Consider the following 57671-nt stretch of genomic DNA (forward strand, 5'->3'; position numbering starts at 1 on the left):
CCGATAAAAGCGAGTGCTGCTGCGCTTCTTGTTGTCATGTTCAGGCCTTAATGTAAGCGGTACCAAAAATAGAAAAATAGATTCTTATCAAAGCCCCTCCTTTCCATTTTTACTATACCATAAATATCCTCGCAATGAATCATTTCCGGAAAGTTTCTGTTCCCTTTCTGGGCAAAACAAAAAACCGCGCTAGCGCGGGTTCATTGGTTTAGATCGCAGGAGCCGATGCCGTCGATTTCCGGACTGTCAGCGCCCCAGGCAAAATAATTTCCTGATATTCCAACGAAGCATCGTTCATCTGCTGGCACAATATCTCTATAGCGATGCTCCCGATCAGCCTTGCGGATTGATTAATGGAGGTGAAGAAGCTCCGGTATTCCTCCGGCAAAACCGCGTATTGGTCGTCAAACCCGACGATACTGATATCCTCGGGAACGCGCAGCCCATACTCCTGAACGGCTCTAAGCACATTCATCAGCATGGACGGCTGGGCTACAAACAAGGCGGTCGGCCGATTCTCCAGCACCAGCAGGCTCCTTGTTGCCTCGTAGGAAGTAACGCCGTTGCCGACAATTTTATAATACTCCTTGGACTCCTTCAGCCCGGCATTCATCAGCCCTGTTCGGTATCCTTTCACCCTGTCCGCATGAGTGGATCGGGCCGGATTCAAAGTGATGCAGGCAATCCGCTGATGGCCGAGCTCCACCAGATGGTCGATAAGCTTGATCGCAGCGGCAAAATTATCCCCACGAACGACATGCGCCGGAAAATCCTTTAACCTCTGATCCACCAGCACCACAGGTACCTTATTCTGTATCAGATCATCCAGATGCTTGCCGTCGAGCTCTGCATTGACGCTTAACAGGATAAGGCCGTCCACATCCCGCTGAAGCATTTTGGCGACAACCTTCGCCTCCCTCTCCATGCTGACCGTATTGCCTATGACTATAAAATAGTCCTTCTCCAGCGCCTTCTCTTCCGCTCCTGCCAAGATTCCCATGCTGAACCGGTTCCCGGTCATATCACCTAGCGGCATCAGCATCCCGATCATCATGGAGCTGTCCTTGGAACGCTTCAAATCACTGGCTTGCAGGTTCAACTCCCTCAGCGCTTTATGCACTTTCTCCCGTGTCGCCGGCGCTACGGACTCGTAATTGTTAATGACCTTCGAAACCGTAACCTTGGACACCCCTGCTTTGGTTGCAATGTCTTGTAAGTTAGCCATGCTTGTAAAATCCCCTTAGGAAACGATCTGCGGCGTTTCTGATATTTACCCCATCGTAGCGAATGGGGGTTTTGTTGTCAACAACAGGAAATTTTGCAAAAAATGATTTACAAAAGACTGCCAAGTGGTATAATCTGGATTGGAAAGTTTCCGGAAACATAAAATAAATCATATCTAAGTCTTGAAAGAATACACGGTAAACGAAGGGCCTTTTTCTGAAAACGCTGTCATTTGTTCATTCATTCCATCCCCATCATACGAAAGTGAGGTTAAGTTATGCGCAAAGCCCGCATTGCTCCACTTGTTTCTTTGGCTGCCATCATAGCACTAACCGCTTGCACCACCACCGAGACTTCTCCCAAGTCGCCGGGAGATACGAAGAAAGAGCCTATAGAGCTTGTTTTTGCCACTCATCTGGGAATGAGTCAGGAAACGTTCAACAAGGAAATCGGCGATCCGATACGTCAGAAGTTTCCGTATATCACCCCCAAATATATTGAGAGAGGGAACGGAACCAACCTGAACGATCTGGTCTCCGCCGGTACAGCTCCCGATATTACGTGGTTTGTACACTCCTCCTTCGTCAACACGATCCAGCAGCTTGGGCTCGACTATGATTTGACCGATCTTATCAAAAAATACAACTACGATATGAACCGCTACTATCCGCAGGCCTTGGAAACGTTGAAGTACTACACCGGCGGAAAAGGCATTTATGGCATCCCCAAAGAAATCAGCCAATCCGTCTTGTACTACAATAAAGACATTTTCGATAAATTCGGGGTCCCCTATCCGAAGGATGGAATGACCTGGGACGAAGCTTATGAATTAGCCCGCACGATGACCAGAACGGTGGACGGAACGGCCTACCGCGGAATGAGCACCTTCTATAGCACGATCCTTCGAGAAAATCAGCTGTCCATTTCCCCATTGAGCCCGACCGAGGATAAGGCTAACGTGAATAATGATCAATGGAAGCAGCTGCTGCTCACTCTGGACAAAATTTATAAAATTCCCGGCAACAACAGGCCGACGAACACCCGATCCATTACACCGGAGGTTGAGCAATTCGAAAAGCAATTGAATGTCGCAATGCTCATTAGCGGCTATGGACGGCAGGTGAACTTCCCTCCGAACTTGAACTGGGATGTCGTCTCGATGCCCACCTTCAAAGACAAGCCGAAGGTCGGCCAGCAGAGCAGCCCGACCTTCTGGGGGATCACGCCGACCAGCAAGCATAAAGAAGACGCGTTCGAAGTGATTATGTATTTGATGAACGATGAGCGAATGATGGACAATTCCAAGAAAGGCTTGCTCACCCCTGTCAACAAGCCGGAAATCCGCAAAGCATTCGGTACGGATGCACCGGAGCTCAAGGGAAAAAATCTGGAGGCGGCTTACTATAACACGTACGCCCCCATAGAACCGGCCAGAGCTTCCGGTCTGAATAATGCCATTCGTCAGGATGCCATTAACATTGTGAATGATGCCTTCACGGACATGCTCCTGAACAATATCGACGTCAATACCGCTTTGCGGCAGGCGGACGAGAAAATCAATCAGAAATTTGTCGAGAAGAAGTAAAGGGAAGCCTTGGCTTTAACCTATGTAAAAGCGGCTGCCGACAGCAGGATTTCCTGACGGTCGCGGCCGCTTCTAAGATTCCTGATGAGCTTCCACGCTATAATCGCTTCCGCAGATAGGAAGCCGGTATCCCTAAGGACTCTCTGTACTTGGTCACTGTACGCCGGGATACACATACCCCCTCCTGCTCCATTAGCTCCGCAATGCGGAGATCGGATAGCGGCTTCCGCTTGTCCTCGCTTTGAATCACCTGCTTGATCCTCTGCTTCACAGCCTCCGATGAAACAGCCTCACCGTCTATCCCTCCCACCGACGAGGTGAAAAAGGATTTCATCTCATACATCCCCCGCGGAGTTTGAACATATTTGCTCGCTGCTGCGCGGCTTACCGTCGATTCATGGACTCCCAGAGCATAAGCGATGTCTTTAAGCGCCATAGGCTTAAGACTGGCAGGACCATAATCAAAGAACGGCCTCTGCTTCTGAACGATGGCCTGCATAACGCGATAGAGCGTAACGTTTCTTTGCTCTATGAATCCGATAAACCTTCTGGCTTCGTGCAGCTGTTTTTGCATATCATTGTCCGCCTCCCGGTCCTTACGTCTGATAGCACGGCAGCCGGGATGTATCGACAGCTTCGGATAGAGCGATTCATTAACTTCAACGATATATTCATTATGTTCCCTTCTGACGATGACATCGGGATAAATCACCTCCCGCTGTATAGGGGTGAAAGCTGCCCCTGGTCTTGGATTCAACGCCCGGATCGCGGCTGCTGCCTGCTGAATCTGATCGGGTTCGGCCTTTAGAAGCTGTGCCAGCTTATCGAATTGTTTTTCAGCCAGATGGGTCAAGTAATCGTTTACAATTTGATACGCCAGCGAATCCTTATGACCTTGCCGCTCCAGCTGGAGCATCAGGCATTCCTGCAGGCTTCTCGCCGCTATTCCGGGAGGATCCAAGGATTGAACCAGCTCCAAGGCGTGTTCGATCTGACCTGAATCCATATGAAGGATCTGCGCGATATGGTCTGTTCTCATATCCAAGTAGCCTTTGGAATCGAGATTGCCGATAATAAATTTGGCTGCATGGAGAGTTGGTGGCGGTGTATGAGGAAGAAAAGCAAGCTGCTCCAGCAGGAAGCTCTCCAAGGTTTGCTGTGAAGAATCAGGAATCCGGTCCATCGGATCGTAAGCAGAAGTACGGAATCTGGAGCCTGATGGTCCTGTTGACGGAAGCCAGCCGGTATCGGCTGGTACTAAAAAAGGATTAGAGAGGATCTCACGGCTCATGTGCTCCGCCAATTCTCCTGATGAGCATTGCAGCATATGGAGGGATTGCTTCATATCCGGCGTGATTAGCAATCTCATCGTCTGCTCCTGAGCCTGGTTAAGTCCCGCTTGCATCTCTGCACCTCCTGCTTTTTACATGCCCTGTTGGTACCATCATATCATATCGTACGATCGGCGTAGAGTCGGAATCGGGATAAAAAGAAACACCATGCGTCAGCCTCTTCCTTCGCATGGTGTTCGTTACCTGGACAATCTATAACAGTATAAGTGCTTAATTTATTTGATAGCCGACGGCTTCACATCAGCCGGAATCGGGCATACATAAGGCTCATCTTCAAGGTGCCGGTTCAGCTCAGCTTTGGCCGCCTCAAGCAGCTCCGGATTCTGCATCACTTCGAGCGCGGTAGCTGCCATCACTTTCCCGGCATGAAGCATCCCTTTATGCCCTATGGAGGTGCCTCCCTGAGCCACCAGCTGCCAAGTGTGGAACGGTGTTCCGATCGCCATACAAGCGGTCACGCATTGTGCCGTCGGCACAATCCAGCTGACATCGCCGACGTCGGTGGAGCCGGTACCAAAGGATAAACCCGTCTTGGTGTAAGGCAACAGAAAATCCGCCAGCTCCTTATTGTCCAGCCCCTTAATCCGCTTGAACATCTTGGTATCTTCCTCTGTCAATGTGGTTCGGATCGCCTTTGCAAGCTCCTTCTCGGCTTCATCGAATACAGGTACGCCGAGCTCCGAGAATTGCTTATGCATGGCTTCCTCCAGCACCGAGTTGCCGATCAAGTTCGAACAGGCTTTGTCAAAGACGATTTCGACCTCCGTCCCGGTCATCAAGGCCGCTCCGCGGGCAATATTGCAAACCCGCTGGTAGATTTCCTCCACTTGAGGTGTCTTAGGCGCACGAATGAGATACAGCACTTCCGCCTGAGACTGAACCACATTTGGCGACGTCCCGCCCGTGTTCGTAATTGCATAGTGAATTCGGGCTTCCTGAATAATATGCTCTCTTAAGTAATTGACCCCGACGTTCATCAGCTCAACGGCATCCAGGGCGCTTCGGCCCAGATGCGGGCTTGCTGCGGCATGGGAGCTGCGGCCTTTGAACTTGTAATAGACCTGATAATTCGCAAGCGATTGGCCCGGCATGATGCCGTTAAGAGGAGCCGGGTGCCAGCAGAGCGCAAAGTCGGCGTCATCGAAGACGCCTTCTCTTGCCATGAACGTTTTGCCAGAACCGCCCTCTTCCCCCGGACAGCCATAATAGCGCACGGTGCCTGGAAGCTGATTCTCCTCCATATACTGCTTCAGGCTTACAGCGGCAGCCAGCGAGCCTGTTCCCAGCAAATTATGTCCGCATCCGTGACCGTTGCCGCCTTCCTGAATAGGATCATGTGAAGCGACACCTCTGTTCTGGCTCAAGCCGGATAAGGCGTCAAACTCGCCCAAAATCGCAACCACCGGCTTCCCCCTTCCGAAGCTGCCTATAAAGGCCGTTTCAATGCCAGCGGCTCCCCGTTCTACGGTGAAGCCCCCCTTCTCCAATGCCTGGCACAAGAGCTCCGCGGATTGCCTTTCTTCGAAGCGCGTCTCCGCAAACTCCCATATTTTATCGCTGATTTGAATGAAAAAGTCACGTTTCTTTTCAATTATTTCAGCTAGTCTTTCATTTCCTCTCATTCTTATCCCTCCTGCCGTTTGTCTAGGCTGTTTCTTTCTGCTTCCTTGGATCTGACCTTTACAGGCCGAGAATTATCCTACGAGCTCCGGCGCTCCTTCTTCTTTGGCGATCGCGTCCTTGCGGTCATTCGAATCCGTAGGCAGGCCCGATGTCTTCAGCGTCAGCCCTACGATTAGAGGAACGACCATGGCGACAATCATCACCCAGAACGCCGCTGTGAAGGAGCCGTGATTGACCTGGATCATGTACCCCATGAGAGAAGGCGCAATAATACCGGCAACCTGACCGCCAAAATATACGATACCGGTAGCGGAGCCTACGATTTCTTTGGATAAATACTTCAACGGCATCGTTAAGGTCGGGGTAATGACGCACAGAGTACCGAATGCGGCCAAGCTTTGATAGAACACGACGAATGCGACCGACGGCGCTTGGAACATCAAGTAAATGCATAGACAGGAGATCACAGCGCCCAGCATAATCACATACTTTTCACGGCCGGCCAAAAATTTCTTATCCAGCAGCCATCCGAGCAGCAGTACACCTACAAATGCCACAATGGCAGGGATCGACGACAGTGCTCCCATGGAAACCATGCTGAGATTGCGAACCTTCACGAGGTAAGTAGGCATCCATGAATTCATTCCCCAAGTGACGATACTGGAGCCGAAATACATCAGCATCAATTGCCAGATCAAAGGCTTAGACAACAGCTTGTTGAAAGGCACCTTTACTTTCGCCGTTGATGCGGATATTGTTTTTTCCTGAATCGGCGGTTTCAAGAAGAAGAACAAGATTACGCATGTCAGGAGTCCTACAATCCCGAGCACTAGAAACATATTCTCCCAGCCCAGCTTCGCGATCAGAAAAGCGGATACAAGCGAGCCGAGCATACCGCCGATCGTCGTTGCGGAGGTCAATACCGATTTGGCTCTCGCCCGCTGTTTATACGGGAAAGACTCTGCTACCGCAACCGTACTCGCCGAGGGATAGCTCCCTTCCCCTATACCGAATAAAAACCGGATGACGAGCAGCGCCGTGAACGACCAGGCCCAGCCTGTCATAATAGTGAACAGCGACCACAACAGTGCTGAGGCAAGAATGACCTTCCTCGACCCGAACTTATCGGACAACCATCCTCCGATAGGCTGAATCATCGCATAGCTTAGAAAAAAGCTGCTGAGGATCAGGCCGACCTGGGCTTCATTCAGCCCAAACTGCTTGGAAATAGGAATCGCAGCCACATTAATGGCTATTTTGTCAAAATAATTGATGATCCACGTAAAGCATAAAAGTCCGAGAATTACATACTTATGGTTGCCGACAGCCGAATGGTTTTCCATAGCGCGCCTCCTTGATAGCGTTTTCTTTGAAGTGTGAAGCAGTTACGCAAGTCATCCTCCCTCAAGCCTTTCATGGCCGATTTTTATTTTTGGTCATCTTTTGGACATTTCTTAAAATAAATATAAACTACATTTTTCAATAATGCAATAAGGATGTAACCTTTTATTACACAACATTTTGGATGGAGTGCAGCGTTTTCAATATGGGAGGTTTTTCGCTATAATGAGGAGTAAAGTGAAATGACGGTGTCGAACATTCGATAAAGCTGCTAATCTGCCGCAACGATCATACTATTTCATAAAGTAAGGGGGGCTCGCCCATTTGATTCGATTAGCGGTCATCATTGCACACCAGTTTTTGCCGCGAATGCAAGCAGTGCAACAATCGTTACAAGAACGATGTGAATTGACGATATTGACTTATTCGCAATTGAGCGACACCTGCGAGCATTACAACCGGCATTACGCTCATGTGGACGGCATTATTATCACCGAATTGGGATATCTTTACTTGGAAGAACGATTTCAAGGCTCCTTTGCCGTGCCGACCTATATATACAGAATTAGCGAGGAAGATTTCTATAAATGTCTGTTTCAGCTTAGCGTGGAGCGCAAGGATATTGATTTCTCCCGCGTCTGTATTGATTTTATAATGAGTCATAACGATTACATGGGGCTGAAGCCGATATTGGACCCCGATCATTTTCCGCAAACGTTTCCTTATACCGTTATCACGGATCAAATCTATCAGGAGCTGTCGGACTATCATATCGGGCTCTGGAAGGATAACAAAATCGATTTCTCGATTACCCGCGTCGGCAATATTGTGCCCAAGCTCGAGCAGCACGGCGTGCCGCATATTTATTTGGTTCCGTCCCACAAATCGATCGTTCAGCAGTTCGAGCATATTATTACGGAGATCGAGATGATCAAGCTTGCAGATAATCAGATTGCCATCGGCTGCTTGTCCATTCATAAGCTGAATGAGCTGCCTTCCGCGACGAACGATCTGGAGCTCAAAACCATGCTCCTGCACAAAAGCTTGCTTGAGTTTACGATGGTGGAGAAAATCCCCTTGATCATTCAAAAAACGAATGTCAGCTTCGAGATGATCAGCTCGGCCAAGGATTTGAAGGTCATCACCGACAGCTATACCCGCTGCAAGCTGACGGCGTTCTTGAGCCAGCATGTTCCCTTCGAGGTAAATTTGGGCTGGGGCACAGGCGATACGATGTACAAGGCCCGCATGAACGCACAGCTTGCCAACCAGCAGTCGGCGTCGAGCCCGGTGCGCGGCACATTCGTCATTCAAATGAACGGGCAGGTCATCGGTCCGTTGGGTGAAGAGACGAATCTGACCTACTTAAACGAGGTGAGTCCGCAAATTCAGCGGCTAAGCGAGATGCTCGATATTTCGACGCTGCAGATTCAAAAGATTATGGGGGTTATTACGAAGACGGAGAGCAATGAGCTGACGTCGGAGGAAATCGCTTATCATCTGGGCATCACTATTCGCAGCGCCAACCGGATACTGAATCAGCTGGAGGAGAAGGGCATCGCTCATATTGCATACAAGAAGCAGGAGAAGCTGCGCGGCCGCCCGAAAAAAATATACAAAATCTCTTTTCCTGCAGGCTGATGGAAAGATCCCCTAGCGGGTCAAGCACGATACCACAGACCTTACGCAAAAAGACCGCGCGGTGACATCACCGAACGGTCTTTTTCAACATCATAGGGCTGTAAATCTGAGTGTCCCCTCAAAGGAACTGAATCAGCTTCTTTGTGGGGTTATTTTGTGTATCATTAATTCACTTCACTGGCGCCTTCCAGCCGTTCCAGCTCCACGGTCACCTTCTCGATCAGCTTAACGAAGGAAGCAAGCTCCTTCGAATTGTCGACCTGATGCTTGGAATAGACGGAGGTTTGACCGGAATCCTGTTGGACGCGGGCCAGCGTTTTATGGATATTTTGCAATTTATCTTCTATCGTTCCCAGCGATTCTTTAGTGCTGTAAGCTAGCTTGCGCACTTCATTGGCTACCACCTCAAAGCCTCTGCCCTGCTCTCCTGCTCTGGCTGCTTCGATGGCGGCGTTCAATCCTAACAGATGCGTCTGATCCGCAACTTCTCTGATAATCGTTCCGACCTGGTGGACGGATTCCACCTCTTTGGCCAAATAGGACAGATTCTGATGCGTCTGATCCTGGAACTCTGCGGTTTTGCTTGCGGAGGCCGCAACCGAATCGCTGCTTTCACTCAGCTGTACCATCAAGCTTGCCAATTCCTGAACGGCAGCGCTTACTCCGGTCAGCAGCTGGTTTTGCTGCTCTACCAAGCGTTCGATCTTGGCCTTTTCATCCGTTTCGTATGCTTCCAGCACCAATTGGGAATCCAGATTAAACATCTTACTCAAGGCATGAATGACCTGCCTCCACTCGTTCGGGATCACCTTTTCCAATTTTGCTACCGCAATATCCAAATAGAGCACATAGGTGCCCAAGTACCAATTGGTGGTTAATCCGATCCGTGAATGTACTTTTCCGATGTACAGCCTGCCGGTGATAAATGCTTCATCCAGCACTCCGGAGGTCATGGATAAAAAGTATTGACGCTGGGTTTCTTTCAACCGCTCTAACGTGCTGTGCTGTTGGATGAGCCGAAGAATTTCGGGCTCCCTTGTGATTTGTTGATACAACTCGTCGACCAGGTCATCCACGATAGTGCTGAATTCGTTCTCCTTGCTTTTCAACAGCTTCAGGTCCTCTTCGGTAATACCGATATACTGGATTTGTTTTCTCCGTTCTGCTCCAAGATTGATCACGATGCTATTCAACTACTTTCTCTTTTAGTATAAGGTTGGTTGATGATTCATTTAGGCAAGTCTATTTTTACTATATCGGCAACTTGGGAACTAGGCAATATAGGAACTTTGTACCAGAAAAAGGAATCGTTCTTCCAGCTGATAGACCGGCTTTCGATATCTTGCTTTTCCATTCAAAAAAACGTACAACGGCATGTCCTAGGGGTTATACTGTTCGTGGAGGTGAGGATTTCATGAACTCAAACGAAAATGTCCTGTACTGGACTTTATTGGCATACGGCGATTGGAAGATACACATCGCGGCAACATCGAAAGGCTTGTGCTTTATCGGCTCACAAAATCATCCGTTCACGGAGATGGAGACGTGGGCAAAAAACCGTGTTCCGGAAGCGGAGTGGGTTCGGAACGACTCGGGATTGGAGCTTTATCGAGAGGAGCTGATCCTTTATTTGCAAGGAAAGCTGTCCCAGTTTTCGCTTCCCTTCGATTATGATGGAACCCCGTTTCAGCTCGCCGTGTGGGAGGCTCTTCTCCGTATCCCCTATGGCCATACCCGTACTTACTCGGATATTGCAGATCAGATTCAAAAGCCCGCGGCTGTTCGCGCGGTCGGTGCAGCCATTGGCGCTAACCCTTTGTTGATCGCCATACCTTGTCACCGGGTCATAGGCAAGAATGGCGCCTTAACCGGTTATCGCGGAGGCATCGCCATGAAGGAAAGGCTGCTTCAGCATGAGCGGAACGGAAGGAGCTTGGAGCCCAGCTTACCCGATGCACACACCATGCAGCAGACTTTATGAACAGAGCCTGAGCTAGCTTCAAGTTTCTTGCAGACAAGCTGGTGTGTTATGTGAGGATAGCGGAATCCAGGTGGTACGCTAAAGAGGGATTACTTCGGGGGATGCTGAGCTGTTAGCACAACAACATGGGGGACTGGGTGCCTTTGTTTGGAACGGAACAAGGGGAGCACTCTCTTGACGATCGTCATCCCCCTGCTCCAGCTCATAAATAGAAAAATACATCAGCGGGCTCCGCAGGTGTTCCTAATTTCCAGAGACGGTTCGATTACGATACGTTCCGGCTTCCTCGAAGACAGCTTATCCTGTTCGGCAAGCAGCTCGAACATGAGATCCATAGCAGATGTCGTTAGCTGCTCGACTTTGAAGGCAACGCTAGTGAGCGGTATTTCGGCATATCGGGCCGCCTCCAGGTTGTCAAATCCGACAATCGCCATGTCTTCGGGCACGCGCATACCACGCTCACGGCACCAGCGAAGCGCTCCGAGCGCCAAATAATCGCTTGAGGCCAGCAGTGCAGTTACGTTATGGGCAGGCAGTAGGGCATCCGCCGACAAATACCCCTGCTCGTAGGAATAGCTGTCGACAGTAACCACCAGCTTAGGGTCAAATTCCAAACCATGATCTTTTAAAGCCTGCTGATATCCCATAAACTTCTCCATATTGCCTGATCCGCCATGAATGAAGCCGATGCGGCGGTGACCTAATTGCGCCAGGTGGGACGCTGCAATATATGCGCCCTTAAACTGGTTCATATAGACGGAATCGCTTGCTGGTTCATAGCTTCCGCCGGACAGCAGCACGATCGGGATATTCACATCGCGAACTGTCTTGATTTTGTCCTGGTTTTGTTTGTTGGTCGGAAACAGGAAGATGCCGTCCACTTGACGGGACACCAGGATGTCCAGTGCGTAGGACTCATAATTTTTGTCGCTGTCCGTCGTCATCAGCATCATATTGTATCCTTTTTTAATCAACTTCCGCTCAATCGTCTGTGCGGTTTCAATTTGAACGGGATTCATAATATTCGGTACGATAAATCCGATGATGTTGGTCTTTTTCTCAACGAGAGATCGCGCTATGGTATTCGGGATATAGTTCAAGGCTTTGGCAACCTGGTGCACCTTTTGCCTTGTTTCTTCATTGATCCGTTTGCTGTTTTTGAGTGCCAAAGATACGGTGTTGATGGATAATCCAAGCTCTCTGGCGATATCCTCCTGGCGCGCTCGCCTGGTCATTTTCTTTCACCTCTGAATGTTTCCGCTGCTTAGTTCGACATTATTTTCCGTAGGTTATATCATTCTGCATAGAGCCCCCCGTTTCCTTCCTGCGCAGGGATCATGAATATGATTTCGTTTTTTCCGAAGCTTCACGCAGCTGGGCAAGGAATTGCTTCACCTGCTCATACGGAGGCTCCGGCAGCTGCTGCGGATGGTTCTCGTCTCCGTTGACCCATAAGGTTTCGATTGGGATGTATCCCCGATAATTACTTCTGCGTATACGCCGAAACAGCTCCTCCAGGTCAATGAATGGGTCCGTATTCGATCCGGCCGGCTTGCGCTTCACCTGGAAGTTCACCGTATAAGGCAGTACGGCTTCGATGTCGTCATACCAATCGTAATTCAACCCGGTAGGCTGCATAAAGCTTCTGAAGAAGCCGGTATCATTGATTAAGCCTAGATTCGGATGATCCGCCCACTGAAGAATGCGAATGACTTGATCCGCCGTGCATACCATGTCCCCATGATTCTGCATCCCGACAACGACCCCTTTACCCGCCCCATACTCGGCACATTCCTTCAGGGCCGGAACGATTCTTTCCCTGGCTATCGCTTCCCAGCCGAATTGGTGTATATCCTTCGGGACCGCGCCGTTGAATACCCGCATAACAGGGGCCCCCATCTCGGCAGCCACATCGATCCAATATTTCGTCCTTTGAATATCGAGCAGCCGTCTTTCTTCATTCGGGTCGGCAAAATCATTCTTTACCCCTGTCCCGCTGATAGCGATTCCAAGCTCGGCACACAGCAGTTTGATCTGTGCTGCATAGCCGAAAATTTCTTCGTCCGGTCGGGTAGGCATCGTCGAATTGTCATAACCGGGAATGTAGTAAGCAGTAACGTCGACTGCGTCAAAGCCCGCTTCTTTCGCAAACCGGATCACCTGCATCGTGTCGATAGGAGGCGCTCCATCCGTAGTCCCGTTGATCCAGGAGTTCAGATTATGGCTGAAGCTGTAAAAATTAAGCCCTAGTTTATAGTCGCCTTGGTAATACGCCCCCTTCGGAAGGTCCGCCAAATAACGGCTGGTCGGGATTTGCTTGTAAACCGGTGAAGACGCTTTTGGATTATGCTGAAGGCTGCTCATGTCCATGCTCCTCTCGGAAATAATATTAACGTTAATATTAAAATGGTATAGGATAGCAATCCCCCTGTCAACGGTATGCGCAGTAAACTTTTTTTGCCTTACATAGGGGTTGGGCAAGCTCCTGCTGCAAAAGGAAGGACAGCCGATGGAACCGTTCGGCAATCCTGTTGTACCTTTGGCTGCTTGTCCACTTCTTTACGTCATCAGCAGCTCATGGAATAAGTCGCAGCATCATATAGATGGCGGTCCCCAAGATCATCACCGCGGAAGCCTTATTCAATAGTCTCATCCCGCCGCCGGACTTGTCCGCTCTTCTCATCAAGCTTCCTGCTGTGCATAATCCGATGAACCACAGCCAGGACACCAAAAGCACGGCTAAAGTAAATATGGCTCTCTCTGCTCCTGCATACTGCAGCGAATTCATTCCGATTACGACAATCGTATCCATAATGGCATGCGGATTCAATAACGATACGGAGGCTGCGAACAGCACCTGCTTCCGCACTCCATCATAGCTTTTATCCGGGTCCTGGGTCCGGGTTTGGTCGCTTTTCCATGTCTGCCATCCCATATAGAGAAGGAATAGGATGCCTGCGCTTAGCATAATGACTTCAAGCCATTCGAATGCCAATACGGCGGCAGAGACTCCCAGTACGGCGAGAATAACGAGCAGATTGTCGCATATAGCGGCCGTTAGTACGGACGGCATAGCCCGAATCAGACGCGGTTGATTGGCTCCTTGATTGAAAATATACAAATTTTGTACCCCGAGCGGCAGAATCAATCCGCCCGCCAGGATCACCCCATGGATCATCGCTTCTAGCATGGTATTCCTCCAGTTCAACATGATGCAGCTGCGTTACCCGGTCTATTGTAGGACAAGAGTCGGCTCTTGGCTCCATCCATTTGGATGGATAAGAGACCAACCAAGTCGTATAATAAGCTAAAGCTCATAGTGACCGGAGGAATCGTTGTGACCCTGCAAGTCGAATGGCAGCCGGACCGCAAATCCGACCTGCCCCTGCATTATCAGATCCTTATGCATATCAAAAACAAAATCATACGCGGAGAATGGCCTGTCGGAACGAAAATTCCGTCGCAGAGACGGCTTGCCGCCGAATACGGCGTGAATCGGAGCACCATTGTCATGGCGCTTGACGAGCTGGCAGCAGACGGCTTCTTAAGGGGGAATCGCGGAGGCGGAACCGTCGTGGCGCATTCCCGTGAAGAGGAACCGGATTCCACTCCCCCTCCGGATTGGCTCTCTTATGTAAGCTCGGGAATTCAATCCTCTAATATCCCGATCATCCAGGAAATCAATCAAGCCGAGTTCCGTAAAGACGTGATACGCCTCGGAACGGGAGAGCTGGCTCCCGACTTGCTGCCTTATAAGGAAATGAGAGCCGTACTGCAAGCATTAACCAAGGAATCAATGCCGCTCGGCTACGAGGAGCCTAAAGGAAATGCGGGACTTAGACAGCTGATCTCGCAGCATGTAGAAGGGTACGGCATTGATGCCTCCCCTTCTTCGATATTGATCGTTTCCGGCGCCCTGCAGGCGCTGCATCTCCTATCTATCGGTCTACTGCACAGGGGATCGACGGTCCTGCTTGAAAAGCCGTCGTATCTGTACTCCGTCCCTATTTTCCAATCAGCGGGAATGAAGCTGGCCGGCGTTCCGATGGATCGTGAAGGGATACGGGCAGACCTGATTCCGATGATCAAAAAACAGCATAACGGCGCCCTGTTGTATACCATACCCACCTTTCATAACCCTACAGGGACGGTCATGTCCCGCAATCGGAGAGAGCAGCTTCTGCAGGCTTGCATTAAGGAGGGGCTTCCGCTGATCGAGGACGATGTATACCGGGAGCTATGGATGGATGCCCCGCCCCCTATGCCCTTGAAGGCCGCGGATTCCGGCGGTCATGTTTTGTATCTGGGCAGCTTTTCAAAATCTGTAAGCCCGGGACTCCGAATCGGCTGGATCATTGGACCTGAGCCCGTTATCGATCGGTTGGCAGACATTAAAATGCAAACGGATTACGGAGCAAGCTCTCTCTCCCAAGCTGCCGCCGCCCAGTGGCTGGCAAGCGGTTTGTACCAAGAGCATATCCATGCGTTAAGACAGCAGCTGCAATACCGCAGGAGCATTGCCGTCTCTGCGCTCGAGAAGCATTTCGGGGACTTGGCGCAGTGGGAAGTCCCTGCCGGAGGGTTTTACATTTGGCTTCACCTTACCCCAACGGTGCCTTTAAAATCCTTGTTTACGGCAGCTCTGAAAGAAGGAATTTTACTTAATCCCGGCCATTTATATGAAGGGGAGCCTAGCGGGCATCTGCGTATTTCTTACGCCTATGCATCCTTGCATGATTTGGAGACAGGCATCTATCGGTTGGCCGTGCTGGTCAAGCAAATGTTGAGAGCATAGGAATCAGGCTCTATCCAACTTTAAAACCCTTAATGCCGCTCCGCTCGGCCCCTTTCAAGTTCTTCGCACATCGGTATTCGTTAATGTTAAAATAGATAAAGAGTTCCAACACCCAACACCCCATGCAAAATCCCGCGATCCGATGTACCTCATCGGGATCTGGAAAGATAAGGAGACCAAATCAATGGACAAGCAGAACATAATTCATACCTTGGACAAGGTGAGAGCCTCCAGTCCTTTGGTACACAATATTACGAATGTGGTCGTAACCCAGTTTACGGCAAACGGCCTGCTGGCCTTGGGGGCTTCCCCTGTTATGGCTTACGCCAAAGAAGAAGTCGCAGATATGGCCCGCATAGCCGGGGCATTGGTGCTGAACATCGGAACCTTGGACGAGACGGTGGTGGAAGCTATGCTCATAGCGGGACGTTCCGCGAACGAGCATCAGGTTCCGGTTATTTTTGACCCCGTTGGCGCCGGAGCCACTCCTTACCGGACGGAAACATCCCGCCGGATCATGAAGGAGCTCAAGGTATCCATCCTGCGCGGGAATGCCGCAGAGATCGCCAACGTCATCGGCGAAGCGTGGAATATCAAGGGCGTTGACGCTGCGGGAGAAACGACCGAGGATATCGGCTCGCTCGCGATGCGTGCTGCGCAAGCTTTCGGTTGTATCGTTGTCGTTACGGGCGCAGATGATTATGTCAGCAACGGCAGTGCCACCTATAAGATCAGCGGGGGGACACCGCTGCTGACTCGGGTTACGGGAACAGGCTGCCTGCTGACTTCCATCATCGGTGCATTCGCAGCTGTGGAACCTGATTATATGCTCGCTGCGGTCTCCGCATTATCCTTCTACAGCGCGGCAGCAGATGCCGCGGTTCAAGCCTCCGCAGCTGACAAGCCCGGGACGTTCCAAACGGAACTATTGAATCAGCTGTACCAGATGAACGGGACGGAATGGAGCAAGTATCTATCGGTCAGCCAAATCAACGGATAATCCTCAGATCAAGTTATCTTTAGAAAAACTAAGTCTAGAGAACGATGCGCCCTCCGCTGTTTTATGATATTCTGGGTTGGTTATACGAACGTATGTACGCCAGTCTGACATCTTAGAACTGAATCGGAGGGTTAATCATCATGCTTCAACGAACACATGGAGTAGCGGGAGTCGTAGCCGCGGAATGCGTGCTGCAGTACTTCCATATTCCGCTATGGTCATGGGAGACGGCCGGAGCCGTCCTTCTGGGCTGCTTTGCAGGTCCCCTTGCCGATATCGACAAGCCGGGATCGGTTATGGCCAAATTATTTTTTCCGCTATCCGCCTTGTTAAAAGCCTTGCATATTCATCACCGTACCTTGACACATTCCATTCTGTTCATGGCATTGCTAGCGCTTGCGGCAGAGCCTACGAACCCGTTGTATTATTGGACATTCTTATTAGCTTATGCCTCCCATCCATTCATCGATTTATTTAACGAGCAAGGAGTCGCGCTGCTATGGCCCATCCGCAAAAAAATCCGGCTGCTGCCCAAGTTTCTGGCTATTGACACAGGGTCCCGCGCGGAGGATGTGTTTCGTTTGGTGCTGGTCGGCATAGGGCTGTGGCTTGTCATTCGCTACGCACTTGCCGGCATGTAGCCGGCAAGCCAATCGCAAAAAGAAGAGCGAACATGAGGTACGTACCAGTACCTGTTCGCTCTCTTATTATTCACAGAAACGCCGACAAGGCTGCCGATCCTGACCGGCAACCTCGTCTTCATTGATCCTATTTGATTGTTAACTTCTTGCAAATGAGATTGTCGGCAATTTTTAGCTATGAAGAATTCTTTTGGCGTACACCAGCTTGTTGGCAAACCATGTTCCTTCCATCGGCTCAAAGGTGACTTTGCCTCGTCCTCCGCCTTCCTGAAGGACATAGTGCTTGCCGTTAATTTCTCCCGCGTACAGACCTACATGAGCGCCGCCGCCTGCATCCTCCGAATTAGCGAAAAACAGCAGGTCGCCGACCTTCAGATTTTTGAATTTATTATGTTTATCGATGGGAACCGGAGTACCTAACGAGGTCGTGTAACGCTGCTGTCTGGATGAGCTGCTGAACTTAATGCCAAGCGCTTTGTTGTATACCCAAGCGGTAAAATTCGAGCAATCGAAACCAACGCCCGGCTTCATCGTTCCATATTTCCAAGGGACTCCCAGCTGCGTTTTCCCTACTTCAATGAGCTTCTTCTGCTGTGCAGTTACGGATTGCTGCGAGGTAGCTGTTGCTGCTGTTGCTGAAACCGTTCCCAGAGAACTAAACATCAAAGCGGCGGCCACCATAAGCGACATGATTTTCTTCATTCATTCATCTCCTCACTAGATATCATGGTTTTCAGTAGAGCAGAGCGGAGAATGTACATTCTCTTCCATCATCCTGCGATCGCGTCTTCCCAACTGCCGCATGATATTGTACCGAGTCAGTACCGGCAGATAACCTCTCTTATGTATCTCCCTCCTTCCGCTCGTTAAGTATAGTTTAGTAAAATGAGATTTTAATGAGAAACTTGGGACCCGCAGGATGGTAATGTGTGCCATAGCTTGGAGGGGACCGATTCGATAATGGAAGGAATCATACGGTTTCCTTTCTTTTTTTGACATAGAGACCGATGGCATAGAGTGCAACAAATACAACGCCTCCGATAATCCCCCATTTTAACGAGCCCTGCCTGACACCGGCGTAAAGGCTGCTCACGGCAATGGTATAGGGTAGGATGCCTACGGCTGTTGTCCATATAAAAACCCATAGCTTCACCTGTAATAGCCCCGCAGTATAATTCACCAGATGATATGGTACCAGCGGAACAAACCTGAGGAGCAGCAGTCCGAAGGTTTCCTGCTTATGTAACAGCTCCTTCACTTTATCCAGGAAGGGACGCGCCAGCTGCCCAAAGAAGGGTCTGGTGATCCACTTCGCCAAATACATAGCGCCAATAGCCCCCAAAAGCCCGCCGACCCAGGAATAGACACCGCCCCATACCGGGCCGTAAATTTCCATCAGGACGATCGAGGTGAACTCTCCGGGGACCGGCAAAATATTGACTATGGTTTGGATCATGACACCAATGAGAATTCCTGGCGCCCCCATTTGGCGGATCGACCTAAGCATGCGCTGCGCCGCCCCAATATGCAGCAAATATAAATAAAAGGCGATAACTGCAAGGATAAGCACGATACTAATCACACTAATAAGCCGCGTACGGGTTGACGGCTGCTGTTTCATAGACAGGTTCACCTCATTCAGGCAATCATTGCCTTTAGGGTTTCCCGATCAGCAATCTTCATTCCCCCCGTTATCCTTCACTTATAGGAACAACTAACGGAAACGACAGGGTGACCGTGGTTCCTTCCTTCTCCCGGCTGTCTATCGTAATCCCACCGCCGTTACGCTCCACCAGGCGCTTGGCAATCGCCAGGCCTAAGCCTGTCCCGCCCTGCTCCCGGCTTCTTGCCTTGTCCACCCGATAAAACCGGTCGAACACGTGAGGCAATTCCTCCGAAGGAATCCCCATTCCCTGATCGCGGACTTCCACGAGCATGCTGTCGTCTTGTATCCTGCCATGTAAGGTGATCGTCGTGCCAGAGGCGGAATATTTCACAGCATTGTCTAGCAGAATAAGCAGCACTTGCTCCAAATGCTGCGGCACTACCTTGATCATGATCTCATCGCTTATCGAGCCAAGCTCGATTACAAACCGTTTCTCGGGATGGAGTACGGCAAATCGCTTGACTGTCCGCTCCAGCAAGCGTACCGGCTTCAGCCATGCTATCTCCTCCGAAGGAAGCTCGTTTTCCGAACGGGTAAGGGTAAGCAGCTCTTGTACAATCCCTTCCAGCCTATGCAGCTCCTGCAGCGAAGCCATTAACGATTTGTCGAGGATCTCGGGGTCGTTTTTTCCCCAGCGGTCGAGCAGAGAGAGATGACCCTTCATAATAGCGATCGGAGTGCGCAGCTCGTGGGAAGCATCCTCGACGAACTGTTTTTGCTGCTTGAAGGAGGTTTCCAATTCACTCATCAGATCATTGAATAATGCGGCAAGCCGGCTCAGCTCGTCCTTGGCTTGATGCTGCTCAACCCGCTCGTGAAGTCCTTTTTGTTTCACATTCCGAATGGCGTCAGCCAATGACTGCACCGGTTTGAGAAATTGGTTAACCAATAGATAGCCGCCAAGCGCACTTAACAGAACGGAGCTGCAGCCCGCCAAGATCATCACCCAAAAAATCATGGCCGAAAATTGATCAAACGTCTCCAGATTGTTTACGATTTCAATCGTACCGCGAAAATCACCGGAAATCAGCGGGCTTCGCATAACCAGAAGGTGATCCTCAAAATGCCAGGCGCTAAGAAGGATATCCCGATCCGTCGTTTCAGGAGTCACATAGGATTCGGGCAGCTGGTCAGTCACGGTTACGATGGGATCTCCTTGCCGATTGAGAATTCGGATCAATTGATTCTTCTCATTCAGCTTTTCCAAAAAGTAGATGCTGTTGCTGATTTTATTTTCATTGAGCGGACCTTTTTCCTGAAAATAGTCCACCAGCTGAGCCATCGTTTTTTGAATGGAGGCTTTCTCCTGCTTGACCATCCATTGATGAACGGCCGCATACTGGGCAAAATTGTACGCCGTGAATAAGACGATAAGCATAAACGAAGACCATAGCACCATTTTCCACCTGATAGTCAGCCCGGAAATCCATTGCCGAATCGTTCTCATCATCTCATCACATACCCGATTCCCCGCACAGTTTCGATAAAACGGTTCCTCCCGTTCGGATCCAGCTTATTTCTCAAATAACGGACATATACATCCACCACGTTCGTCTCCACTTCGGAATCAAACCCCCATACCTTCTCTAACAGCACGTCGCGGCTCATCACAATGTTCGGGTTTTGAACGAAAATAGCGAGCAGATCGAACTCCCGCTTCGTCAGCTCGATCGGTTCGTCGCCTCTCATTACTCGCCGCGCTTCCAAATCGACCACGATATCGTCGAAGGAAATCAGCTGCCGGGCTTCAGGCTCATCCGCCATATCTACTCTGCGAAGCAATGAACGCATCCGGGCCAGCAATTCCTCGATCGCAAAAGGCTTCGGAATATAATCATCGGCACCGCTATCCAGCCCCGATACCCGGTCAACTACGCTATCTCTAGCGGTTAACATAATAATCGGCGTATTCTTGACGGAGCGGACCCTGCGGCATACTTCCAGACCATCCAAGCCAGGCAGCATAATATCAAGGAGGATCATGTCCCATTCCTGACCCAGCGCCAGCTCTACTCCCTCCCGCCCGTCGTTAGCAACCGTAACGGAAAAAGCTTCGTGCTGAAGCTCCAGCTCGATAAACATCGCCAGATTTTTCTCATCTTCAATAAGCAGCACTTTCTTCATCCTTCAGCTCTTCCTTTGCATCTTCATTCGACGTTGCATCGGCATCCTAGTGCCTTAAGCCTTTTTATCCTTGATTGGCTTTACCTTAAAGACGGAGGTTTTGTAACAGATTACGGCAGCGCCAAGTAGCAGCAGGAACAGAGCTACCGGAAGAGGATGATGGATGAGCTTCAGCAAAGAATGCCAATGCTGCCCCAGTCTCTGGCCTGCAAAAGTAAACATGCCGACGAAGCCAAGGCTGCCGAGAAGGGTCGCACCAAGGAACGAAGCAAGCCGCATTCGTCCCGCTCCGGCAATAAAAGGAGCAAGATGACGCAAACCAGCTACAAAAAAGCCGCTGACGATGAAAATCGGCCCCAGCGTTTCGTATTTCGCCGACCATCGGTTCCATTTTTCCTCTGTAAGATGAATCCATCGCGTGACCCGGCTTATTCTACGGAGGCCAACATAGCGTCCTAGCGTATAATTCGTGAGCATACCCAATACAGTACCTATCCAGGCAAAGGCGATAATGCCCTCCATCGACAGATGAGTCTGGGCTGTTATCGACCCGGCGAACAAGAGCAGAAATTCAATAGGGATCGGCAAGCCTATAATACCTAAAGCCATGGACAGCAGAACGGCTGCATAGCCATAATGCTGAATGAATGCCAACAGGAACTCCCTCATTGTGCGTTCCTCCTTCCTTTGTCCATCCAGTATAGATCACTAATATGAAAAACTGATGAGAAACCCCGAGTCGAACCCAATGCAGTTATTTTTCCATGATTGGCTCCCATTATGCTCCAAACCAAACTTGTCGGGGGACAGAAAAAAAGCCGCCCGATTCCACAGGCAGCCTAGTGTTATAATCTTATAAATTTTATGTTGATATGATAAAATCGCGCGCGCTTCTTGACAGCTAAACTTATGTCGGAAGCAATTCGACTTCATCGCCCTGCTTGGTTTCGAAAATCAAGAGCGAGCCTTCCAGCGTCACCGTCTGACCACCCTTATAAGCTAAAGTGACCGCAGCTTCACCCCAAGGATTTCTAATACGGCAGGTTCCTCCGAGCGTCGATCGAAGATGCACAAACGCTACGTTTCCGCTGCGTATGGAGGAGGTCACATTAAAGCCTCCGCGGCACCATAAGGAGAAATCCGCTTCCCAATCCGCGGGGCATGCGGGGAAGAGGCGAATGACAGGGTCCTTGCCCGGTCCGGCCGGCAGACTTTGGCAAAGCGCCGCTTGTAAGGCCGCCGCGGCATTCCCTAACCGTTGGATGCTGATGCAATTGACTCCCTCACGAACGGTCAGCCGGTTCTCAAAATGCTTCACCCTGCCTGTATCTGCAAAATAGCAGTAATCCCGCTCCGCGTTGACGCAGTCTAATTGTGCCAATATCACCTGCTTAAAGGGCTCCGCCAGACCCATATGTGCAAGCACCCGTCCGGTCCCTGACATTTCATGTGCCGCCCGGCTCCAATCCTGGCCGATAGTATTCTCGTAGTACTTGATCGTAGCCATAGTAGTTTCAAACAAGTCCGGATGTTCATGAGCGGTCTCAAGCGAGGATAGATCGCCAAAACGTCCCGGCTTCAAATCGATATGGCTCTTGTTATCCAGCACCGGCCCGATGGCTCCGACCCAAACAGCCGGCTCGCCCTCCCCGGTTCTTAACACGGCATCGGGATGATCGCTTCGCGGCAGAGGAGCAAGGTTGTCATATAGCTCCTGCCAAACCGGTCTCAATTCCTCATCCACATTCAATAGCTCCGCGGCCTTCAGCAAAATCGGAAAGATCGTATGCATCGCCGCCATGGAATCCATCGTATCGGTACCGTCATAATATTTTTCATCACTAGTCGTATGATACATGTGATAGGTTCCGTCCTCATCCTTCTGCAAATGAGAAAAATGGCGGAAAAACTCGGCGGTCCCTTTGATGATAGGATAAGCCCGCTCCCGCAGCCAGGCTTCATCTTGGGTATATTCGTAGTACAGCCAGTAATGATAGGCAATCCCGGCTTGGGTGCCGAACATATGGGTCGTAAAGCCGTAAGGGCCGAAGCCGCGCTCTACATACTCAAATTGGCCGTTCACATACTTCTCGAGATATCTCCAGTTCCAGCGGCTTTCGTGAGGCCGCTTGGTGTCGGCGAATGCCCGGAATCGATCGGACATTTGATCCCATGGCTTCCGGAGCAGGTAAAGCTCCCTCATCTCCTCCGCGATATCCTCGGGCAGCTCCTCCATTCCGTTAAAGGTGACCACTTCAGGAATATAGATGCCCTGGCTTCCCCACTGCTGCTCCGCCGCTTTGGCACATGAATCATACATCCCCGAATACATATGGAAATATGGCTGAAACAGTTCATAGTGCCCAGACGGAAGCACGGCGTTGTAATACAGATTCATGTTGTTCCACCAGTGCATGGCCCCCCAATGCCTCAGATCTCCGCGGGGACTGAGCAGCATCCCTCCAAAATTCGGCGGGTACTTCGATCCCCTGGAGTTGGACGCCATCAAGTACAAATAATAGGTGTAGTGAAGCTCTATCCGTTCTGCGGCACCGTCTTCGCTGCTTAAGCGGATATAGGAGGTTTCCCAAAACCGGTTCCACCAGGCTTTATGCTCCTGCAGCAAACGGTCGTATCCTGTTTGCATTGCCTGCTGTACTTGTCCTGCAGCCGCAGCAATGACATCCTCCGCTTCGTCAAAGCTGGCAGCGCTGCCGATGAATATTTCGAATGCGCCCTGACCGGGCTTCACACATAGGCGCATCTCGGTCTCATTAGGCTGGCCGATAACCTGGCTCTTCCGGTATTGCTGGACCGGCTCCCGTCCTCCCAATTCATCGTTCATCCGCGCTCTGGCTTCCCGCCCATGAATCCCGATCACAACGGCAGAGCTGCAGTAATAGCCTCCTTCCCGAAACACCTGCTTGAGTACGATCAGGTCACCCGCCATGCTCAGGGTCGATACAGCTGAATGATTCTTGGTGACGACCTCCGCAGGACGCAGCATTTTCAGCTTGATGTTGATCCCCTGGGGGTCCTCCCTCTCGTCAACCACTCGGATACCGAAGGCATCCTGGTGAGCAGAGGCAAAAGCTTCTGCCTTGACCCCCTCTCCCTGAATCGTTGCGGTACCCTCATATACGCTCAGGTGCTGATTGATACTCCCATCCTTAAATACGTCATCCCCATAATCGACAAAATCAATATCCACAAAGGCGCATCCATAGGCATAATCCATGTGCCTTTGATTAAAGCTGCTCGTATGACAATCATTGGCGTACACATCCGCCCGGTTGACCTGGAATTTCAATGCAGACGGTGATGTCCACAGCAGGCTTCCCATTCTGCCGTTGCCTAATGGCAGTCCGCCTTCACTTCGCTTTACGGTATGCTCATAATGCAAGTCTGCACGGGTGACAAGCTCGCGATAAGGTATAGTTGCTGCGTCGACCTTCCTTGTCATATTAGAACACACTCCTCATGTACAAAATGATAGCCACTATTGTATGCGCTTTCCACCATTACTATTGTAGTACAATCCCATTAGATGGGAATGTCCTATCTAAAGATGTTTTTGTACATTACTAACAACCTTGCTGTTAAAAGCTTGGACTCACGTCTTCCAGGCATGAGGAGCCTCCATTAAAAAAGAGCCCGTCATTCCCGACGGACTCCTTCCATTTAGAGCTCTATAGTCTTGGTGGCGATATGGCTGCAAAATTCCCTGTCATGCTCTACGAATAGAATGGTAGGCGCGTGCTCCAGCAGCAGCTCTTCGATTTGCATGCGTGAGATGACATCAATGAAATTAAGCGGTTCGTCCCAGATGTGCAAGTGAACCTTCTCACACAGACTTTTGGCTATCAGCACCTTTTTCTTCTGGCCCCCGCTAAAGGCCGACATATCCTTTTCGAATTGGATTCTGGAGAAATCCAGCTTTCTCAAGATCGATTTAAACAGACTCTCGTCAATCCCGTGGGTTCTGGCGTAGTCCGACAAATTGCCCTTTAAATGGGAAGTATCCTGAGAAACATAAGATATGGCAAGCTGGCTTCCCTTACGGAAGGTGCCGGAATAATCCATAGGTTCGCCGCAGATCAGCTTGATAATGCTTGATTTACCCGAGCCGTTCGGACCGGAAAGAGCAATTCGTTCTCCCTGCTCGATCGTAAAGCTGATATCCTGGCAAGCCACGCTCTCCCCGTAATAAATCGATACATGCTCCAGTTCGACGAGCTGGTTTTTGTGATAGACAAGCTGAGAGAGCTTTAAGCTGTCGGAGCTTTCGATATTTTTCAGCAGCTGGGATCTTTCCTCTATGGCCGCTTGCTGTCTCTGCTCGATGGACTTGGAGCGTTTCATCATTTTGGCAGCTTTGTGGCCGACATAGCCTTTATCTACCTTGGAGCCGGAATTACGGGTGCCGTTTTTCGTCTTCTCCACCTCATCCGACCAGTGGCTGGTGCGTCTTGCCGCGTCGGACAACCGTTTGATGTCTTTTCTTAACTTCTCGTTCTCCGCAAGCTCGTATTGGTCCTGCCTCTGTTTGTTTTCCCACCAATCGGAGAAATTCCCTTTTTGAATCTCTATGCTGGTTTTGTTGATGGAAAGAATATGATCGACGCAGTTGTCCAGAAACGATCTGTCGTGCGATACGAGAATGAACCCGCTTTTGGTTTGAAGATAATCGCTGACAAGCTTTCTGGCGTGCATATCCAGATGGTTAGTCGGTTCGTCAATGAGCAGGAAGCTGTTCTCCTTAAGAAACAAAGCCGCCAGCAAAACCTTCGTCTGCTCGCCGTTCGACAAGGAGGCAAAGGGACGATATAACACATCCTCCGAAACCTTCAACAAGGAAAGCTCACGTACCAGCTCCCAATGCTGATAGTCGGGATAGATGCTGCCGACGATATCGAGGGTGTTCTGCTCCTTATCCTCCACATGAAACGGGAAATAGTCAAAGCTTACATTAGCCGAGATACGTCCGGTGTATTCGTATTTGCCCAGTAACAGGTTTAAAAACGTCGTCTTGCCCCGGCCGTTTCTTCCTGTAAACCCCAATTTCCAGTTCGTGTCTATTTGTAAGCTTACATTCTCAAATATGTTATCGTAGGTACCCTCATACGCAAACGTCAGATTACTAATTTGGATTAATGACATAAATGGATCATCCTCCTGTATGCCCAAAATAAAAAGCTGCAAGAAAGTTACCCCTCCCGCAGCTCAAATACATACAACAAATCCAACCCGATCGCAGGGCTAGATAAGGAGATATCGATTGAGTTGAAAGGATAAGTAACTTTCTCGCCAATAACTAATAAACCATCGCTTGTACGGTGGCATTAGTATACTTAGCAGCAAGAAAATTACTTAATCATCCGTTTCAACTCCTGTCATTAATTTACATGCATTGTATCACAGCACTCCGGATCATTTCAACCTGTAAGAAATCCAAATTCGTATGAATCCGGTCTTCTTATACTCTTACTAATAAGCATCTCTTAAATAATAAAATCTCTTATGGAGTCCAGAAACCCCCTTACACCAAGCGATGGAAGCGATTTTTTCAGGCAAATACAGAAGAAATCGTGGATAACTAGACGAAAACAGAACCTTTTAACTAATGACGAGAAGAAAACAGATGAATTTTTATACAACAAAACGAATAGACAATTCATCCACCGAATCGCGATGGATTACCTATGATTTCCTATGGTTATCCCCTGTGTACAACTTCTCCCAAGAAGATATTCTGTTTTTATATTGCAGGTCCCTCATCCATGGGCTCTGGTTATTTTAGATACTCCCATGACGCAGGGTATCCTCATCCATTTATCTGTTTTTATATTCAAAGGGATTGATGCTGCCCTCTTTTCCTACGGTTCGAATGCCTAAGTAAGCCGAAGTGAATAAATATTCGATGGGCCTGGAAATAAAAAAAGTCCGGACCCTAAGTTGTCCAGACAGCAAGTGAAGCACGAACAGCCCTCTTTCTTCATGATTTTGAAAAAAAGAGAGCTAGTGACTCGGACTATAAAGTTGTGCTATGAGCTCCTCCACTTTGAAGCCGTGAGGAACATCGGGGATAGGCTCCCATTTCGGCAATTGCCGGATTTCGTCCAGCATCCATTGCTTTACTTCATGAGGAGCTTCTCGATGCAGCTTCTGGAGAGCTCTCTCTTCTAACATCCGGTACTCCCGGAGGTCTACCTGCAGCTGATAAGCATAGGCATGAATGTCTTCCGCCGCTTCTCTTCCCATCCATCGCTCCAGCTGTTCATTCCCCCGTTTATAACCGACCGGACTCAGTACGGGCATACGGCTGTATTGCCGGACAAGAATAGGCTTGGCTGCCTGGCAGAGCTTGCGGAAGGTGTTGAGATCGAACCGGCTCATCGCCGCTGTAAACTCGGTAGAGCGCTGATCCCAATCGTCCAGGCTTTTTGGAGCAATGAACGAATAAATTCCTGTTTTCTTGGCGATATCCAAATAAATGGCCATGCCTTTATTGTGAACCTCTTCCTTTATAAAGCGGATAAAGTCCACAGGAAAAACCAGATGCTTGCTGTGCAGCTCTTTTATTTTGAGCAGAACATAGCGTATGAACGAATGGCTCTTTTTCTTCAAAATATTGACGAGCTGGATGATCGTTTGACCCTCATTATGCTCCTCGAGCTCTCCGATCCCCAGCCTGCTTAGCTGAGCTTTAATGAACGAGGCCACCCGTCGGTAAGTCTTCTTCGGCTTAATCACTTCATGATAGAGAGTACCCTTTTGCTTCGGGATAATAAAATAAGGATTGATGGCATAAGAGGCTTTGTAATAGCCGGTAGAATTGGGCTTGATTATGGAGTTCGGCGCGAACAAAGGCTGCCCGTCCCATACCGGCGTACGGGTTAATACATCCAACAATTGCTGGATCTGATTGAGATTCGTTTTATGCAAATAGCTGTAAAGCCCTCCGTCTTTTCCGTCGGCGCGCAAATTTTTTTCCAGCACCTTGGAGGGGTTATCGTTTTGCTGCGCGGCACCTTCCAAATACCATTTTTGGGCAGCCAAAGGAAGCTTGTAAAAAGCTTGGGTAAACACCGCAGGAGGCAGCAGGAAATAATAGCCGATCGTTTCCGTATCGTCTTGAAGATATTCGTTTAGCGTGTAATGATAGGTCCCCGTGATTTCATCCTTCACAAGCTGAAGCAAGCCGTGCTCTACGAATTTTTGAAAAGAGACATAGAACTGATCGTTCGTAACCGGCTCTTCAAATAATTCCGCCTGCTTTTGATAAATCCGGTTGCGGTTGCAAAAGTCCAGCTTCCCTTTCGTATTGAAAACCGTCTGGACGGTAATAAAGAGCTGAATATCGGATTTGGTTATATGATGAAGCAGCCTGCCACGGCCGTCTCTTCGGATTTGAAATTGATCCCGGTTATACTCGTACTGTTCCTCAATTCGTTTGAAGGCATGAAAGAACCGGTAACTGACTGCTACAGGATGGGTTGGCTGGAGGTGGACCCTGCCCTTTGGATTATTTAAGAATGCAAGCTGTTTCAAGCAGGGAAAACCTCCTTCGTCCGTCGTTCACAAATTGCCTTCCCTGCCTCATAGATTTTTATGAAGAGTTTTGGTAGAATAGTAGAAAAGGCAATAGTTAAATAGGCCTCTATACCTTCTGATTTTTTCAGAGGATATAGAAGCTGAATGCATGTGGATTCGATCTTTATCGTTGGTAGCGGCAGGGATCGACTCCGGCTTGTCTTTCTTTGAAACCTGAGCATTGGTAGTGCTCGGTGTGAAATGGAATGTTGGTAGCATTCCATTTTGTAAAGCTTCCATGGTATGTGGAGGCTTTTTTTCTTTTATGCTGGTATTTTTATGTTGGTATCATAAAAATAATTTTATCCACATGTGGATAACACAGTATTCGACAAGATCCATTATAGCAACCTTGGTAATATCATGTAAGGGTTCATAGAGTACGCGTATATTGTAAAAAACGTATGATTTCTAGGCGGAAGTCGAGTACGCGTATTTGGTAAAAACCGAATCGTACCTTATATAGCGCGGAATCTATTTCTTTATAGCCATTTGATAAAAAAATATAGCGAAGTATGGTACGTGATTCATGTAAAAACCAAAGTTGAAGTACGTGTTTTCGGTAAAAATGATAATAAGGTACGCGATTTTCGTAAAAAATATAGCTTTTGGGGCCCCGTTTTCTCTATTCGATGCCCAAACAGCGGGAGGAAAGCGTTTTAAAGGGTACGCTTATTTAGTAAAAAGCTCATGAAACGGTACGCTAAAATGGTAAAAAGCATATTTTCGGTACGTGATTTTGGTAAAAAGCAAAAGCTAGGTACGCTACTTTCTTAAAAACTGGACGCAAAAATCGTAAAAAGATAAAAAAAGAGGGCATGCCCTGGGGCATCCCCTCACTTTTTACATTGATAAAGTACGTCAATATTGTAAAAAGTAAAATGCTATTGAATGAGTGACGGAGTAGACCCCGCTGTAAAAAAGTCGGCTTTTTCCGATTCCGTTACAGGGGTCAGGATGATTTCAAACCCGTTCCCTACCCTCTTATAATCATTTATTAAGATGTTGGCTTCTTTAAATTCCTGGAGGGAAGCATCAATTTGCTTCAGGTTGCTGTCAATGCGTTTGGAACGGAAGCGAATCCGGTCGGAGAAGAAGCTGTACTCAAAATTTTGCTTCATTTTGCGTCCTTGCAGATAAGCATCGAGACGCTCCTTCTGAAAAGCATAGATTAAAATCTTGGACAGCCGGTTCTCCAGACGGTGAATAAAGTGACTGTAGATTTGTACCGTTTGCTTCGTAATGAACTGCTGGTGGAGCGTGTCCGAGAACTTGATCTCGGCATACCGCCGGCCTGTCGCATCTTCCTTCGAAACGATGACATATTCAAATAAGTTGTACAGGAAGGTCGTTTTGGTCTCTTTATTAGGTCCTGTCGTTCTTCCTTCCAGACTGAAGCGGCCGATTTTTTGCAATCGCTTTGTAATTAAATCGTAGGCCTTCTGACTGGTATTCCCGTAGATTCGCGTCAGCAGCGGACGGATATCGAATGCGATGGTTTTGTCCGTGTAAAACCGTTCCGACCGGTGCTCGATGATATGCTCCAGGATCTCTGAATCCGTTTCGTCGAGCAAGAACATTTTATCCAGCTGCACTTCCTCGTTCTCTTCGATGGAGATGAAGGAGCGGAGCACCCGGTTGTCGCTCATTTTATAGTCATCATAAATGATGGTTGCCTTTTGCTCGGAATCGAACAGCACGTTTCCTTTTAATTTGGCTTTCCCGTCGGCAAAAATCGGATTATCAATTAAATCCTTAAAGCGGTGGGTAATCCAGTTGCGGGGCGCATTCTTCAAAAAATCAGCGATGATATACACAAGATCGTTCTCAAATGCTTTCTCAATCTGGTATTGCTGCTTGGATTCCAGATAAGGGTAATCCGTAAGGCGGGTCTCGGTATCATTGGCCCAGGCTTCGATCTCTGCCAGCCGGTTTTGTACGAAGCTGGATTCATCTTTAATATTTTTGAGCATTTCTTTAAAGCCCGCATCGGCGCTTTTGCTGTCGAGGAATTGCAGCAGCACTTCCCGTTCCTCATGAATACTGGTATTATTTTTGCTCTCTACCTCTTTTTTCAGCTGTTTATACCAGTTTTTTTTCGTCAGCTGGCGCCGTCTGTGATAGGTAGACTTGATCTCCAGCAAATCGACTACATCATCGTCATTAAAGAAAATATTATTCATAATGTTGCGGATGTAGTTTTCAATCGATAGAGCGGCATCACTATCTTCTTCGTCCTTGTGGATCAGCTTAAGAAGCCGTTCCCTTGTTTTCTCCCCAATAAGAACTAGCAGTTCATCAAATATGAATCGAGGAATTTCTTGTATTTTCACGCTCACGGAATCTCTCCTCCCCCGATCATTTTGGCTACTTCTATTTTATAATTTCCAGCGCAAATAAACAATGGGATTTACCAGAATCGCGCGAGGCTTGTCTGCTATTTTTTCTAGCTCATTCTACTGGGTTATGCTAGCGTTATAACAGAACAAGCTCTTCCGGTTTCGACGGAAAAGCTTGTCATCTAGTACAGCTATAAATGACATAGAGAGTAACCGAAGCGCTGTTCGCTCAAGCGGCTCAGCAGCTCAGCCGTTCTCTCCCCGCTCAGCAGGCCCGGCTGGTCGATGACAAGCGCGCAATTGCCCGCTCCGAGCGTATGTTGAAAGTCCAGATCCCAGAACCCGTAGGACTTGCCTGTATCAGGGTCCTGCCAGGTTGCCGAAGGATTATCCACCCACGCTTCAATAAATGAGGACCAATCGGCCACCTCTTTCCCGCCGTCCCTGGTGACAGGCTCGCAGAAGTTTTCCCCTGCATGTACGGTAATGGTGTCCCCGTAATCTTCAAACCAAAGCCCCTTGCATTCCCCGTACCGGATCAATGTATGATGCTCGTCATAAAAGCCGACGGGCTCAAGCTGCTCGCCGAAGCAAAAGGAATAATATAGAGGACCGGGGACAAAGCGGGTTGGGGAATCAAACGTAAAATGCTCCGAAATCCATCCATTGTCGCGCAGCTCCTGGATCAGAACCGGTATGCTGAGCGCATCGCCATCGTAATAGCCCGCCGGAGTACGCCCCCTTCTGCGGTCATGAGCGAAATAGTAGGAATGCGGCACAATCCCTGCCTGCTTGAGGCCGTCGATGAAGGTACGCAAATCCAGCGGATCCGGAAAAGGAATGCCTGAAGCATAAGAAGTGAGCCCATGCTCCTGCACCACGATGCTTTGCCAGAGCTCCCATAGGGTCGTCTCGGCAATGCAATTGCCCTTCGGCTCTTTCCAGAAGCCGTAACGAAGCAGCTCCCGCTGCAGCTTCTGCAAATCCGGCTTCGGCAAGAGCGGATCGCAGGGAAATACATACATAAAGTGTTCCGACATCAGCTTTCTCCTGCTTTAGCGTCGTTCGGGTTCATGCGGACACCCGCACCCAACTCAACGCTTCAATCTGTTAATGATTTCGTGTGTGACTTGCTTCGTTGTGGAGCTGCCGCCAATATCCTTGGTCTTCACTCCGGACTGCGTCACATCCTCCACAACCTTCAATAGATGCTGGCCCATTTCCTGATGCCCCAGGTGATCCAGCATCATCTTCGCCGTCCAGATTTGGCCGATCGGGTTGGCGATGCCTTGCCCCGCGATGTCCGGAGCCGAGCCATGAACCGGCTCGAACATGGACGGATACTTGCCGTTCAGATTGATATTGGCGGCAGGAGCAATACCGATACTGCCCATAATCGCGGCCCCGATATCCGTGAGAATGTCACCGAACAGATTGCTGGCTGCAATGACATCAAATGTATGCGGCTTCGTGACGAAGAAGGCGGACAGCGCATCAATATGAACGGATGCCGTCTGTACATGCGGATACGATTGGCTGACCTCTTGAAACACCTGGTCCCAAAACGGCATGGAGTATACAATTCCGTTGGACTTGGTGGCGCTGGTTACGTGGCCCCTTCGTTTCTGCGCCAAGTCGAACGCATACCGGATGGCGCGTTCGGTTCCTTTTCGCGTGAACACCGCGTTCTGAATCGCGATTTCGTCATCTCCCTTGTGGATACGTCCACCGATCTCGCTGTACTCGCCCTCGCTATTTTCTCTGACGACCAAGAGGTCAAAATCGTTCGGGTTAAGAAGCGGTGAAGCGAGACCGCGAAAATATTTCGCCGGCCGAATGTTAATCACCTGCTCGAACTCCCGCCGAATTTTGATCAACAGCCCCCATAACGATACATGATCCGGTACGCGTCCGGGATCTCCTACGGCGCCAAGAAATATCGCTTCATAATTTTGCAGGATGTCCAGTCCGTCATCCGGCATCATTTGGCCATGCTGCTCGTAATAATCACAGCTCCATGGAAAGTGGGAGTACTGGAATGAAATCCCTCCATGTACTTCTGCCACGGCGTCCAGCACTTCCGTTGCAGCGGGCACAACCTCTTTCCCGATACCGTCACCGGGAATCACAGCAATCTCGTACGTTTTCACTCCAAGCTCACTCCTTATGGATGAAGTTGAATCGATGACATTATCTGTAATCGCTTACCAGTCTACCATTCAGCAACCGTACCATCCTCATGGCGCCAGACCGGATTTTTCCAATCGTGACCGATTCGGGCCATTTCGCGAACCTTTTCTTCGTTCACCTCCACCCCGAGTCCCGGGCCTTGAGGAATCGATACGAAGCCGTCCTTGTAATCGAAGGTTTTGGGGTCTAGGAGATAATCCAGCAAATCGCTGCCCTGATTGTAATGAATGCCGAGACTTTGTTCCTGAATGAAAGCGTTAGGAGAGCAGGCATCTACCTGCAGGCAAGCCGCCAATGCAATCGGCCCGAGCGGGCAGTGCGGCGCCAGCGCGATATCGTAAGCTTCAGCCATGGCCGCGATTTTACGCGTCTCCAGAATTCCCCCGGCATGGGACACATCCGGCTGGATGATATCGACGATACCCTGCTGCAGCAAATCCTTGAAGCCCCAGCGCGTATACATGCGCTCTCCTGTAGCAATAGGCGCCGATGTATATTTGGCGATTTCCTTAAGCGCCTCATTATTCTCAGGGAGGACAGGCTCCTCTATAAACATGGGCCGGTAGGGCTCAAGCTCCTTGGCCAAAATCTTGGCCATTGCTTTGTGTACCCGTCCGTGAAAATCAATGCCGATGTCGAACCGAGCGCCTCCGGCCTCTCGAACCGCAGCGAACCGGTCCATCACCTCCTGCACTTTATCAAATGAATCAATGAAGTGCAGCTCCTCCGTAGCATTCATTTTTACCGCCGTAAACCCGGCTTCAATCTGCTTGAGGGCAGCATCCTTCACATCGCTCGGGCGGTCGCCGCCGATCCAATTATAGACGCGAATCCGGTCGCGGCATGCTCCTCCCAACAGCTCATATACTGGAGCGTTATAATATTTTCCCTTAATATCCCATAAGGCCTGCTCTATGCCTGACAGGGCACTTGTAAGAATCGGACCTCCGCGGTAAAATCCTCCCCGGTACATCACCTGCCAAAGATCCTCGATCCGCAGCGGATTTTGCCCTATGAGATACGTGCTCAACTCTTCCACGGCCGTTTTTACGGTATCCGCTCGTCCTTCGACGACCGGCTCTCCCCAACCGACCAATCCGTCATCGGTTGTTATTTTCAGAAAAAGCCAACGTGGCGGAACCTTGAACAATTCCAGCGTTCTGATTTTCATTACGGTTCACCTTCTTTTCAATAGATTGGGTGTGACCAATGAATCTCTTGCCCAAGCCTAATTTTACCATAAAACCTGCAGGTGAATCGGGTCAAAATGATCCGCTTCATGGAAAATAACCCCGCAAAGCGGGGCGAGACTGTGGAAAAAACTGTGAAGCTAGAACTATTGCTGATATACTACGGTGGGGTATACCCCTCCAGCCGCTATTGAAACCCGCGAATTGGATTATATTTTGCGGTACTTTCGCGGGTTTCAAAGGCGGACGTAAACTCCTCCGAGGCATACCCCACCTCCGTATTTAGCTAGTTCACGTAAAACTAGGTTTTTCAACAGCCTGACCCCGCAAAGCGGGGCTACGGCTTAGAAGCGGATTCAGGTGCTTTGTAGGGATCAAAAAAGCCGCGCTATACACGCGGCTTCGTTAGATTTGATGATTTTCACGATGCACAGGATTCACGAGAACCCACATAAAATACAAGACCTTGGCTGCTTTTTCGCGGGTAACGCTTTGCTTCGGTTCGAGCTCCGTGCCGCAGCTGACCTTTCCTCGGGTTATTCCCTTCTCCGATCGGATGAGACCCAGCTCATAAGCCTTCTTCACTTTGTCCGCAATATTCGGAGTAATGCCACCGGTATCCGTCAGCTGTTCATAGCTGATCATGGGATCGTACGTGACGTCCGTATTACCCGAATCGAGATTAGGGTCATGATGACGGTCTGCAGGTCCGGAGGGTTTGCCGTTGTAATCCGTCATATATTTCGGCTTCTCGGTGAACTTCGTATGGTACGCATCAAATAATATAGCGGCCATCAGTTCACGGGTCAAATCCCCGCGAGGATATCCCTGCATTGCTGCTGGCTGGATATTCATGATTCGCGACAGGGCCGTAATAAATTCCTCTGTAGACATCACCCTATGGGGATGAAAATGACCGTTATGATCTTTATTCATGACGCCGAGCTGCAGCATTTTCTCAATCTGATTCCGGTAATAGGCTGCTTCTCCAACCCTGATGTCCTTTGCCGTTTCAGGAAAAATGGTCTCCCAATCCTCGGAAGCGGCAGCGGCGGCAACGTCCTTCCTCAAATAGGAGGCAAGCTCCAAAGCCGTTGGATCCCCCGCTTCACCCAATTTTACCATTTGAGTGGCAATGATTTGCGCGAACGGCTTGGCCAACGCTTCCTTATAATGCGTTCCGTCTATCTTATTGGCCGGATGTCCATTGGCATAGCTGCCGTCATTGGTCTTACCGGGTGTTTCCCCTGCCTCTATGGACATAAATAGGGCAGTCGTTGCTTCGACTCCGATCTGGTTGTAATACTGGATACTTTCGGAGTTCAGGTCGATAACGGTGATTCCCAGCTTTTGACCCAATGTCTTCATCAGCTCAGGAAATTTTCGCGCTCGAAAGGAGTTCGTGTACCGGTGCCCTGCCGCTGCGCTGCCAAGAACTCTGGAGGGAGGCGTAACCAATACGGGGATCATCCCTCTGGCACGAATTGCCGGGACATACACATGCTCGATGTAGGTCCTGTACATAGACTCTGTGGAGCCTCTGCCATAGCGGCGATATTCGTCCTCCCTCTCATCGTTATGGCCGAACTGTATCAGCACATGGTCTCCCTGATGCCCTGTCATCAAGAGATCGTTGAGCCGGCCTTCGGCATAGGCATTTTTGAACGACCGTCCGCCCATGGAATAGTTGATTACGGTAACTTGGTCCCGGTCAAACAGCCTGCCTATCACTTGCCCCCAGCCGCACATCGGAGCTTCTTCGAATGTATAGGACTTAACGGTGGAATCCCCTAACAGGAAAAGGGCAGGAAGGCTGCCTTCCTCTCTCGGCTGAGGAGCAATCGGGCTGATGATAATCTCCTCAACGCCGACGGGAATACCGGAGTATTTCGGTTCAATTTCAATATCGAGGTAGGGCAGGCCGGTTACGAATCGGAAGCTCCACTCCCTTGGACCGGTCCGGGCATAGGTATTGACTGGTATAAGTCTGGCTGCGTCCCAATAACCGCTATCCAGGATACGGCTGGCTTGCAGCCCGGAAACAGAGACCATCGTATCCGCAAGCTCGGACGCGGTCTTAACATAAATCTCGTAGGCCCCGGCTGGAACATCGATTCGGAAGGCCATGCCGTAATGGTTGAAGTTGTCGTTCTCATGGCCCGGCTCATAGTAAAAGTCCGTTTCCGTCAGGATAAAGCCCTCTTCCGTAGAAATGATAGAGCTTGTATGCACCTCCCTCGGGGGAAAGGCACAGGTTTGATGAAGAAAGCCGAAGGACGTTTCCTTACTGTACAGAGGTACGCCGTTGTTTTCGTTACAGGTAACTCTAATGTATCCGGCTTTATTCGACTTTCCGAAATAAAACTTCTTCGCTAATGGTTCTGTCTTGGTTGTCACAGGCTGCTGCCCCTTTGCATTTTCGTCATTTCAACGGTGTACCTCACCGGCATGTCTATTATTTCTTTTGCTCCGCCTCGATCGCCTTGTTCGCTGTTTCTTCCGCCTGGCGAAGCACTGTATTTGTATCCAAGCCCCCCATGATATAACCCGGAATATTGTCGGTCAGCGGTTTCTCGCCAATGGAATCGAACTTGCCTTTCTTCGGAACTTCGGGATATTTATTGTAAAATACCGCATTCCAGTTCAGCTTTTTCGGGTATTCGCTGCCCATTGATTTGCGGATAGCATCATCCTTAAGCGGTGTAATGTAGCCCAATTTGGCACGTGCCGCCTGATATTCGTCAGACACCAAATATTTGATGACTTCCATTGCCGCCTCTTTGTTCTTTGAAGCGGACGACAAGTTCACGTAAGTCGGGTACGGCTGGAACCCTACACCCGGAAGCTCCTTGAAGGTCGGTGCGGATACCATGTCGAAATTAACGGATGGAGCAAGGCCGTCCGCAACCAGGTCGGAAAAATAAACGTACATGGCCAAATTTTTCTTTTTCAAAAATTCATCCTTTGCAGGAACCTTGTTGTTATTGCCCTTCATATACTCGATGAACAGAGGGTCCGTCGACTCGCCTTTAAATATCGTATCCATCACGATTTTCCATTTGTCATTACCGTAGGTTGATTTGCTGGAGTCGGCATCCACGTAGGGAATCGAGAACGGGTTCAGCTTTAAGACATGGCCAGTAGAAGCCGCCAGGCCAATATAGGATACGCCATCCTCCATCCGCGTGAGCTTCCTGCCGAGGTCGATAGTTTCATCCCAGGTCATGCCGTCCTTCGGATAAGGGATGCCGAATTTATCGAATATGTCCTTATTATAGAAGGTGACAATCCCCATCATGCTAATCGGAAGCCCGTATAACCCCCCGTTCGCAAGCGATTTCATGGCATCGATGGAAACAGGCTCGAACCGGCTCAAATCAATATTATTTTTTTTGACCAAATCGGTAATATCGGTCTGCAGCCCCGGGGCTATTAATCCGTCAATCACGCCTGTCTGCGCCTCGAAAATGAGGTCTACCGCGGTTCCGGCAGTTACAAGCTCCTGGATCGAGGAACCGGGCCCTTTTTGAATATAATTGAATTTCCAGTTCGGAAATTTTTTCTGAAGGTAGCTGGTCACACTTGCATTAAAGCTGTCTGAGGCGGTTCCTGCACTTGAAGTCATTGTAATTTCAATCGGCGCATTCAGATCGACCGTATCCGCCGTTACGTTCTCTTTGCCGCTATCCTTAACCCCACCGCTGCAGCCGGCTGCAACAAAAGCACAGACCGCTACGCTAATTCCGCTTTTCAGAGCTTTTTTCATAAGAATCTCCCCTTTATTCTATTGATAATTCTCACTTCAAGCTAATTACCTTTGTTTAATAAATGAACAAACTATACACAAAGCTTTCTTTTGTTGTCGTTCTACTGCTTCTTCTATTATGCGGTCTCTTTCGATGATTTGATATGACGTTTTCATTCCTTTTTTTGACCAATTGTAACTCATTTATGAATTTGGGTAGACTCTCTTGCTATAATACAAATATGGTATAGTTGCAATTACTTACTTAGGGGAGGATATTTCTTTGGCATACAAGGTCAGTTTTCCCAACGTTTCCAGCACATTGCAGCTAGTAGGCTTCCATTTTCGAGTGGCGGAACCCGGCTGGAGCTATCGTGATCATTATCATAAAATGTTTGAGATCTTGTACTGCTATGACGGCAGCGCCGTTCAATATGTCGAAGGGAACGCCATCCCGTTCGGCAGCGGCGACTGGCTCATCATTCCGCCCGGGATGCGGCATCATGTGGTGAATAACGGCCCGGAAAACTATATCTATCTTTCCTTTCATTTTGACATAGATGATCTGGATCTTCGGCAATGGTTTCATGCTCAGCCTATTCAAAAATGGAATAACCGTCAAATTCCGCGGTCAGGGCTGGCCCGGCAGCTCGATAATATAGATGAATTGATTATGAATAACCTTCTGGCCGAGTCGTCGGATGCCGGCTGCTCGAAGGAATTGGAGAGCACCGTTCTCGTGAAAGAAAGGCTTCGCATGCAGGCCGTTATCCTGATGATCCTATGTGAAATTATTGAGCTGCAGCTTCTTGAATCCGGGCCGTCGCGGACGGCACAACAAGAAAACTCCATCTATGAAGTAGAAACCGCTCATCGGATCGAGAAATATATATCGGAGCATTTTCATTTACCCGATATTTCTATTGCCAAGATTGCCAGACAGCTTTGCTTAAGCCGGGTGCAGTGTCACAAGCTGTTTACAAAAGTGTACAAGGTTTCTCCCAGGCAATATATGACGAACAAAAAATTGCAGCAGGCGAAATATTTATTGATTCACACCGATTTGAAAATCCAGATGATCTCGGAGCAGCTCGGGTTTGCCTCACAAAGCCACTTCAGCCGGCAGTTCAAGCGCTGGACCGGCGTTTCTCCGCTGCACTATCGTCCCAAAATCGCCCGGGAGGCTGGTTCTTCAGAAGTGAAGAAGTGAGCTTCGATAAAAAAATACCGTCCGGGCCTTGGCCTGGACGGTTTGCTATAGCTGCGACATCCGTTGCTCGAGTCTAAAATCCGATGAGGGCGCCTCCGTCCACTGGCAGCACGGCGCCATTGACGAATGAGGCTGCTGGCGAGGCCAAATAGACGGCGGCCCAGCCAATATCATGAGGCTCGCCGAATGTTTTCATAGGCGTGCGGCCGAGTATTTTTTGCGTTCGCGGCTCGTCTCCGTCCAATGCTTTGCGAAGCATCGCAGATTCGATCCAGCCGGGGGCGATGCCGTTCACCCGGATGCCGTATGCGGACGTCTCGGAGGCCAGTGTCCGCACCATACCGAGATAAGCGGATTTGGCGCTCGCATAGGCTATCACATGGGGTTGTCCTATGAACGAGGTCATGGAGGCCTGGAAGATAATATTTCCTTTGTTTCTCTGCCTCATGCGGGGTACCAAGGCGCGGCAGAGAGAGAACGCTCCGAGCAGGTGGACGTCCATCACAGCCTGAAAGTCTTCGTCCGTCGTCTCCTCGATCGGCTTCTTGCAATGGTTGCCTGCATTGTTGACCAGGATCGAAACAGGCCCGATAGTCTCCTCGACTTCTTGTATGAACAGTTCGGTCCGCTTCGTATCCGCTACATCGAACGAGCGGTAATACACCCCTTCGCCCATGGCTTCAGCGAGCTTTGTCCGTTCCTCCCCGCAGCCTGAGCCGACCATGATGACCTCCGCCCCGGCGGCTTGAAAGCATTGGCTCATGGCCAGGCCGAGTCCGGTTGCTCCCCCGGTAATAAGCGCTCGTTCGCCCGTAAGACTAAATATTTCATTCACGGTTTTCATATCGTTATCCCTCACAATTCGTCCCTGTGCTTTGATATTGGTACGGGATGTAATATTCCTTATGATGAAGCTTCTCCGCTTGGGTCAACCGCCCTGCGCAGGTCTGAACGACAAGCTCGAGCAGCTCTGAAGCAAGCGTGTCCATCGTCTTCTCGCCGGTTAATGCCGCACCGGAGCAGAAATCCAGATCATCGGACATTTTGCGGTAGGTCTTCTCATTGCCCGTAATTTTAAGTACCGGAGCGACGGCGCTGCCGACGACGGTGCCTCTGCCTGTGACGAGAAAGACGAGGTGGGAGCCGCTGCAGATGAGGTCCATCAGCCCTTCATTATCGTTCGGATTCGTGTAGCCGAAGCCCATGAAATGCGGGTCCGGCGTACTATCCAGCAGCCATAGTCCGGGATGCGGCGGAGTTTGCGATACGCGGAGCACGCCTTCGATCGGCTTGGAGCCGCTTTTGACGAAGGCGCCCATGCTTTTCTCTTCAATGGTCGTCAGCCCTCCGGCAAAATTGCCCGGCGACACCGAATACTGCCGAACGCTTTTGCAGTAATCGAGCATCTTGTCGTAAGTCGCCTCCAGTGCGCTTCTAACCTCCTCGTTCGCTGCCCGGGCGAGCAAAATAGACTTCAATCCAATCGCTTCAACGATTTCCTCGAAGATGGCAGTCCCTCCTGAAGTGACGAGCAGGTCGAACAAGCGGCCTACAACCACATTGCCTGCAAGACCGGACGTATAGTCCGAGCCGCCGCATTCTGCGCCGATGACCAGTTCGCTCAGGTTCATCTCGACGATCACCGTTTCCCGCTCCAGCTGCGTATGCAGCTGTTTAACCGCGTTCTTGCCGTCCTCGATCGTCTTCATCGTGCCGCCGTGCTCCTGGATCAGCATCCATGCAGCCGGCTTGCCTTCCTTCAGCGCGATCTCGGCCAAGCTCTTAGCCTGCAAATATTCGCAGCCAAGTCCGACGGTCAACACTGCGCCTACGTTCGGATGCCGGATCAGCGCAATCATCATCCTTAGCGCGTACTCGTTGTCCGTACAGCCGGCGAAGCCTACGACATCGACGTCGATGTCGGAATGCTTGAAGTGGCTGCCGATCTCCTTGGCGACGAAGGAAGAGCATTCCACCGTATACATCACCAGCACTTTATTTCGAATCCCTTTGGAGCCGTTTTTGCGAAGATAGCCCTTCCAGGAAGGAAACGAATCTTCTGCCACCGTGACCACCTCATTCCACAACATTTAACACACGGGATAAGAATTGCCTAGCGATACTCCATATCCGTAGGTGCTCCTGACTCGATATCAAGAGTAGAGGAGCGCGTATCGTGGAAGCTTTTGCAATTATGCAGATGCACCCATTCTCCGGCCTGAATATCGCGAGTGGCGAGCCCAATGGCAACCCCATATTTTATGACCGCTTCGCCTTCGCCAATATGGCGCCGCGCCAGCTTATGTCCTTGCTTGACCGGCTCCCCGGCGAATCCGATGGCGGTTCCCCCGGGTCCGTAAACGGCTATCTCCCCTGGCTCCAGATCGGATAAAGCGACGCTTACGTTATCGTCCGGATGGATATGAAAGCTGGCTTGACGGAACTTGTCGCTCATCCTGCTATCCCTCGCTTTCCGGATTATAAAATTCCGTATTTGGCAAATGCTGCTGTACTGGACAATCCCGCCTCGATTTCCTTGCGCACCAGCTTCTCTCCTCTCGCCTTCTCAAGAGACCGTTCGATCACCTCGGCCTCCAGCTCCGCCGGAATGACGACGACGCCATCGAGATCGGCAAAGATAAGATCACCGGGCTGGATCCAGACCCCGCTGATTTCGATAGGGCAGCGGTAATCGACAACCTTGGTGCGTACCGAGGAATCCTGAGCGAATCGTCCCCGCGAGAATACGGGCCAGTTCTGCTCCAGCACCTTGGGCGTGTCCCGGTGATAGCCGTTCACGATGGCTCCCGCCGCACCGCGGGTCTTGGCCGTTGCGGTCAGTATCTCTCCCCAATACGCGCAGCGCATGTCCCCGCCGCTCGCAATATACACATCTCCCGGCTCCAGCTGATCCAGCGCATCGGTCAATAACCCGAAGGGCTTCTCCTGCCTGCCGTACACGTCAATCATGACGGCCGGCATGGCGCGTCCCGCCAACACCATATGCTCTTTCATCGGCTGAATTGCCGGAACAAGAATTTGATGATATTTGCCTAAATCATCCAAAATATCTCCGATAACCGGTGTGTACAGGTCCCGTTTCATCAATTCGAATAATTCTAGGTCGTTCTTCGCTATGCTCATTTGCAAGATCCTCCGCGGAGATTCATAGTGGTGCTTTTATTTTTATTATATGGGTGGTACGATGGGATTACATCGCCAATAATCAACTGAAAATATATAAAAATTGAGGTAGTATTTATGAGCTCCATGAACAATATTATCAATGACATTATCAGCCCGAGCTCTGTCCATCTCCTGCATCTGCCGGATCCTCAGAGCCAGCGGCTTCCTTTTCGCATCGTCGCTTGCGGGCATTATCACTGCCTGCCGGGGTACAGGGTCCAAAGGCAGGGGCTCAACTACCGGATTCTGATTTTGACGCTGGCAGGCCGAGGTACAGTGACGTTCCGCGGACAAAAGTTCCAGGTGACGGAAGGCCATGCTTTTTTGCTCGATTGCAATGAACCTCATATTTATGAATGTGTCGGGGATAGCTGGGAGATCAAATGGGTCCGGTTTGAGGAATCGGCAGGAATTCACTACGAAGCGCTCATCAATGAGGGCAAGTTTCAGACGATTGCATTACAAAAGCCCGGTTCCGTTGAGGCCCATATGGATACGGTGCTGAAGCAGGTCAACCGCAATGCGCCTACGGCTGACCTTAAGATGGCCGAAGCGCTGTGCGGAGCGCTGACCGCTCTGAGCGAGGAGAAATATACTCACGATACCCTGAAGCTGTCCAGCACTTCGGCCAAAGCGATCGCCGAAACGATAACGTATATGGACCTTCATTATAACGAGGATGTATCGGTTCATGACATGGCCGCAAGGAATCATCTGACCACCTACGCCTTCATCCGGACCTTCAAGCGCCAGACGGGACTCACTCCGTATGAATATTTGCTGAAATTGAGGATTGCGAAGGCACGCATGCTGCTTGTGCAGACGGATGAACCTGTTCATGAAATATCCGAGCAGGTCGGGTTTAACAACGTCAACAATTTTATTCGCAAATTCAAGCTGCTCACGAAAACGACGCCGCTGAAATACCGGCAGCAAAATGCGGATTTATTTTATTGAACTGCATAGTCAGGAAGTAAAACGGGCTTCGCCGTGTTATGGCGAAGCCCATTTAGGTTGACGCGGTATTACAGCTCGAGTACGGCCTAAGATGCAGAAGGAATGATATGCTGCCGTCTTTTTACCGGAGAGGATATGTCCTTTCATCGTCAAGCCAGTAAATATATAAAAATTGATGAAGGCTACCTTATAAAGGGGTTCTTCTGCTATGATACCGCTTCGTTATGATGTCCTCTATGAAGCGGCTTCCTGCCATAGGTCATAAACCGCCATACTTTCTCCAACGGTCCCATCGGAAAAAATTGAAACCAAACCATGCTATACAAGATTTGAATCGTAAACGTTAGTACCGAAATGATAACAATATGAACGGGAGATACCGTCTCTAGATTCATGAGAGAGATGATCGCTAATCCTATAAAGCTTTGAGCCCAATAATTCGTCAATGCCATTTGACCCACACGGGCAATAGGCCGAAAATATTTCGCGATCCTATCATGCTGTAACAGCTGAAATAAGCTCGCTAAGTAAAAGTACGCTGCCGGTATGGCGCCTAAAGCTATGATATTGTCCATATGCGGGTCATGCCCTTGTGACGCGTACCATGTCCAGATGGAGATTCCGATAAAGCATGGCAGTGAGACCAGCCGGACGGTTCGCATTTGCTTTGAGAAATCTTTTGGACGGCTAATCCATCCTGCTTTTGCTGCCAGAAAGCCTGATAGAAACATTATGAAAATGGCTGCGGCATCATTCCCGGCAAATGCAGTCACTTGCGAGAATCCTCTTATTTCGGGCGAAAAAATGTCTAGCAAGAGGGAAATGATATGAATAAAGATTAACGCGCCAAGCCATCTGGCTGTAGTTGAAGCTTTGACCCGATAAAATGGGATCAGAAGAAAGCCGATAACGGCATAAACAGCAAGGATAGAGCCCCAAAAAAACAAAAAATGAATGATGCCAAGAAGCAAGAGTGCCAGCAGACGTCTGGCAAAACGCAAACGAGGCTTATCCCCGCGGCTTTCGGCACGGGAAGCGAAAATATAAAAGCCTGCGCCGAATAAAAAAGAAAACATGGAAAAAAACTTTTTTTCTACAAAAATATCAATCAGGGAACTAATTATACCATTAAGACCGGTATAATCAGGCATTGGGGCCCCTTCAACTATAACTTTATATGCCCCGGCGTTGATAAACAAAATGCCAAACAAAGCCAGACCGCGGATCATATCTAAGGCGGCGATCCTTTCTTGTTGAGTGATGGATGGATTCACAGTGTTCACAGGTAACTACTCCCTTATTTCAATCTCCTGTGTAGTATATCCGCTCAACCTTTCACCATGTTAATCTAATGCTTACATGAACCTTAAAAGTTTTTCCGCTGTCTCGAAAGATCCCATGCTATTGATATACGAACCCCGAAGATGAAGCTTCAGCATTTGGCGAAGACATATAGAGCGGCAGCATGATTTCTACAACCGTCCCCTCACTGCTGCTTCCTATATTCATCGTACCCCCGTGGGCTTCTACGATTCGGTGGGAGATCATTAGTCCCAGTCCTGTACCCTTTTCCTTGGTCGTAAAAAACGGCTCGCCTACCTTTTGTATAATCTCGGACGAGATACCGTGACCTTCATCCTTGACCTGCACACGCAGTGCATTTGCATTGCCCAAGGCAACGTCTACGTACACATTACCGCCCTTAGGCATAGCCTCAATCGCATTTTTCAGCAGATTTACAAAAAGCTGCTTTAACTGATTTTCCTCGCATAAGATGGGAGGAAGTTCCGACTCGAATCGGGTTATGATCTGCACTCCTGTAAGAATCGCCTGAGTCTCCAGAATAGATACAACGCTGGTGATAATGTGCGCAATATCTTTGAGACTGAAATGGCTTAGGTGTGGTTTGGCAAGCGACATAAACTCGGTAACGATAAAGTTAATCCGGTCCAATTCACTTTCCATAATGTCAATATAAGGAATGTTTTTCTCCTGATACCTTGTCTTCAACAGCTGCGTGAAGCCCTTCAAGCAAGTCAGGGGATTTCTGATTTCATGAGCGACGCCGGCTGCAAGCTGACCGATCACGGACAGCTTCTCGGATCTCCTCAACAGCTCCTCCGCGCCCTTTCTTTCGCTGATATCCCTTATGGAGCCTATCAGACGAACTCTCTGCTCCTCCAATTCCCGGATGATTTGCCCGTTGCACTCCACCCATAAGTAATTGCCGTCGGGCTGCTTTATCCGGTATTCCAACCGAATCGGCTGTTCCATCTGAGCTTGGTCGAACAATGCGGCTTGTACAGCCGCTCTATCCTCCGGGTGAACGAGGGACAGTAAATCCGCATCGGTCACCGGCGGACGTTGAAAAAATTCATTTACGCGTTCGGACCATAAGAACCGCTTTTCCTCTACGGACCATTCGAAGATAGCGTCCATGGCTGCCTTGGAGACGGCCTCCAGCATATGGTTCGTTTTGCGAAGCTGAGCGAGAAGGTCTTCTTTTTCCCATGCGGTTGCCAGTCGGTGCATCGAATAGGTGATCGTATCGCTTTTGAAATAAGACCAGCTTTCATCAATCGGATGGAGCATAGCCATAACTCCCCAATCCCGTTCATTAGGAATTACCGGATGGATCGATATGATATTACCGGGATCATCGAGCAATTCCTTAGGTATGCAATGAAGCGGAGGAAATTCCATTGGAGAGCACACAATTTCATCTGTCGGAACAGCTATATCGTCCTTCGTATAATAGTGCTTAACATACATTCTTCCGCGCTCCGAAGGCTCATTGAACCACTGGCCGTAGCATCCCCATATGCATTGTAAAGAGTGCATCCATGACAAGTTGTTCAGCTTCGTAGCATCCCGATAAGATAAGTAATGGATAGTCCGGTTGGCGGACATGCTTTGGTTCAATAGCTGATAGGAGTGAAACAGCTTTCCTTGATTTCCGAGCCCGTTCGCATTCTCATGACTGCAGCCGCACGATCCTCTCGGGAGAAGGGTCATCTGCATACGGATATGCTCTGTCTGCATCAATCCCGTTACCATCCCCTCTTCCAGCAGATCCATAGAGTGTTTCGCCGTATCCGCCAGCGGCGGCTTGACGGTAGAAACGGCAGGGTCCGTATGCTCCGCCAAGGGATTATAGTCATATCCCATCACCGCAATATCCTCGGGGATTCGGTAGCCTTCCTTTTTGAGCCTATCGATTATAGCTATAGCCGTTATATCATTATTGGAAACGACAGCCGTACAATCAAGCTCTCCATTTACAATCATATCGGCCACATGGTACCCTCCCGATTGAGCATCGTTTCCAATGACGACCAGCAGGTTGGGATCCAACGGAATTCCGAGCCGTTCGGAAGCGTTTACATAGCCTGAGTATCGTTTTTTGGTGGACAGGTTCATCATATTGCCGACAAAAGCGATCCGACGATGCCCATGCTGAAACAGATGCTCTACGGCAAGCTCCATCCCTTCCTCATTGGCAAAATGGATGCTGGGATAATGCACGGAATGGTGATTGATTCCTACAATCGGCCGGTTCAGCCGTTTAAGCTCATTGACAATGTTCTCGTTCAAGCTGTAATCGAAAACAATCCATGCGGCCGCATGTACAGTAGCCAACGGGATGGAGTAATCACTATTCGTTTTTGGAGTTTTCATTACGAGAAGTCTATACCCGCGTTCGATGACGATCCGATTTAGTTCGTATAAAAATCCTCCGTATAAGCTTCCATCCAAATAAGGGGTAATCACCCCGATAAAACGGCTTAAGCTCATCATGCATTCTCCCTTACCAGATAAATTACGCTAATCTTTACCATATCGTATTGCGAGCCCTGTTCTTATGTAAAAGCCTGATGTATCGGAGGAAGCGATTCCCAGTATATAACAATATATATGATGCAAGAGGCCCTCGTTGTCAAGACGATTTTGTGAAAAGGGGATGGTTAGGGTCTATTTGTCACCAAATGAATTGGCAAAGCCGTAAAAAAATAATAAAGCTGTCTCATCCATCTACTGATGAACAATGAGACAGCTTTACCTATTTACTTCATTCTTATTAAGGTGCTGCAGGCCCTACGTCTGCCGTGGTTAATGGCTTTCTTACAACGCTCGAGGTCGAATATTCGTCCGCCCCGATATCGTTGACCGACCGCGTCTGCCCATCCATATCGTCGGTAACGTAAGGATAGGAGCCGACGGCCGCATTGATGGCGGGACTTGCGGATGTCAGCTTTTGCAGACCTCCTGATACGGCGAGCAGAGGATCGATATTTTTGATTTCGGATGACGTTCTGGACACATTATCCAACGAAGCGCCATAACCGATATTGCCTTCGAATACCGTGTTCGAGGTTTTGGCTTCATTATAAAGCGGGCCTGCCGAACCCTTAGCTATATTGTTGGCAATTCGGCTGTCCACAGGGGCGTACGTATAGCTTAAACCGACGGCAATGCTGCTGGCTTTGCTATCCACGACAGTGTTATTGGTTACTTGGACGCGATACGCTCTCCAGTGCTTGGTTAAATCCGTGCTCGTATAATTGTCGCCGTTCGGTCCCGCATCGAAATCTCCGCCGTCGATATTGATGGCTGCTTGAGTCAGCTTCTCGAAATAGTTGTTATAGATTTTGTGATCATTGCCATATATTCGAAAACCGCCTACTCCCGCCTTAACCCCATCGCCGAAGAAAAAGTTCCCGTAGAAGCTGTCATTATGCCCATGCCTTGCGGTAACCTGAGCTTTGTTATTACGGAATGTATTATAACGTACCGTGTTGTTTTTGCTCTTCACCGAGATGACTTCCGGATCGCTGTCCAGGCTGACGAATAAATTGTATTGAATCGTATTGAACCCGTCCGACATGGACAAGCCGGATAAGCCTACGCGGATTGTTTCGCCGCCATTCTCCGTCTGCGGGTCCGCATCATGGAAATAGTTGTACTCAATCGTGTTGTATTGGGCTACCTGACCGTTCACTCCGTCGATTGAAATCATTTGGCCGAGATCATGTCTTGGACCGAATTCATTATGATCGATACGGTTATTATTGCTGCCCGAACCGTTCAGCACGATCCACTTGGTTGCCGAGGTATTGTCGGCAAGAGCCAGCTTATTGCGCGTGATACGGACATTACTGGAAGCGGACAACGAAATGGCGGTTCCCGAATTGGTAAACTTCATTCCTTCTATCGTCATGTAGGACGAACCGCTTAGCTTGAAGCCTCCAGTGCCAGCGATAACGGCCTGCCCTTGGTTCGCCGCTTTGATTACAATAGGGCTTGATGCGGTCCCATTCTTACTGCTGATTGAAAAAGGACCCGTGTAAGTTCCGTTGGCCAGTACAATCGTGGTCCCTGCTTTTGCAGCGGTAATGGCCGCGTTCAGTTCAGCTGCATTCGTAACATTCACTACAGTCCCGCTGCCTGCGGAAGAGGAATCCCCGTAAATCTCTACCTCCGTGTAGCTGTTCCAGGCATTCAGGGAGTTCCCGTGACCGACGATGCGCACATAACGAACCGGATCGACATCGGGGAAATCAAACGTCTGCAAGCCGTCGGCCAACGCACTCGTAACATTGGCTTTAACGGTTGTAAAGCTTGAATTGTTTGTAGACGTTTGGATATCAAACGTGGAAGTCCGCGTGCTGCCATTCAAAAATGCAATTTTGATATAAGCTGCTTTTTTGTTGGAGCCCAAGTCAAATTGAATCCATTGGCCATCACCGCTTGCCGACCAGCGTGTGTTCAAATCCCCGTCAACCGTATTCCCCGGGACATTGCCGTCATCTGCGCTAGCGCTTACTGCCGAAGCGGGGATGCTGAATTTGGCGTCCGCCGCCATCCCCGTCACAGGAATCATAGTTATAAGGAGACCCATAATCAGAAACACAGCAGCCCAACTTCTTTTTGCAAGCTTCATAAACTCACCGTCCTTTGTTCATTTCAATTCTAAAACAGGTTCATATGTTTGGTAACGCTTCATCACCTCCGTCGGACTCAATGTATCACAAAGGGAAACGGGAAAATATAGTTAAAACTCACATGATTTGGTCCTATGCTCAGGTTTTATAAGTGTTCTGCGAGTATGGAAGATGTCAAAAACACCCCGGTCATCCCGAGGTGTTTATCATGAATCTTATCCTTGCTTAACGCGATCTACAATGGCTGTAAGATCGAGTCCTTTCAGAGCCCCTTCAATCAGCTCGGGCAGCTTCTCCGGCGAGCAGCCGAAGCAAGGAATACCGTATTGGGCTAACTTCTTCGCCACTGCATCGTCATAAGAGGGAGCCCCTTCGTCTGACAAGGCCAGCAAGCATAGGGTCTTAACCCCAGCCTGGTGCATATCGACGAGTCTGCGAATCATTTCGGATCGGTTGCCGCCTTCATAAAGATCGGAGACGAGAATGAACATCGTTTTTTTCGGCTCTGTGATGAAGGCTTCACAATAGGCAATAGACTTGTTGATGTCCGTGCCTCCCCCGAGCTGGATACCGAACAGCATATCGACCGGGTCATTCGCACATTGCTCGCTTAAATCGACGACCTCCGTATCAAAAGCAACCACGCGGGTGTCCAATGCGGGCATGCTTGCAAAGATGGAGCCGATTATCGAGGCGTAAATGACCGACCCGGCCATGGAGCCGCTCTGATCAATATCCAGAATAACGGTCCATTCCTTGCTGCGCCGCGCACGATCAAAGAAATAGACCTTTTCCGGAATAAGCAGCTTGCGCTCCTGATCGTAATGCCGCAAATTTTTACGGATCGTCGTATTCCAATCCAGACCCGTGGCGGAAGGCAGAGGAGAATGCCGCCTTCGGTTCAGTGCTCCGGTAACGGCTCTGCGCAAATCTTCGGAAAGCCGGCGGACAATTTCCTCCACGACAGCTTTGACCAGCTGCCTTGCCGTTTCCTTGGTTCTCTCCGGTATTTTGCCTTTGAGTGCCATTAATGTCGCGACCATCTGAATGTCCGGTTTTACTTGCGCCAGCAGTTCAGGCTCGAACAGCAGCTGCTTCAAGCCTTTGCGTTCAATCGCATCCGCCTGAATGACCGAAACGATATCCGGCGGGAAAAAGGTGCGGATATCCCCCAGCCATTTGGCCAGTTTGGGGGCGGAGGGACCAAGCCCTGCCTGCTTGCGCGGATTTCCCGCGCTGTTTCCGTTCTCATTGCTGTAGGTATCATCGTATATGGCTGCGAGAGCTTCATCCATCAGCGCCGTTTCCTCATCCAGCAGACGGCCGCCCGAACCGAAGGACTGAAGCTTTTCTTCGGATTCGGCGCCCAGGATGAGACGCCATCGTTTTAGCTGCTCATGATCGATTGTCTCCATGTTTGTCATAGGCTATAGATCTCCAAAATCATAATCATTAAGCTCATGCAGCATCTCCCTTTCTTCCTCGCTCAATGGCTGCTGCAAGGTTGCGCCTACTGCGTTGGCATCCAACCCCCACAGATCGCCCATCATCTCTGCGACGGCGGCTTTTTCCCTTGGCTCGAAGGCCCCGAACGCCCTTCGGAGGAACACAAGGGAACGTTTGAAGGCTTGCTGGTCCAGCTGCTTGATGTATAAGTCAAGCTGCTTCCACAAGACCGCCCGGGAAAGGAGCGCATATCGGTTGCGCATGGACAGTCCCTCAAACCAGCCGGCTCCGAGATCTACAGGAATGCCCGGCGATAGACGGCGCGACACTTCCTGGGCCACTTGCTCCTCTTGAAGCTTGCTTTGCTCCAGCAGGATGGCAAAGGCAAATCCCGACAGCTTCGCATTCCGGTCATCACGCGAAGCCAGCTCCTGAAGCTTGGTCTGCCATAACGCATCGTCCACATCGTTGTAATGCTCCTGTGCTATGCCGTGCATCAGCTGAATCGCTTCCGCCACATCTCGGGCAGCATCATCATTGCAGGAAGCAGCGCTCAGCAAAAGAAGCGTTCCGCGCAGGAACAGCTGTCCAAGCAGCGGTACGAGGGCTGACGTCTCGATCCGGCGAATGGAACCGTAGCCGATCAGCACAGACAGCTCGTAGGCGGAAGCTGCAATCTGCTCGAAGCTTCCCGCCTCTACTGCCAAACCTTGCAGCGCAGCTTTTGCCTGCTCCATCAGCGGCATGAGGGCGCATTCGCACGCCGCCCGGATGATCCTGGAGGCTTCGGCGATATCCGTACACGCGTCAAGCCGCTCCTTGAGCACATAAGCCGCAGCCAGCTCGATCGTCTCTCCCTTTAATGTGGACTCGACCGCTTGAATCTCCGCCTCCGGAGTCCATTGCAGCGTCCAATTCTCCGCCCACGTTGCAGAGTTCTGCTGAACACGCTGCTTCTTGGCAAAATCTATGCCAAGGAGCTGCAGCCGATGCAGCAGCACGGAACGGTTCAGATCCAGGAAGGCGGCCTCCTCCGACTTTACTCTGCGATTTTCCCGCAGATCCAGCTCCAGCGTAGCGGCAACCGTTGTCCTGTACTTCTCCAGCTTGAGCCGCTTCAGCTCTCGGTTTAAATCATCCTGAACCGGAGTCTGGCTGACGCCCTCCGGCAGCTGCCCGATGGCCGTTCCTACATTGGTCCTTGCCAAAGCCTCCGAGATGGTAGACAGCTCCCCATAGCCCAAGCAGACGACGGCCGCATCCTGCAGATCCCTCCATGTAGGATGATTGCCGTCATGAAGCGCTGCAAGCGCCTCTGCCAGCCGCACAGCCTCAATCAGAGAGGCTGTGGAGCGATAGGTGCCGTGAGCCCGCAAGTGAGCGGCAACCTCGGAGAAATACAGCGACGGCAGCCGGCCTAGATCCTCCGCCTGCAGGCATCTCCAGAACAGCTCGAAATAGGCCGGGGCTTGATTGCCCGCACCGTATCCGGAATGTGTGGACAGCTTGTAATAGGAATAGGGCATTAAGGTAAGCTTTGTCTTTGCTTTGGGCAGCGCCTTGAGCTCCGCATCGGTCATCAGAGGCAGGCGCAAATCCATAGCCGAAGCATGGTGAGCACCGGTTACGACGACGATCCGCTCCGGATCGTGACCTGCCAGAATAGCCTTCTGAATGTTCCTCCGCATGTACGATTCACGGATCTCATTGTACGCTGCTTCCTGTGGAGCCAGCTGCCATTCCTGCTGTTCCGTCAGCTCCCTCATTTGTTCGGAAAACCGATGTATTCCCGAACGATAGGCACCCTTCGTCAAGCTATGCTCAAAATGACGCTCCCAATAAGCCTCGTAATCCGGTTCTCCGGATAACTCGGCTACACGCTCATAAAGCGTTCTTTGCTGCTGCCAATAAGTCTGTAGGGCATCGGGGCCTTCCGGATAGCGGTCTCTTTGGTTATACTCCTCGTCACCAGCGCCTTCTTGATCCGTGAGTCCCCCGTTTCGCTTCGTCTCGTGCAATGCCAGACTTTGTGCCGTCGGCAGATCGATGAACGACGCCAAGGCACCGTTACGATTAGCCCATTGAAAAGCCTGGTATTCGGGAGAGTATTCCGCATAGGGGTACAGCAAGGTCCGTACCGGAAGCTGGTCCGTATAGGCGAGAATCGCTACAGGAGGAACGACGCCCTGCGAAGTGATTTCGGCAATGAACTCCGTCGCATCCCCCGGTCCCTCTATCAATACGGCCGTCGGTTGAATTTCGTCGAGAAAGGCAAGCAAGTGATAGGCGCCGGCCGGAGATAAATGTCTGATGCCGAATACATGAAACCCTTGATCGCGGCTCAGTTGTTCATCTCCGAGCACGCGTAGTACAGATTTCGCCATGTCGCTCCCCGCTTTTTCATCACATTTTCCAAATACTCTTTCCATACCAGACGATCTTTTTCTTCATCCTTAACAATAGCGCCCTGCAAGCCGGCGGCAATATCCTCTTCGCTGATGTGCCCGTTCCCGAAGCTGCCGGCGAGAGCCATGCTGCCCGTTAGCAGGGAGATGGCTTCCGCCGTCGATATGACGCCGCTCGGCCCCTTGACTTTCTCCTTGCCGTCCAGCGTCATGCCGCTGCGCAGCTCGCGGAATATCGTCACAACCTTGCGTACCGCTTCTTCCTCCGGAAGCGAGGCGCGCAGCTCGTAGCTTGCGGAGATTTCACCTACCCGCTTGCGCACAATCTCTACTTCCGTCTCGATGTCTGACGGAGCGGGCAGCACAATAATATTGAAGCGGCGTTTCAGTGCCGCCGACATCTCGTTCACGCCCCGGTCACGCGTATTGGCAGTCGCAATGACGGAGAAGCCTCTTGCTGCCGACACCTCGCGTCCCAGCTCGGGAATGGAGATTGTCTTCTCGGATAGAATCGAGATCAGAGCGTCCTGGACCTCCGATGCACAACGGGATATCTCTTCGAACCGCGCAATGCCGCCTGTCTCCATCGCCCGGAAAATGGGGCTTTTAATAATCGCCTGCTCGGAGGGGCCTTGGGCTAACAGCATCGCGTAATTCCACGAATAGCGGATGTGCTCCTCGCTGGTGCCGGCCGTTCCTTGTATCACTTTGCCGGAATCCCCATGGATCGCGGCAGTCAAATTCTCCGATAACCATGATTTCGCTGTACCCGGTTCCCCTATCAGCAGCAGGGCGCGGTCCGTTAGCAGCGTGGCGATGGCCATTTCGACCAAACGCTTATTCCCAATGTATTTGGGTGTGATAGGAACGCCCTTCACTTCGCCGCCCGTCAGAAAGGTGAGCACCGCTTTCGGAGAAAGCTGCCAGCCTGCAGGTCTCGCATCCTGATCGAAATCCTTTAATACCTCCAGCTCCTCCGCATACAATCGCTCGGAAGGCAATCTTACGACATCTTGCTTCTGATCCATTCCCATAATCCCTGTCCCTTCTCTTGGTTATCCTGCATTTGGTTTGTATCCGGCTTTGCCGCTATGGTCTCGGCTATTTCCAATATTTGTTCCTTCAGGCTTGGATAAGTCAGCTGCTCCGCGTGCCGTCTAAGGCGATCGGCATATTCTCTTGGCAGCATGGAGAGCAGGGTCAACTGCACGCGGTCCAAATAGTAGTACTGTTTATTGCCGCCCTTTTCCAAAATATCCGTAAGCAGCTGCGGCGCCCGCGGCTCCTGCATGCCGAACAGCACCAACAGCATGTTGGACGTCTGCCCCCGGTTAAATTGCGGCTGCTTCTCGCATTTGGCTGTCAGGTACTTGATGACGTTCGTATCGGGCTCCTGAACCAACCGGCAAACCAGATCGGCTTCGTCCAGCTCAACGAACAGCTGAACCCAGCGAGGATCCCAGACGATACTTTCCTCTGCTTGAAAAGGTTCGTACTCCAATCGTCCCGGGTACCAGCGCGTTTCTTCCTGGAAAGCACGCAGCAGCGTCTTGGCTGCGGATTGCTTTTTGTTACGAAGATCGTTGTGAAATTGTTCATATACGTCTTCCGGTGAAAGGATGCGCAAGGCTGCCTTAAAGCTGTAAGCGATGAATTTCCCGTGGAATGCTTTATGCAAGCTCACCGCAAACTGATAGGCTTCCGGCAGATCGATATCCAGCAGCAGCTCCGCTGCCGCCTCCTGGGCCGCTTCGGTTTCTGTCTTTATGAACTCCGGCGCAGACAGCAGCTTTTGCAGCAGAAGTACGACTTCCGTCGTTTGCTTTCCTTCCAGACTCCGGATATCGGCAAGCAGCTGTTGAGCCGCTTCCTCCACGTTGCTCTGCTGGATGATACGCTCTAGTGCATGCTCCGCGTGAGCGATAATTTTAAGCGTCAAGCTATGGGATTGACACCTTCGGATCGGCTCGATCGCCAGCTCGCGATCCTTCGATACGAGCGCATGGTAGAGCCGTTCTGCCGCCGGTTCCGAACCCAGCCTCGCCAGAGCGAACAATGCTGCGCTCCGGATTTCCTTCTTCTTATCATCGGCTTGCGCCAGAATGTAGTCGATTTGTTCCGGATAATCCCCTAACAGACCGATAGCAGCCGCACGTACTTCCGTCGATCCTTCGTGAGCCGCCTGCCTTAAGAAAGCCAAGTCCTCGCCGGGCAGCAGCTCATGAATTAGCTCCAGGCGGCGGGCATCGCCACGGCCTCCGTCCAGCTTGAACTGCTGGAGCAGCACAGGCAGCGCTTCTTGCCCGTAAGCGGGAATGACAACGCGCTGAATAAAGTCCGGAATTTCGCTGTAGCTGTCGTCAAGCGCGCTGACTGCAGGCGCTATGGAACGCAGGTCTTGAAACAGCCCTTCCTCCCAGCCCTGTTTCAATAGCTCCAGCCGCCCCTGTCCTTTGGACGTCAAGGCTTGAATCAATGGAGAGAGCTTTCGATAAGGCAGTGCGGTCGGCAGACTGGCGTCGGTACCAGTGACAGGAGCTAAAGGCTCTTTAGACTCTGTTCTGCCGAGCGTATGCAGGATGGCACTGAGAAGCGTTCCCAGCTCAAGCAGCTTTCGGGCGGCCTCACCGGAATCGGCTGTAACCACCTGATCGACCGACTGAGCCAAGCGCCCAAAAACCGGAACCGATTCGGCCTGCAGCTGCAGCTGGGAAGCCAGCTTCTGCAATCGCATGTCTCCTGCCGCTACGGTGCTGCCCGCTATAAACAAACGCCGCACTTCGTTCTGCAGCTCAAACAATACATGTAGACTCATAATTCGTCTCCTAATGATTTCATCAATACAGCAAGCGGATGATATTGTCCGCTGTGACAATACTAAGAGGCTGCGCCTCCAGCCTGTTCCGCTCCATGTTATGCCCGAACATGACCAGCATCGTCTGATTACGAACATAAGATCTGTTAATAATCGGCAGCATAGGAGTCGTCGGCTCATTCACATATGGGATGTCGGCCAAAGGAAGCTGCGAGCCCTGAGAATCTATAAGAACATAAGATGTATCTGTCTTATGCAGCTCCTTAAAACGCATGAGGGCCACCGGGTTTTTATCAGACAAGGGATTTTTGATCTGATTTTTTATCCGCTTCGCCAAATCCTTGAAGGATGGCTCGGCGGACTCCACGACACGGATATAATCTTGTGACTGGACCTCGCGAAAAACGGCTTCCTCCCAGCGGACCCGTTGGTTAAGCTCCCCAGGGTACTCAGCCAATTCCTTGGCCCTTACCACTTGGAAAGTCGAATCCTCTTCACGGATATACTTCGTCGCCCGGAAAGGACGATACGTTCTTGTGATATGGATTTGGCCTGAATGCAGGTCGAACCAATACCCCTCGTCCACATATTCACCGCGCGAAGGCTCTGAATAGGAACGAAACGCCAGCTGCAGCAGCTCTACATCAGTGCGGACGCGCCCCTGCTCCCTGAGCTCAGCCATTTGCCAAGCGTGGCCGATCCGTTCCTCCAGTATCGTACCGGAATCCGCCGGCAGATCCGGGTTTTCGAGTCTGTCATTTAGGTAGGCCTTGCTTTTATGAAGCAGCGAATGCAGCATGGTCAGCTGTTCAATGGCTTGCGGATAGGCGGATTCACTCTCTTTGGCCGACCGGAGCTGCTCTGTTAATTGGCGAATAGCGGTCTGGATGCCCGGAATATAATAATTGCCCAGCTCCTTCGCCTGCTCATCCGCGGTTTGGAGCGCTTTTTTGTCCAAGCTGCCCAGCCCCTGCTGTGCGAGCTGAAGCACCAGCTTTTCCGCAATAGCAATGCCTTCTAATTGAGCTGCGATTTTTTTGACAAGCGCCGCCTTATTCGTCTTCTTCTTTGTGGGGGGAGTCCCCGAAGCGGCGGCTTCCCTCTTCTTCTCCTCCCGCTTTTCGGCCTTTTCCCGCTTCTCGGCAAGGTCTGCGGGGATCGGAGCGATCTCGAACGCGTTGCCGGCTGTGTAAGCATACATTAGTCCCAGATTATGCTTGCAGGGAAATTGACGGCTGGGACAAGAGCAGCGGAATACGGGACTGCCCTCATTAGCCCAATCGACAGAACAGCGGTACGGCTCTTTCCCGCTTCCCTTGCATTCCCCGAATAGGACGCTATGATCCTCTGATTTGCACAATAATGGAAAGCTGTTCTTTTTCACCAAGTCTTTCCCATTCTTAATGGCAGCGCTGTTCAGCGCCAAACTATCTACGTAAGCTTCCGTTAACTGCACCATAATTTCCCTCGCGTAAATGGATTGTTCTCTGATTTATTTCCACACTATTCCTGATTTACCTTCATTTTTGCCCTTTACCGCAGCACAGAACATGTATATGGTATACGTTGGAAAATCATTCATATTCAAGATAATTTATGAAGTATGAATGTCGAAATATGACGAAGGACCCTTTTTTGTATGTATATGGAACTATCCAGAACCATTTTTCACTTGAAGGC

Annotated in this window: 42 protein-coding genes; 8 read left to right on the forward strand and 34 right to left on the reverse strand. The window is 50.2% G+C overall.

The genetic code is table 11. From position 1 onward, the window contains the following. Positions 1–208 precede the first annotated feature (208 nt). Positions 209–1225 (reverse strand): LacI family DNA-binding transcriptional regulator, encoded by a 1017-nt coding sequence (locus ABEA66_RS13265; RefSeq protein WP_345587895.1) that lies wholly within the window; start codon positions 1223–1225, stop codon positions 209–211. A gap of 276 nt (positions 1226–1501) precedes the next feature. Here ABEA66_RS13265 and ABEA66_RS13270 point away from each other — a divergent pair, with 276 nt between their 5' ends. Continuing rightward, a complete protein-coding gene (locus tag ABEA66_RS13270; RefSeq protein WP_345587896.1) occupies positions 1502–2809 on the forward strand; it encodes an ABC transporter substrate-binding protein in 1308 nt (435 codons plus the stop codon). 97 nt (positions 2810–2906) lie between these two features. On the opposite strand, the gene rpoN is transcribed toward ABEA66_RS13270, so the two are convergent. The 3 genes from rpoN to ABEA66_RS13285 form a co-directional block, all read right to left on the reverse strand. Further along, entirely contained in the window at positions 2907–4214 is a 1308-nt protein-coding gene (gene rpoN / locus ABEA66_RS13275) for an RNA polymerase factor sigma-54 (protein ID WP_345587897.1), read from the reverse strand. Between the two features lie 162 nt (positions 4215–4376). After that, positions 4377–5783, reverse strand: a complete 1407-nt coding sequence (locus tag ABEA66_RS13280) for a M20 family metallopeptidase (RefSeq protein WP_345587898.1) — start codon at positions 5781–5783, stop codon at positions 4377–4379. Positions 5784–5855: 72 nt separating this feature from the next. After that, positions 5856–7127, reverse strand: a complete 1272-nt coding sequence (locus tag ABEA66_RS13285; RefSeq protein ID WP_345587899.1) for an MFS transporter — start codon at positions 7125–7127, stop codon at positions 5856–5858. 322 nt (positions 7128–7449) lie between these two features. On the opposite strand from ABEA66_RS13285, the gene ABEA66_RS13290 reads away from it, so the two are divergent. Continuing rightward, positions 7450–8766 (forward strand): transcriptional regulator, encoded by a 1317-nt coding sequence (locus ABEA66_RS13290; RefSeq protein ID WP_192705527.1) that lies wholly within the window; start codon positions 7450–7452, stop codon positions 8764–8766. A gap of 164 nt (positions 8767–8930) precedes the next feature. Here the strand turns inward: ABEA66_RS13290 and ABEA66_RS13295 are convergent, their stop codons facing one another. After that, positions 8931–9959: a globin-coupled sensor protein gene (locus ABEA66_RS13295; protein WP_306293525.1), complete on the reverse strand. Its 1029-nt coding sequence runs from the start codon at positions 9957–9959 to the stop codon at positions 8931–8933. Positions 9960–10180: 221 nt separating this feature from the next. Between ABEA66_RS13295 and ABEA66_RS13300 the strand changes: the two genes are divergently transcribed. Further along, entirely contained in the window at positions 10181–10747 is a 567-nt protein-coding gene (locus tag ABEA66_RS13300; RefSeq protein WP_345587900.1) for a methylated-DNA--[protein]-cysteine S-methyltransferase, read from the forward strand. A 221-nt stretch (positions 10748–10968) separates the two neighbouring features. On the opposite strand, the gene ABEA66_RS13305 is transcribed toward ABEA66_RS13300, so the two are convergent. The 3 genes from ABEA66_RS13305 to ABEA66_RS13315 form a co-directional block, all read right to left on the reverse strand. After that, on the reverse strand, positions 10969–11982 hold the full coding sequence (locus ABEA66_RS13305; protein ID WP_345587901.1) for a LacI family DNA-binding transcriptional regulator: 1014 nt from the start codon (positions 11980–11982) through the stop codon (positions 10969–10971). Positions 11983–12082: 100 nt separating this feature from the next. Further along, positions 12083–13111: a sugar phosphate isomerase/epimerase family protein gene (locus tag ABEA66_RS13310; RefSeq protein ID WP_345587902.1), complete on the reverse strand. Its 1029-nt coding sequence runs from the start codon at positions 13109–13111 to the stop codon at positions 12083–12085. 211 nt (positions 13112–13322) lie between these two features. Then, positions 13323–13937, reverse strand: coding sequence for a LysE/ArgO family amino acid transporter (locus ABEA66_RS13315; protein ID WP_345587903.1), 615 nt, complete (start codon positions 13935–13937; stop codon positions 13323–13325). A gap of 147 nt (positions 13938–14084) precedes the next feature. Here ABEA66_RS13315 and ABEA66_RS13320 point away from each other — a divergent pair, with 147 nt between their 5' ends. From ABEA66_RS13320 to ABEA66_RS13330, 3 genes are all read left to right on the forward strand, one after another. Then, positions 14085–15542 (forward strand): aminotransferase-like domain-containing protein, encoded by a 1458-nt coding sequence (locus ABEA66_RS13320; RefSeq protein WP_345587904.1) that lies wholly within the window; start codon positions 14085–14087, stop codon positions 15540–15542. Between the two features lie 184 nt (positions 15543–15726). Next, entirely contained in the window at positions 15727–16542 is an 816-nt protein-coding gene (gene thiM, locus ABEA66_RS13325) for a hydroxyethylthiazole kinase (protein WP_079910986.1), read from the forward strand. Between the two features lie 140 nt (positions 16543–16682). Further along, a complete protein-coding gene (locus ABEA66_RS13330) occupies positions 16683–17183 on the forward strand; it encodes a metal-dependent hydrolase (protein WP_079910987.1) in 501 nt (166 codons plus the stop codon). A gap of 171 nt (positions 17184–17354) precedes the next feature. On the opposite strand, the gene ABEA66_RS13335 is transcribed toward ABEA66_RS13330, so the two are convergent. From ABEA66_RS13335 to ABEA66_RS13400, 14 genes are all read right to left on the reverse strand, one after another. Next, positions 17355–17885: a C40 family peptidase gene (locus ABEA66_RS13335; protein WP_079910988.1), complete on the reverse strand. Its 531-nt coding sequence runs from the start codon at positions 17883–17885 to the stop codon at positions 17355–17357. A gap of 268 nt (positions 17886–18153) precedes the next feature. Next, a complete protein-coding gene (locus ABEA66_RS13340; RefSeq protein WP_345587905.1) occupies positions 18154–18804 on the reverse strand; it encodes a TVP38/TMEM64 family protein in 651 nt (216 codons plus the stop codon). 70 nt (positions 18805–18874) lie between these two features. After that, positions 18875–20299, reverse strand: a complete 1425-nt coding sequence (locus tag ABEA66_RS13345) for a HAMP domain-containing sensor histidine kinase (protein WP_345587906.1) — start codon at positions 20297–20299, stop codon at positions 18875–18877. Then, complete coding sequence (locus ABEA66_RS13350) at positions 20296–20973, reverse strand: response regulator transcription factor (RefSeq protein WP_079910990.1); 678 nt, start codon at positions 20971–20973, stop codon at positions 20296–20298. The genes ABEA66_RS13345 and ABEA66_RS13350 overlap by 4 nt, the downstream gene beginning before the upstream one ends. Before the next feature lie 54 nt (positions 20974–21027). Beyond that, complete coding sequence (locus ABEA66_RS13355; RefSeq protein ID WP_345587907.1) at positions 21028–21642, reverse strand: DedA family protein; 615 nt, start codon at positions 21640–21642, stop codon at positions 21028–21030. Between the two features lie 238 nt (positions 21643–21880). Next, positions 21881–24436, reverse strand: coding sequence for a glycosyl hydrolase family 95 catalytic domain-containing protein (locus tag ABEA66_RS13360; RefSeq protein WP_345587908.1), 2556 nt, complete (start codon positions 24434–24436; stop codon positions 21881–21883). 218 nt (positions 24437–24654) lie between these two features. Beyond that, on the reverse strand, positions 24655–26133 hold the full coding sequence (locus ABEA66_RS13365; RefSeq protein WP_345587909.1) for an Lsa family ABC-F type ribosomal protection protein: 1479 nt from the start codon (positions 26131–26133) through the stop codon (positions 24655–24657). Positions 26134–26991: 858 nt separating this feature from the next. Then, the gene (locus tag ABEA66_RS13370) at positions 26992–28524 is read right to left on the reverse strand and encodes a hypothetical protein (protein WP_345587910.1); all 1533 of its coding nucleotides are present in this window, start codon (positions 28522–28524) and stop codon (positions 26992–26994) included. 926 nt (positions 28525–29450) lie between these two features. Continuing rightward, a complete protein-coding gene (locus ABEA66_RS13375) occupies positions 29451–30905 on the reverse strand; it encodes a hypothetical protein (RefSeq protein ID WP_079910996.1) in 1455 nt (484 codons plus the stop codon). A gap of 191 nt (positions 30906–31096) precedes the next feature. After that, a complete protein-coding gene (locus ABEA66_RS13380; protein WP_345587911.1) occupies positions 31097–31945 on the reverse strand; it encodes a hypothetical protein in 849 nt (282 codons plus the stop codon). A gap of 54 nt (positions 31946–31999) precedes the next feature. Continuing rightward, positions 32000–33055, reverse strand: a complete 1056-nt coding sequence (locus ABEA66_RS13385) for a tartrate dehydrogenase (protein WP_345587912.1) — start codon at positions 33053–33055, stop codon at positions 32000–32002. Positions 33056–33117: 62 nt separating this feature from the next. Continuing rightward, positions 33118–34266, reverse strand: a complete 1149-nt coding sequence (dgoD, locus tag ABEA66_RS13390) for a galactonate dehydratase (RefSeq protein ID WP_345587913.1) — start codon at positions 34264–34266, stop codon at positions 33118–33120. Between the two features lie 424 nt (positions 34267–34690). After that, positions 34691–36682: a GDSL-type esterase/lipase family protein gene (locus ABEA66_RS13395; protein WP_345587914.1), complete on the reverse strand. Its 1992-nt coding sequence runs from the start codon at positions 36680–36682 to the stop codon at positions 34691–34693. A 58-nt stretch (positions 36683–36740) separates the two neighbouring features. Beyond that, entirely contained in the window at positions 36741–38051 is a 1311-nt protein-coding gene (locus ABEA66_RS13400) for an ABC transporter substrate-binding protein (RefSeq protein WP_345587915.1), read from the reverse strand. 262 nt (positions 38052–38313) lie between these two features. Here ABEA66_RS13400 and ABEA66_RS13405 point away from each other — a divergent pair, with 262 nt between their 5' ends. Beyond that, positions 38314–39240: a helix-turn-helix domain-containing protein gene (locus ABEA66_RS13405; protein WP_345587916.1), complete on the forward strand. Its 927-nt coding sequence runs from the start codon at positions 38314–38316 to the stop codon at positions 39238–39240. Between the two features lie 73 nt (positions 39241–39313). Here ABEA66_RS13405 and ABEA66_RS13410 read toward each other — a convergent pair whose 3' ends face one another. The 4 genes from ABEA66_RS13410 to ABEA66_RS13425 are packed head-to-tail and all read right to left on the reverse strand — an operon-like array spanning position 39314 to position 42384. Beyond that, a complete protein-coding gene (locus ABEA66_RS13410) occupies positions 39314–40084 on the reverse strand; it encodes an SDR family NAD(P)-dependent oxidoreductase (protein ID WP_345587917.1) in 771 nt (256 codons plus the stop codon). Positions 40085–40088: 4 nt separating this feature from the next. Continuing rightward, a complete protein-coding gene (locus tag ABEA66_RS13415) occupies positions 40089–41306 on the reverse strand; it encodes a UxaA family hydrolase (RefSeq protein WP_345587918.1) in 1218 nt (405 codons plus the stop codon). A gap of 47 nt (positions 41307–41353) precedes the next feature. Continuing rightward, entirely contained in the window at positions 41354–41695 is a 342-nt protein-coding gene (locus ABEA66_RS13420) for a UxaA family hydrolase (protein WP_345587919.1), read from the reverse strand. Positions 41696–41718: 23 nt separating this feature from the next. After that, positions 41719–42384: an RraA family protein gene (locus tag ABEA66_RS13425; RefSeq protein WP_345587920.1), complete on the reverse strand. Its 666-nt coding sequence runs from the start codon at positions 42382–42384 to the stop codon at positions 41719–41721. A 117-nt stretch (positions 42385–42501) separates the two neighbouring features. On the opposite strand from ABEA66_RS13425, the gene ABEA66_RS13430 reads away from it, so the two are divergent. After that, positions 42502–43383, forward strand: a complete 882-nt coding sequence (locus tag ABEA66_RS13430) for a helix-turn-helix domain-containing protein (RefSeq protein WP_192705550.1) — start codon at positions 42502–42504, stop codon at positions 43381–43383. Positions 43384–43589: 206 nt separating this feature from the next. On the opposite strand, the gene ABEA66_RS13435 is transcribed toward ABEA66_RS13430, so the two are convergent. The 8 genes from ABEA66_RS13435 to ABEA66_RS13470 all read right to left on the reverse strand — a co-directional run bounded on the left by ABEA66_RS13435 (position 43590) and on the right by ABEA66_RS13470 (position 57450). Then, positions 43590–44666: a DUF418 domain-containing protein gene (locus ABEA66_RS13435; protein ID WP_345587921.1), complete on the reverse strand. Its 1077-nt coding sequence runs from the start codon at positions 44664–44666 to the stop codon at positions 43590–43592. Positions 44667–44784: 118 nt separating this feature from the next. Further along, on the reverse strand, positions 44785–47181 hold the full coding sequence (locus ABEA66_RS13440; RefSeq protein ID WP_345587922.1) for a substrate-binding domain-containing protein: 2397 nt from the start codon (positions 47179–47181) through the stop codon (positions 44785–44787). A 280-nt stretch (positions 47182–47461) separates the two neighbouring features. Further along, the gene (locus ABEA66_RS13445) at positions 47462–49324 is read right to left on the reverse strand and encodes a chondroitinase-B domain-containing protein (protein WP_345587923.1); all 1863 of its coding nucleotides are present in this window, start codon (positions 49322–49324) and stop codon (positions 47462–47464) included. A 216-nt stretch (positions 49325–49540) separates the two neighbouring features. Next, positions 49541–50749 carry a VWA domain-containing protein gene (locus ABEA66_RS13450; protein WP_345587924.1) on the reverse strand — a complete coding sequence of 403 codons (1209 nt, stop codon included), beginning with the start codon at positions 50747–50749 and terminating at the stop codon, positions 49541–49543. Between the two features lie 3 nt (positions 50750–50752). Further along, complete coding sequence (locus tag ABEA66_RS13455) at positions 50753–53155, reverse strand: DUF5682 family protein (protein ID WP_345587925.1); 2403 nt, start codon at positions 53153–53155, stop codon at positions 50753–50755. Further along, positions 53113–54204, reverse strand: coding sequence for an AAA family ATPase (locus tag ABEA66_RS13460; RefSeq protein WP_345587926.1), 1092 nt, complete (start codon positions 54202–54204; stop codon positions 53113–53115). Before ABEA66_RS13460 ends, ABEA66_RS13455 begins: the two co-directional genes overlap by 43 nt. Further along, positions 54180–55991 (reverse strand): HEAT repeat domain-containing protein, encoded by a 1812-nt coding sequence (locus ABEA66_RS13465; protein ID WP_345587927.1) that lies wholly within the window; start codon positions 55989–55991, stop codon positions 54180–54182. The genes ABEA66_RS13460 and ABEA66_RS13465 overlap by 25 nt, the downstream gene beginning before the upstream one ends. A 22-nt stretch (positions 55992–56013) precedes the next feature. Further along, positions 56014–57450 (reverse strand): SWIM zinc finger family protein, encoded by a 1437-nt coding sequence (locus ABEA66_RS13470; protein ID WP_345587928.1) that lies wholly within the window; start codon positions 57448–57450, stop codon positions 56014–56016. Positions 57451–57671 lie beyond the last annotated feature (221 nt).

It is taken from the genome of Paenibacillus vulneris (genome assembly GCF_039543185.1).
GTDB classification, from domain to species: domain Bacteria; phylum Bacillota; class Bacilli; order Paenibacillales; family NBRC-103111; genus Paenibacillus_S; species Paenibacillus_S vulneris.

Coding starts and splice junctions, on each gene's coding strand:
- ABEA66_RS13330 (WP_079910987.1), top strand. CDS start 16,683: ATGCTTCAACGAACACATGGAGTAGCGGGAGTCGTAGCCGCGGAATGC.
- ABEA66_RS13440 (WP_345587922.1), bottom strand. CDS start 47,181: ATGATGAGCTTAAGCCGTTTTATCGGGGTGATTACCCCTTATTTGGAT.
- ABEA66_RS13285 (WP_345587899.1), bottom strand. CDS start 7,127: ATGGAAAACCATTCGGCTGTCGGCAACCATAAGTATGTAATTCTCGGA.
- ABEA66_RS13300 (WP_345587900.1), top strand. CDS start 10,181: ATGAACTCAAACGAAAATGTCCTGTACTGGACTTTATTGGCATACGGC.
- ABEA66_RS13340 (WP_345587905.1), bottom strand. CDS start 18,804: ATGAAACAGCAGCCGTCAACCCGTACGCGGCTTATTAGTGTGATTAGT.
- ABEA66_RS13430 (WP_192705550.1), top strand. CDS start 42,502: ATGAGCTCCATGAACAATATTATCAATGACATTATCAGCCCGAGCTCT.
- ABEA66_RS13445 (WP_345587923.1), bottom strand. CDS start 49,324: ATGAAGCTTGCAAAAAGAAGTTGGGCTGCTGTGTTTCTGATTATGGGT.
- ABEA66_RS13420 (WP_345587919.1), bottom strand. CDS start 41,695: ATGAGCGACAAGTTCCGTCAAGCCAGCTTTCATATCCATCCGGACGAT.
- ABEA66_RS13355 (WP_345587907.1), bottom strand. CDS start 21,642: ATGAGGGAGTTCCTGTTGGCATTCATTCAGCATTATGGCTATGCAGCC.
- ABEA66_RS13470 (WP_345587928.1), bottom strand. CDS start 57,450: ATGGTGCAGTTAACGGAAGCTTACGTAGATAGTTTGGCGCTGAACAGC.
- ABEA66_RS13455 (WP_345587925.1), bottom strand. CDS start 53,155: ATGGCGAAATCTGTACTACGCGTGCTCGGAGATGAACAACTGAGCCGC.
- ABEA66_RS13450 (WP_345587924.1), bottom strand. CDS start 50,749: ATGACAAACATGGAGACAATCGATCATGAGCAGCTAAAACGATGGCGT.
- ABEA66_RS13465 (WP_345587927.1), bottom strand. CDS start 55,991: ATGAGTCTACATGTATTGTTTGAGCTGCAGAACGAAGTGCGGCGTTTG.
- ABEA66_RS13315 (WP_345587903.1), bottom strand. CDS start 13,937: ATGCTAGAAGCGATGATCCATGGGGTGATCCTGGCGGGCGGATTGATT.
- rpoN (WP_345587897.1), bottom strand. CDS start 4,214: ATGCAAGCGGGACTTAACCAGGCTCAGGAGCAGACGATGAGATTGCTA.
- ABEA66_RS13410 (WP_345587917.1), bottom strand. CDS start 40,084: ATGAAAACCGTGAATGAAATATTTAGTCTTACGGGCGAACGAGCGCTT.
- dgoD (WP_345587913.1), bottom strand. CDS start 34,266: ATGAAAATCAGAACGCTGGAATTGTTCAAGGTTCCGCCACGTTGGCTT.
- ABEA66_RS13365 (WP_345587909.1), bottom strand. CDS start 26,133: ATGTCATTAATCCAAATTAGTAATCTGACGTTTGCGTATGAGGGTACC.
- ABEA66_RS13335 (WP_079910988.1), bottom strand. CDS start 17,885: ATGAAGAAAATCATGTCGCTTATGGTGGCCGCCGCTTTGATGTTTAGT.
- ABEA66_RS13360 (WP_345587908.1), bottom strand. CDS start 24,436: ATGACAAGGAAGGTCGACGCAGCAACTATACCTTATCGCGAGCTTGTC.
- ABEA66_RS13270 (WP_345587896.1), top strand. CDS start 1,502: ATGCGCAAAGCCCGCATTGCTCCACTTGTTTCTTTGGCTGCCATCATA.
- ABEA66_RS13345 (WP_345587906.1), bottom strand. CDS start 20,299: ATGATGAGAACGATTCGGCAATGGATTTCCGGGCTGACTATCAGGTGG.
- ABEA66_RS13265 (WP_345587895.1), bottom strand. CDS start 1,225: ATGGCTAACTTACAAGACATTGCAACCAAAGCAGGGGTGTCCAAGGTT.
- thiM (WP_079910986.1), top strand. CDS start 15,727: ATGGACAAGCAGAACATAATTCATACCTTGGACAAGGTGAGAGCCTCC.
- ABEA66_RS13380 (WP_345587911.1), bottom strand. CDS start 31,945: ATGTCGGAACACTTTATGTATGTATTTCCCTGCGATCCGCTCTTGCCG.
- ABEA66_RS13280 (WP_345587898.1), bottom strand. CDS start 5,783: ATGAGAGGAAATGAAAGACTAGCTGAAATAATTGAAAAGAAACGTGAC.
- ABEA66_RS13425 (WP_345587920.1), bottom strand. CDS start 42,384: ATGAGCATAGCGAAGAACGACCTAGAATTATTCGAATTGATGAAACGG.
- ABEA66_RS13310 (WP_345587902.1), bottom strand. CDS start 13,111: ATGAGCAGCCTTCAGCATAATCCAAAAGCGTCTTCACCGGTTTACAAG.
- ABEA66_RS13305 (WP_345587901.1), bottom strand. CDS start 11,982: ATGACCAGGCGAGCGCGCCAGGAGGATATCGCCAGAGAGCTTGGATTA.
- ABEA66_RS13400 (WP_345587915.1), bottom strand. CDS start 38,051: ATGAAAAAAGCTCTGAAAAGCGGAATTAGCGTAGCGGTCTGTGCTTTT.
- ABEA66_RS13350 (WP_079910990.1), bottom strand. CDS start 20,973: ATGAAGAAAGTGCTGCTTATTGAAGATGAGAAAAATCTGGCGATGTTT.
- ABEA66_RS13460 (WP_345587926.1), bottom strand. CDS start 54,204: ATGGATCAGAAGCAAGATGTCGTAAGATTGCCTTCCGAGCGATTGTAT.